At 71.0% G+C, this 55492-nt stretch carries 60 protein-coding genes, 1 tRNA gene and 1 pseudogene; 48 read left to right on the top strand and 14 right to left on the bottom strand.

Translation table 11 applies throughout. The features are described 5' to 3' along the window. Window positions 1-200: 200 nt before the first annotated feature. From RM844_RS27575 to RM844_RS27560, 4 genes are all read right to left on the bottom strand, one after another. Window positions 201-584 carry a VOC family protein gene (locus tag RM844_RS27575; protein ID WP_311670124.1) on the bottom strand — a complete coding sequence of 128 codons (384 nt, stop codon included), beginning with the start codon at window positions 582-584 and terminating at the stop codon, window positions 201-203. Next, window positions 581-964 (bottom strand): ArsR/SmtB family transcription factor, encoded by a 384-nt coding sequence (locus tag RM844_RS27570; protein ID WP_311670123.1) that lies wholly within the window; start codon window positions 962-964, stop codon window positions 581-583. Before RM844_RS27570 ends, RM844_RS27575 begins: the two co-directional genes overlap by 4 nt. Next, window positions 951-1400, bottom strand: a complete 450-nt coding sequence (locus tag RM844_RS27565) for an SRPBCC domain-containing protein (protein ID WP_311670122.1) — start codon at window positions 1398-1400, stop codon at window positions 951-953. The genes RM844_RS27570 and RM844_RS27565 overlap by 14 nt, the downstream gene beginning before the upstream one ends. Window positions 1401-1990: 590 nt before the next feature. Beyond that, window positions 1991-2428, bottom strand: a complete 438-nt coding sequence (locus RM844_RS27560; protein ID WP_311670121.1) for a DUF5980 family protein — start codon at window positions 2426-2428, stop codon at window positions 1991-1993. 1111 nt (window positions 2429-3539) lie between these two features. Here RM844_RS27560 and RM844_RS27550 point away from each other — a divergent pair. Beyond that, on the top strand, window positions 3540-4010 hold the full coding sequence (locus tag RM844_RS27550; protein WP_311670120.1) for a GntR family transcriptional regulator: 471 nt from the start codon (window positions 3540-3542) through the stop codon (window positions 4008-4010). Further along, window positions 4007-4582 (top strand): HD domain-containing protein, encoded by a 576-nt coding sequence (locus RM844_RS27545; protein WP_311670119.1) that lies wholly within the window; start codon window positions 4007-4009, stop codon window positions 4580-4582. The genes RM844_RS27550 and RM844_RS27545 overlap by 4 nt, the downstream gene beginning before the upstream one ends. Here RM844_RS27545 and RM844_RS27540 read toward each other — a convergent pair. Both RM844_RS27540 and RM844_RS27535 read right to left on the bottom strand, forming a co-directional pair. Continuing rightward, complete coding sequence (locus tag RM844_RS27540; protein WP_311670118.1) at window positions 4570-5043, bottom strand: NUDIX hydrolase; 474 nt, start codon at window positions 5041-5043, stop codon at window positions 4570-4572. The two genes, RM844_RS27545 and RM844_RS27540, sit on opposite strands and share 13 nt — an antisense overlap. A 2-nt stretch (window positions 5044-5045) precedes the next feature. After that, window positions 5046-5807 carry a helix-turn-helix domain-containing protein gene (locus tag RM844_RS27535; RefSeq protein ID WP_311670117.1) on the bottom strand — a complete coding sequence of 254 codons (762 nt, stop codon included), beginning with the start codon at window positions 5805-5807 and terminating at the stop codon, window positions 5046-5048. A gap of 439 nt (window positions 5808-6246) precedes the next feature. Here RM844_RS27535 and RM844_RS27530 point away from each other — a divergent pair, with 439 nt between their 5' ends. From RM844_RS27530 to RM844_RS27445, 18 genes are all read left to right on the top strand, one after another. Then, window positions 6247-6696, top strand: coding sequence for a hypothetical protein (locus RM844_RS27530; RefSeq protein WP_311670116.1), 450 nt, complete (start codon window positions 6247-6249; stop codon window positions 6694-6696). A gap of 132 nt (window positions 6697-6828) precedes the next feature. Continuing rightward, window positions 6829-7086 carry a hypothetical protein gene (locus tag RM844_RS27525; protein ID WP_311670115.1) on the top strand — a complete coding sequence of 86 codons (258 nt, stop codon included), beginning with the start codon at window positions 6829-6831 and terminating at the stop codon, window positions 7084-7086. Next, a complete protein-coding gene (locus RM844_RS27520) occupies window positions 7086-7544 on the top strand; it encodes a Pycsar system effector family protein (protein WP_311670114.1) in 459 nt (152 codons plus the stop codon). Before RM844_RS27525 ends, RM844_RS27520 begins: the two co-directional genes overlap by 1 nt. Before the next feature lie 71 nt (window positions 7545-7615). Then, a complete protein-coding gene (locus tag RM844_RS27515) occupies window positions 7616-7927 on the top strand; it encodes a hypothetical protein (RefSeq protein ID WP_311670113.1) in 312 nt (103 codons plus the stop codon). Further along, window positions 7924-8550: a GGDEF domain-containing protein gene (locus tag RM844_RS27510; RefSeq protein WP_311670112.1), complete on the top strand. Its 627-nt coding sequence runs from the start codon at window positions 7924-7926 to the stop codon at window positions 8548-8550. The genes RM844_RS27515 and RM844_RS27510 overlap by 4 nt, the downstream gene beginning before the upstream one ends. Further along, complete coding sequence (locus tag RM844_RS27505) at window positions 8547-9539, top strand: DUF2637 domain-containing protein (RefSeq protein ID WP_311670111.1); 993 nt, start codon at window positions 8547-8549, stop codon at window positions 9537-9539. Before RM844_RS27510 ends, RM844_RS27505 begins: the two co-directional genes overlap by 4 nt. After that, window positions 9536-10450, top strand: coding sequence for a hypothetical protein (locus RM844_RS27500; RefSeq protein ID WP_311670110.1), 915 nt, complete (start codon window positions 9536-9538; stop codon window positions 10448-10450). The genes RM844_RS27505 and RM844_RS27500 overlap by 4 nt, the downstream gene beginning before the upstream one ends. Continuing rightward, a complete protein-coding gene (locus tag RM844_RS27495) occupies window positions 10447-10782 on the top strand; it encodes a hypothetical protein (protein ID WP_311670109.1) in 336 nt (111 codons plus the stop codon). The genes RM844_RS27500 and RM844_RS27495 overlap by 4 nt, the downstream gene beginning before the upstream one ends. Window positions 10783-10977: 195 nt before the next feature. Further along, window positions 10978-13233 carry a cell division protein FtsK gene (locus RM844_RS27490; RefSeq protein WP_311670108.1) on the top strand — a complete coding sequence of 752 codons (2256 nt, stop codon included), beginning with the start codon at window positions 10978-10980 and terminating at the stop codon, window positions 13231-13233. 149 nt (window positions 13234-13382) lie between these two features. Continuing rightward, window positions 13383-13637 carry a hypothetical protein gene (locus RM844_RS27485; protein WP_311670107.1) on the top strand — a complete coding sequence of 85 codons (255 nt, stop codon included), beginning with the start codon at window positions 13383-13385 and terminating at the stop codon, window positions 13635-13637. Between the two features lie 22 nt (window positions 13638-13659). Beyond that, window positions 13660-13851, top strand: a complete 192-nt coding sequence (locus tag RM844_RS27480; protein ID WP_311670106.1) for a hypothetical protein — start codon at window positions 13660-13662, stop codon at window positions 13849-13851. A gap of 9 nt (window positions 13852-13860) precedes the next feature. Further along, window positions 13861-14064 (top strand): hypothetical protein, encoded by a 204-nt coding sequence (locus tag RM844_RS27475; protein WP_311670105.1) that lies wholly within the window; start codon window positions 13861-13863, stop codon window positions 14062-14064. Window positions 14065-14166: 102 nt separating this feature from the next. Further along, window positions 14167-15060 (top strand): bifunctional DNA primase/polymerase, encoded by an 894-nt coding sequence (locus tag RM844_RS27470; RefSeq protein WP_311670104.1) that lies wholly within the window; start codon window positions 14167-14169, stop codon window positions 15058-15060. Beyond that, window positions 15057-16094 (top strand): AAA family ATPase, encoded by a 1038-nt coding sequence (locus RM844_RS27465; protein WP_311670103.1) that lies wholly within the window; start codon window positions 15057-15059, stop codon window positions 16092-16094. Before RM844_RS27470 ends, RM844_RS27465 begins: the two co-directional genes overlap by 4 nt. Window positions 16095-16206: 112 nt before the next feature. Continuing rightward, the gene (locus RM844_RS27460) at window positions 16207-16392 is read left to right on the top strand and encodes a helix-turn-helix transcriptional regulator (RefSeq protein WP_311670102.1); all 186 of its coding nucleotides are present in this window, start codon (window positions 16207-16209) and stop codon (window positions 16390-16392) included. Continuing rightward, a complete protein-coding gene (locus tag RM844_RS27455; protein ID WP_311670101.1) occupies window positions 16389-17840 on the top strand; it encodes a tyrosine-type recombinase/integrase in 1452 nt (483 codons plus the stop codon). The genes RM844_RS27460 and RM844_RS27455 overlap by 4 nt, the downstream gene beginning before the upstream one ends. A 238-nt stretch (window positions 17841-18078) precedes the next feature. Then, complete coding sequence (locus RM844_RS27450; protein WP_311670100.1) at window positions 18079-18594, top strand: DUF4365 domain-containing protein; 516 nt, start codon at window positions 18079-18081, stop codon at window positions 18592-18594. Window positions 18595-18716: 122 nt separating this feature from the next. After that, complete coding sequence (locus RM844_RS27445; RefSeq protein ID WP_311670099.1) at window positions 18717-19814, top strand: hypothetical protein; 1098 nt, start codon at window positions 18717-18719, stop codon at window positions 19812-19814. 170 nt (window positions 19815-19984) lie between these two features. Here RM844_RS27445 and RM844_RS27440 read toward each other — a convergent pair. Then, window positions 19985-20056, bottom strand: a tRNA-Arg gene (locus RM844_RS27440). 156 nt (window positions 20057-20212) lie between these two features. Between RM844_RS27440 and RM844_RS27435 the strand changes: the two genes are divergently transcribed. The 24 genes from RM844_RS27435 (at window position 20213) to RM844_RS27320 (ending at window position 44649) form a co-directional block, all read left to right on the top strand. Further along, window positions 20213-20647, top strand: a complete 435-nt coding sequence (locus RM844_RS27435) for a response regulator (RefSeq protein ID WP_311670098.1) — start codon at window positions 20213-20215, stop codon at window positions 20645-20647. Next, window positions 20644-21423 carry an arginine--tRNA ligase gene (locus RM844_RS27430; protein ID WP_311670097.1) on the top strand — a complete coding sequence of 260 codons (780 nt, stop codon included), beginning with the start codon at window positions 20644-20646 and terminating at the stop codon, window positions 21421-21423. Before RM844_RS27435 ends, RM844_RS27430 begins: the two co-directional genes overlap by 4 nt. Before the next feature lie 48 nt (window positions 21424-21471). Then, window positions 21472-22863, top strand: coding sequence for a diaminopimelate decarboxylase (gene lysA, locus RM844_RS27425; protein ID WP_311670096.1), 1392 nt, complete (start codon window positions 21472-21474; stop codon window positions 22861-22863). A gap of 182 nt (window positions 22864-23045) precedes the next feature. Further along, on the top strand, window positions 23046-24347 hold the full coding sequence (locus RM844_RS27420) for a homoserine dehydrogenase (protein ID WP_311670095.1): 1302 nt from the start codon (window positions 23046-23048) through the stop codon (window positions 24345-24347). Between the two features lie 62 nt (window positions 24348-24409). Further along, window positions 24410-25492, top strand: a complete 1083-nt coding sequence (gene thrC, locus RM844_RS27415; RefSeq protein ID WP_311670094.1) for a threonine synthase — start codon at window positions 24410-24412, stop codon at window positions 25490-25492. Between the two features lie 212 nt (window positions 25493-25704). Beyond that, on the top strand, window positions 25705-26631 hold the full coding sequence (gene thrB, locus RM844_RS27410; RefSeq protein WP_311670093.1) for a homoserine kinase: 927 nt from the start codon (window positions 25705-25707) through the stop codon (window positions 26629-26631). A 515-nt stretch (window positions 26632-27146) separates the two neighbouring features. Then, a complete protein-coding gene (rho, locus tag RM844_RS27405; protein ID WP_311670092.1) occupies window positions 27147-29177 on the top strand; it encodes a transcription termination factor Rho in 2031 nt (676 codons plus the stop codon). A gap of 135 nt (window positions 29178-29312) precedes the next feature. Beyond that, a complete protein-coding gene (locus tag RM844_RS27400) occupies window positions 29313-30437 on the top strand; it encodes an LCP family protein (RefSeq protein WP_311670091.1) in 1125 nt (374 codons plus the stop codon). Window positions 30438-30628: 191 nt separating this feature from the next. Beyond that, complete coding sequence (gene rpmE / locus RM844_RS27395) at window positions 30629-30853, top strand: 50S ribosomal protein L31 (RefSeq protein ID WP_097229345.1); 225 nt, start codon at window positions 30629-30631, stop codon at window positions 30851-30853. 214 nt (window positions 30854-31067) lie between these two features. Beyond that, the gene (gene prfA / locus RM844_RS27390; RefSeq protein WP_311670090.1) at window positions 31068-32138 is read left to right on the top strand and encodes a peptide chain release factor 1; all 1071 of its coding nucleotides are present in this window, start codon (window positions 31068-31070) and stop codon (window positions 32136-32138) included. A gap of 85 nt (window positions 32139-32223) precedes the next feature. After that, a complete protein-coding gene (gene prmC, locus RM844_RS27385) occupies window positions 32224-33063 on the top strand; it encodes a peptide chain release factor N(5)-glutamine methyltransferase (RefSeq protein WP_311670153.1) in 840 nt (279 codons plus the stop codon). Between the two features lie 34 nt (window positions 33064-33097). Next, window positions 33098-33745 carry an L-threonylcarbamoyladenylate synthase gene (locus tag RM844_RS27380; RefSeq protein ID WP_311670089.1) on the top strand — a complete coding sequence of 216 codons (648 nt, stop codon included), beginning with the start codon at window positions 33098-33100 and terminating at the stop codon, window positions 33743-33745. A gap of 32 nt (window positions 33746-33777) precedes the next feature. Beyond that, window positions 33778-34446: an arsenate reductase/protein-tyrosine-phosphatase family protein gene (locus RM844_RS27375; RefSeq protein ID WP_311670152.1), complete on the top strand. Its 669-nt coding sequence runs from the start codon at window positions 33778-33780 to the stop codon at window positions 34444-34446. Between the two features lie 242 nt (window positions 34447-34688). Next, on the top strand, window positions 34689-36047 hold the full coding sequence (locus RM844_RS27370; RefSeq protein ID WP_311670088.1) for an MraY family glycosyltransferase: 1359 nt from the start codon (window positions 34689-34691) through the stop codon (window positions 36045-36047). Window positions 36048-36307: 260 nt separating this feature from the next. Further along, a complete protein-coding gene (locus RM844_RS27365; protein ID WP_311670087.1) occupies window positions 36308-36760 on the top strand; it encodes a hypothetical protein in 453 nt (150 codons plus the stop codon). Window positions 36761-36986: 226 nt separating this feature from the next. After that, the gene (gene atpB / locus RM844_RS27360) at window positions 36987-37796 is read left to right on the top strand and encodes a F0F1 ATP synthase subunit A (RefSeq protein WP_311670086.1); all 810 of its coding nucleotides are present in this window, start codon (window positions 36987-36989) and stop codon (window positions 37794-37796) included. A gap of 115 nt (window positions 37797-37911) precedes the next feature. Then, a complete protein-coding gene (gene atpE, locus RM844_RS27355; RefSeq protein WP_311670085.1) occupies window positions 37912-38142 on the top strand; it encodes an ATP synthase F0 subunit C in 231 nt (76 codons plus the stop codon). Between the two features lie 38 nt (window positions 38143-38180). Next, a complete protein-coding gene (locus RM844_RS27350; protein ID WP_311670084.1) occupies window positions 38181-38735 on the top strand; it encodes a F0F1 ATP synthase subunit B in 555 nt (184 codons plus the stop codon). Further along, window positions 38732-39556, top strand: coding sequence for a F0F1 ATP synthase subunit delta (locus RM844_RS27345; protein ID WP_311670083.1), 825 nt, complete (start codon window positions 38732-38734; stop codon window positions 39554-39556). Before RM844_RS27350 ends, RM844_RS27345 begins: the two co-directional genes overlap by 4 nt. 102 nt (window positions 39557-39658) lie before the next feature. Next, window positions 39659-41230 carry a F0F1 ATP synthase subunit alpha gene (gene atpA, locus RM844_RS27340; RefSeq protein WP_311670082.1) on the top strand — a complete coding sequence of 524 codons (1572 nt, stop codon included), beginning with the start codon at window positions 39659-39661 and terminating at the stop codon, window positions 41228-41230. A gap of 3 nt (window positions 41231-41233) precedes the next feature. Then, entirely contained in the window at window positions 41234-42163 is a 930-nt protein-coding gene (locus RM844_RS27335) for a F0F1 ATP synthase subunit gamma (protein ID WP_311670081.1), read from the top strand. Between the two features lie 2 nt (window positions 42164-42165). Then, window positions 42166-43620: a F0F1 ATP synthase subunit beta gene (gene atpD, locus RM844_RS27330; protein ID WP_311670080.1), complete on the top strand. Its 1455-nt coding sequence runs from the start codon at window positions 42166-42168 to the stop codon at window positions 43618-43620. Window positions 43621-43750: 130 nt separating this feature from the next. Beyond that, window positions 43751-44134: a F0F1 ATP synthase subunit epsilon gene (locus tag RM844_RS27325; protein WP_311670079.1), complete on the top strand. Its 384-nt coding sequence runs from the start codon at window positions 43751-43753 to the stop codon at window positions 44132-44134. Between the two features lie 68 nt (window positions 44135-44202). After that, window positions 44203-44649, top strand: a complete 447-nt coding sequence (locus RM844_RS27320; protein WP_311670078.1) for a DUF2550 domain-containing protein — start codon at window positions 44203-44205, stop codon at window positions 44647-44649. A gap of 282 nt (window positions 44650-44931) precedes the next feature. Here the strand turns inward: RM844_RS27320 and RM844_RS27315 are convergent, their stop codons facing one another. The 4 genes from RM844_RS27315 to RM844_RS27300 all read right to left on the bottom strand — a co-directional run bounded on the left by RM844_RS27315 (window position 44932) and on the right by RM844_RS27300 (window position 49438). Next, window positions 44932-46221: a glycoside hydrolase family 18 protein gene (locus RM844_RS27315; RefSeq protein WP_394814610.1), complete on the bottom strand. Its 1290-nt coding sequence runs from the start codon at window positions 46219-46221 to the stop codon at window positions 44932-44934. 270 nt (window positions 46222-46491) lie between these two features. After that, window positions 46492-47169 carry an SUKH-4 family immunity protein gene (locus tag RM844_RS27310; protein WP_311670077.1) on the bottom strand — a complete coding sequence of 226 codons (678 nt, stop codon included), beginning with the start codon at window positions 47167-47169 and terminating at the stop codon, window positions 46492-46494. Window positions 47170-47576: 407 nt separating this feature from the next. Next, window positions 47577-48248 (bottom strand): response regulator transcription factor, encoded by a 672-nt coding sequence (locus tag RM844_RS27305; protein ID WP_311670076.1) that lies wholly within the window; start codon window positions 48246-48248, stop codon window positions 47577-47579. Further along, window positions 48245-49438, bottom strand: coding sequence for a sensor histidine kinase (locus RM844_RS27300; protein WP_311670075.1), 1194 nt, complete (start codon window positions 49436-49438; stop codon window positions 48245-48247). Before RM844_RS27300 ends, RM844_RS27305 begins: the two co-directional genes overlap by 4 nt. A gap of 167 nt (window positions 49439-49605) precedes the next feature. On the opposite strand from RM844_RS27300, the gene RM844_RS27295 reads away from it, so the two are divergent. After that, window positions 49606-50301, top strand: a complete 696-nt coding sequence (locus tag RM844_RS27295; protein ID WP_311670074.1) for a hypothetical protein — start codon at window positions 49606-49608, stop codon at window positions 50299-50301. Window positions 50302-50390: 89 nt separating this feature from the next. Here RM844_RS27295 and RM844_RS27290 read toward each other — a convergent pair whose 3' ends face one another. The 3 genes from RM844_RS27290 to RM844_RS27280 form a co-directional block, all read right to left on the bottom strand. Next, entirely contained in the window at window positions 50391-50963 is a 573-nt protein-coding gene (locus RM844_RS27290; protein WP_311670073.1) for a cob(I)yrinic acid a,c-diamide adenosyltransferase, read from the bottom strand. Between the two features lie 23 nt (window positions 50964-50986). Then, on the bottom strand, window positions 50987-51742 hold the full coding sequence (locus tag RM844_RS27285; RefSeq protein ID WP_311670072.1) for an ABC transporter permease: 756 nt from the start codon (window positions 51740-51742) through the stop codon (window positions 50987-50989). A gap of 134 nt (window positions 51743-51876) precedes the next feature. Next, entirely contained in the window at window positions 51877-52662 is a 786-nt protein-coding gene (locus RM844_RS27280; RefSeq protein ID WP_311670071.1) for an ABC transporter ATP-binding protein, read from the bottom strand. Window positions 52663-52732: 70 nt separating this feature from the next. On the opposite strand from RM844_RS27280, the gene RM844_RS27275 reads away from it, so the two are divergent. The 3 genes and pseudogenes from RM844_RS27275 to RM844_RS27265 all read left to right on the top strand — a co-directional run. Then, the gene (locus RM844_RS27275; RefSeq protein WP_311670070.1) at window positions 52733-53410 is read left to right on the top strand and encodes a TetR/AcrR family transcriptional regulator; all 678 of its coding nucleotides are present in this window, start codon (window positions 52733-52735) and stop codon (window positions 53408-53410) included. Window positions 53411-53713: 303 nt separating this feature from the next. Further along, complete coding sequence (locus tag RM844_RS27270; RefSeq protein WP_311670069.1) at window positions 53714-54562, top strand: 3-hydroxyacyl-CoA dehydrogenase family protein; 849 nt, start codon at window positions 53714-53716, stop codon at window positions 54560-54562. Between the two features lie 437 nt (window positions 54563-54999). Beyond that, window positions 55000-55314: pseudogene (locus RM844_RS27265) on the top strand (STAS domain-containing protein); the annotation flags it as partial. Window positions 55315-55492 lie beyond the last annotated feature (178 nt).

Raw genomic sequence — 55492 nt, 5'->3', positions numbered from 1 at the left:
GGGTGCCGCGGTGGGCGGGCCGCGCCGCCCGCGCCGTGCGCCGCCGGCCCCGTCCAGGAGCCGCGCCCCCTGCGGCCCTTCCACGAGCTGGTCAGCGTCGGCGCGGGAGCCGGAGGGGGCGCGGCAGCGGGTACGGTGTCGGCCGTCGCCGGTGACCGTGCCGAACGGCGCCCGTTGAGCCCGGCCGCGTCCGATGGGTGTCAGGTGGTCTCGGCGAGCAGGTGAATGACACCGGCCGGGTTCCTGATCCAGTGGGTTCTGGACTGGAGGTCCTCCAGGGGCTCGACCTCGTCGGAGGGCCGGATGCCGACGCCGGCGAGCCGGTCGGTGGCGGCGTCGAGATCGTCGGTGTGGAGTTGCAGCCACACGTCGGGCTGGCTGTAGTTGTCGACGCAATCCAGCCACAGGGTGTTGGGGCCGAACCGCACCGAGTGGGTCCTGGAGACGGTCGGGGCGTAGGAGACGTCGTCCGCGTTGACCTCGAAGCCCAGGGTGTCCCGGTAGAACGCCACCGTCGCGTCGTACCGCGCCCTGGGAATCTTCATGGCGATGTTCAGACCGGCGGTGAATCTCGGCTCGTTCATCCAGCGTCTCCCTTGTTGGCGTTGGCGTTGGCGTTGGCGTTGGCTTCGGTGGCGTCCAGGGCGGTTGCCAACGCGGCCAGTCGGTCGTCCCACCGGTTGGCGAGCAGGGCGAGCCACACCTGGGCGGCGCGGATGGCGGCCGGTTCCAGCCGGTAGGGGTGCCGGCGGCCGGTCGGTGGGCCGGAGCTGACCAAGCCCGCTTCGGAGAGCTGGCCGAGGTGCTTGGCCAGCGCCTGCCGGCTGACGGGCAGCCGCCGGGCCAACTCCGTCACCGTCGCCGGCCCGGAGCGAGCCAGGTCGTCCAGCAGCGCTCGCCGCGTCGGATCGGTCAGCGCCGCGAACACCGCGACGGCCTGTCGTTCCGGGTCAGGCGACCGCATCGAGGTAGGCCCCCAGGTCGGCGAGTTCGGCGTCCCAGCCCTGGCTGTTGGCCTGGTGCGCGGAGCGAGCCAGGTCGAGGGCGGCCTGAGCGAACCCGCTCTCCACCAGGCGCAGCCGGGTGCCCTCGGTCACCGGCTCCAGGACGAACTCCACCAGCGTCCGGGGGGCGCTGTCCGGTGGCAGACCCTCCATGGCCCAGCTGAAGGCGAAGCGGTGGGGCGGGTCGACGACGGTGATCGTGGCGGTCGACTCGTCGTCCAGGTCGTCCCACCGGAAGTACGCCCGCCCTCCGGGGCGCAGATCAATCTCAGCCACCGAGCCGAACCATCCCGACAGTCCTTCGACGGTGGTCAGCGCGGCCCACACCCGCTCGACGGGGTGCCGCAGCACCACCACTCGCTCGATCGTGTCCGCCCGCATGGTCACCTCGCGCATGGTCACCTCCCGATCGCAACCTTTGGGTTGCCATTAAAGGCAAACTACAGGTCGCGATCCCCCTCCGCAATCGCGGTGAGCCCGCCTGCCGGCGTCTCCCGCCCGGCACGGCGGCGCCGATCCACCCGCCCTGACACGGTGTCCGCGCCGCGGGTCAACGGAACCGGTGGGCCGGGCCGCACGCCCAGCCGGAAACGCCTGACCGTCGCCCCGCTCACCGGGCCGGACGCGACTCAACCGGGGAACCCCAGGTCTTCACGGCAGCCTTGATCACCGACTGCTCGCGCCGCGAGTCCCTGGCGCCCCAGGACGCCGCGATGGCGTCTACGACATCCTGGGGGTGACCGTCAGCTTCGGCTGTTGCGGGCATGGCCGCCCCGGCCAGGTCCTCGCGCGATGCGGCCACGCGGTGAGGTCCCCCCAGGCACCGGGATCGGCGTCTCCTCGCCGAGGAACACGGGCGTGCCATGGAGCACGCCCGGCCGCTTCAGCGGATCAGCCACCGCCGTGCCGAGTTCACCTCACTGTCCTGGAACCTCTCCTCGTGCTGCGGCCCGGGCGTGCCGTGACCCGTGGTCGGTCCCCGGGGCTCAGCACCCGTTCCGCAAGGTGATCAGCAGCGTGTCGGTCTGGGTCCGCGTGCCATCGGTGGCCCAGATCTCGGCGACGTACTCACCGGCTGGGGCGGGGGCGATCGAGAGTCCGACAAAGCCGTTGACGACCAGGCCGCCGTCGACCGGATCGCGTTCGTTCGTGCCCGGCGGGATGGTGCTGCCGCCCTCGCTGGACGAGCCGGGCGGCAGGTCGCTGACCCCGACCTGGATCGGGTTCGACCAGCTGCCGGACACCGGGGCGAAGACGTAGGCGCCGTGCCATCCGTAGGTGGGGTTGGCGCATATCCGCTGTCCCTCGGCTTCCAGCGTCCAGGTGGAGGCCGAGGCCGAGGCGGGTGCCGTGCCGAGCAGCGTGAGCGTGAGAGCGGAGAGCAGGGCGAGGAGTAATCCGGTCCCGCGATGTCTTGGTTTCATCTCTACCTCCTGGTCGGGAGCGCACGAGACAGTACGAAAGCGGCTCACGGCCGTGTCCGACGGCCGGGGCGGCGTCAACGAGTCTCACGCAGCCGGCAATTCCCAACAAGGGGATAGTTATGATCTCAAGGGGCCAACTTCGTCATTCAGCCAGCTGACTTCTGCCGGGCCGGAGCCCGGACCAAACGACGGGCAGTCGTCCCGCGGCCTGGGCGGTCACCCCCTCAGCCGGGGACGAGTACCGGGCGGCCCATCCCGCCCCTGCCGAACTGGGCGGCCAGGCGGGGTTGTTGGCAGCGGTGACGGCTTGTCGGCTCACGTTGCCCGAGCTGCTCGCGCCCTCACCCCGCTCGCCAGGCGCCCGTACGACCTCCGGCACACCTGCATCACGAACTGGCTCAACGCCGGGTCCCGCCCGCCGAGGTGGCCCGGTGGGCGGGTAACTCGCCCGACGTCATCCACCGCCGGTACGAGGGCTGTATCGACGGTCATGAGGAGGTGAACAACCGGAAGATCGAGCAGGCCATGGGATGGAGTCCGGGCCTGGAGGAGGGCGCGTGAGCCCACGCGCCACTCACGCGTGACCACCGATAGACAGTGAGACAGGGCCGGACCCAGTGAGACTGAGTCCGGCCCTGATGTCACGGCACTCGCGCTGGTCAGAGGAGTACTCCTCGATGTCCGCGCGATGTGCCCCCGGCAGGATTCGAACCTGCGCACACGGCTCCGGAGGCCGTTGACCTGCGGAGCGTGAAACCTTCCCTGACCTGCTGTCTCTCCGTCCGGGGTGGTTCCCCGCCGGCCCGTGGCCCGTGACTGGCCCGTAGAAAGCCCCCAGACGGTGCTGGTGGGGCGGGAGAGGGCTGGAACATCCCCGCATGTTCCAGCCCATGACCGAGACACCCGGGACACCCGCAGATTGGGGTGTCCCGGGTGTTCTTGCTGGTCAGGGCAGCGAAGGGACAGCGGGACAGTTGGGACACCCTGAGAGGGGGCACCAGTACCCTGAAGTTCAGCCTGACCCCTGGAGTGCAACCTGACCCGTGAGGTGCAGGTTGCGCAGTGAGGTACAGGTTGCACACCAGAAGACCATGAAGGAGTGAAGCCCTCAGTGGCGAAGGAGCAGCGAGCGACGTCTAATCCGCGTGGTACCTACATGCTGGTCGCGGACATGATCCGCAGGGAGATCACCAGCTCGGAGTCTATGACCGAGTTGCCTCCGGTGAGCGAACTCATGGCCCGCCACGGCGTGTCCCGCACGCTGCTCACCAGGGCCCTCAAGCTGCTCAGCAGCGAGGGGCTGGTGACCTCAGAGCAGGGGGGACGGTGGCGTGTGGTGCGGGATGGGGAGGACAGCCGGCCGCTGCGCGAACGTCTGCTGGACGTCTTCGAAACGGACAAGCTCGGTGTCGGCGATGCCTTCCCCAGTGAAGCCGAGTTGTGCCAGAGGTTCGGTAGATCCCGGACAGCCGTGCGTTCGGCTCTGGACAAGCTCGAAGGCGCCGGACTGCTGCGCCGTTCGCCGGGGAAGCCACGCGTTGTGGTGGCCCTGCCCGAGAAGACGACGGAGGTCCGAGGATGAGCAGCCCAAGCCTGGTCGAGTGGGCGTATCCGCTCGCTGAGTCGCTGCTGGCTAAGCCCCTGCCGCGCCGGTGGGCACACTGCCTTGGGGTCGCCGAGCGGGCCCGGACACTGGCGCCGATCCTGGGAGAGAACGCCGAACTGCTGGAAGCCGCGGCTGTTCTGCACGACATCGGCTACGCCCCTGACCTCGTGGATACGGGCCTACACCCGCTGGATGGAGCGCGGTACCTCCGCAGGGTCAAGGCCGACGAGCGGGTGGTGCGGCTCGTCGCGCATCATTCCTGCGCTTGCATGGAGGCAGACGCGCGCGGTCTGCTGAGCGAGTTGGAAGGTGAATTCCCTCGTGAGTCAGCCGAGTTGAACGACGCATTGTGCTACTGCGACATGAGCACCACCCCGGATGGGACTCCCACTAATCCGGTGGATCGCATCAACGAGATCTGCGGGCGGTATGGGGACGACAGCCTGATTGGACGCTTCATCCGTCGCGCTGAGCCAGAAATCCTGTGCTCGACAGCCCGGGTGCTCAACCGTCTTTCCGATGAGAAGCGCGCCGTTCAGCCGATATAGGGGCTGGTGCGAGACTCGTCAAGAGCGTGCTCAATGCGTAGCCGCATGGTCGGGTGAATGTCGTAGTCCCTGAGGTCCGATGGGGTAACCCATCGGACCTCAGTCGTTTCTGCGCTCGTTCGCAGTTCACCACCCACCGGCCGTGCCCGGAAGCAGAGGGAGAATTGCTGCCGCACCTCCCCGTCGTCGTACTGCATGACGTGACCCGGGTCGGTGTAGATGCCGGAGAGTCCCGCCACCTCGACGTCGTAGCCGGTCTCTTCTTTGGCCTCCCGCACCACGGTGTCGCTGATGGACTCGCCCACGTCGTGACCGCCGCCCGGGAGGGCCCAGCGGCCGTTGTCGGAGCGGCGGATCATCAGCACCCGGCCGTCATTGTCCCGCACCACCGCGACCACGGATGGCACCACGGAGTTGGCCGGGGGAGCGGCGGGGTCGTGCAGGTAGTCAATGCGTCCCATGGTTATTCAGCTTTCGGAAAGTCGGAGTCTCGCACCGGGCGGGCTTTGGCCCACGTGTGGTCGATGCTCTCGGCGTAGGTGTCGAACAAGGAGGCGCCCGAGAGTTTCCTGAGGTGCAGTACCGGAGCCAGATAGGCTCCGATCCCATAGACGTGGGTGTTCACCAGCATCTCGTTGTCGGCCCGATAGATGGAGTTGTACAGCGTCGCGTCGTGTAGGCGGAACTCGATCTCGGGGTGGCTGTCCATGAGCGGCCGGTAGTTCACCAGCGCATTGCGAATCTTGGGGCCCATGATCATGTGCCCCTCATCCGTGCCCCGTTGTCGGACCGCCGGGCAATCCGGGTCACCCATGAGGATGCGCACCTGGGCCGTCTTCGCCTTGTCTGAGATCAACCTGTGAAAGACGGGGTCCTCGGCGAGGAAGCCACCGGCGTAGACCAGGACATCGAGCTGTCGTTCCGCCCGCCCGTATATCTCTTGCCAGAGCCCCTTGGGCACCATGTGCCGGTGCGGGTAGACGGTGACGATCTCCGCCTTGCCCAGGTCGGCCGCGCTGGCCACCGTGCGTACGTCGTCGGACCAGAGGAACGACGCGTCCACCTTCAGGATGGTGGCGGTCGCGTACTGGTGTCGTCGGTAGGGGCGCTTGTCCTGGGTGATCCAGCGTTCGACCGTCTTCGGGTCCACGCCGATGCGCTCCGCCAGATCACGGGTGGTGAACCCCTTCGCCAGCAGCGCGGCGCGTAACTGCTCGTTCGGCATCTCCACCCCCGTGGGACGTCTTGGGACTTCCTGAGCCTACGAAGTCGTCCCTGGGATGTCCATGTGTGTGGTGTCCAACTCCCTTGACCTGCGGCGATGCTGAGGGAGTCCCAAGAAGTTCCGGGCCGGACACCAGGGTGGACGGTCGGGTACTTGACAGGGCGACGGCGCGAGGCATGTAATACATGCATCGCTTCGAGCGGCGCCCGGAGAGCCCCGTGAAACGGGTTCAAAGGAAGCGCTCGTTCTTTGACAACTCCACAGGTTCCCGCCAAAGCCCCCCGGAAGGAGGTGAACAGGGCACGGCGGACGCAGAACCCAAGGGCGGCCCGTGGTGGGCCCCTGCGGGGGTGAGGGTTCGACTCCCTCCCCGCCCTCTCCACTGTCAGGCCACCGGCCACGGCAGACCCGCTTCCACACAGCAAGGAGTGATTCCCAGGTGATCGCCACGCTTCTCGCCGTTCTCGGCACCCTGGCCGGTGCCACCGTCACCGGCCTTCTCCAGCACTTCAACAGCTCCCGAGCCGACCGCCGGCAGCGGGAGAGTCAGCGGCGGGCCGCGTTGCTTGAGGCCCTGGTCGAACTCCAGGGCGCGATCGTCGGCCACCGCGAGCAGCAGTACCTGAAGATCAGTGACCGGCGGGCCGGAGTGCCCGACACCCGTGAGGCCCGTGAGGCCCGATACGCGGCGCGTACTCGGCTCACCGGCGCTCTTGACCGGCTTCACCTGCTGACCGACGACCCCGAGTTGCTGGCCGCCGCTCAGGAAGCGCGCAACGCGGCCGTGGCGCTCGGCGACGCGCCGCTGAGCCAGACCGACCAGGTTGGCCAGCGTGCGCGTGAGACGCACACCCATCTGCGCCAGGTGGCCGCTCGCCGTCTGGCCTGACCAGCAGCCCCGACCGTCCGACCGTTTCGCCGCGGTCGGGCTCGATACACCACGGGGCGGCGGGACTCCTCGCAAAAGTCACCCGCCGCACCCGTGCCTACCCGTCTCAGATCGAGGTTGGAGAACACCAACATGAAGCAGTTCATCGGCGATCAGAAGATCGCGACTGATGACGAACTGGTCGAGCTGGCGCTCGGCTTCGGAGTGGACCCGGAATTGTGGCTCGGGCCCGACACCGAGACCAACGCGGAGCGCGCGGCCCGGCTGACTGCCGCCGCCGACATGCTGGCCGAGGACCCCAGCTTGGCCGCCCCGCTGGCCAGGCTGACCGCGCGGGCCATCGAGAGCTACCTGGCCAAGTCGGAGTTCGTCCGGGCGGTGAGCCGGTGATGAGCCAGCGCGACACCAACGGGGCGCTCTCCGAGGCCCTGAGCGAGGTTCAGGGCCAGATCGCCCGCACGGACGCCAAGGCCGCGAACCTGACCACCTTCCTGGGCCTGTTGCTGACCGGGGTGACCGTCGGCGGGGGCGCCATGCATCTGCCGGTGGCCGCGTGGCTGGTCGGTCTGGCCGGGGTCGGGTTCCTGTTGGCGGCGGGGGTGGTGCTGCTGTGGAACGTGCGGCCGAACACCTCGCCGGTACCGGGGACTTTCCCGCACTGGGCGACCCTGACCGCCGACGAGTTGCGCGGTGAGTTGGGGACCGACCACCGCCCCGGTGCCGTCACCGCGTTGTCCCGGCTGGCCACGGCCAAGTACCGGCGCATCCGTCGCGCGATCGACCTGACCCTGTGCGGCGGCGCCCTGCTGGTCGTGGCCGCTGCTATCGCCGCGGGGGGTGCCCTGTGAACGCCAGCCAGACGGCCGCGCAGCAGGCGCAGACGGCTGCTGAGGCGGTCCGCGCGCTCAATCACCTCACGATGGACCCGACTCCGACCAGCGCGGAGTTCGAGTTCCCCGGGGATGCCTACGCGGTGGTGGGTCAGCTCGTAGCGCTGGCGGGCCGCTTGCCGCAGGCGATCGCCCAGGCACACGGCCTCATCCAGCGCGAGGAACGGGCGGGCAGGCTGCGGCACGACGCGGGCCCCGAGCGGCTGCGGGCCACGCTGCGGGAGCTTGCTGCGGCGGTGGAGTGGTCCGAGGAGTGCGCCTTGCTGCTGCGCGTGGCCCTGTCGGACGCGCACGCCGCGCTGGCGCCCCTTGGCAGCATGCAGGGAGGTGGGGGCGAGTGAGCAGCCTGATTCCCGCGCTGGCGTCGGCCGTGCCGGTGGCGGCCGGTTGGTCGGCCCACTCGATGTGGCTGCGGCGGCGGTTGGAGGTGGCGCGGCGAGACCCGTTGACGGGTCTGCGGACGCGGGCCGGGTTCGAGTCGGCCGCCGCCAGGTTGGTCGCTCGCCGGTCGGTGGCCGTGATCTTCGTTGACCTTGACGGCTTCAAGCAGCTCAACGACCGGCTGGGGCACGCGACCGGTGATCAGGCGATCCGCGTGGCCGGGACCGTGATGACCGAGACCATTGGGGACGGCCGCGGCGTGGTGGGTCGGCTGGGTGGGGACGAGTTCGTTGCCGTGGTCCCCCTGCCTGGCTCGCACGCGCTGCCGTGGCTGCTGAACGGGCTGCACGAGTGCTTGACCACCCCGTTCGTCTATCAGGGGCGCAGCGTCTCGCACGGTGCGTCGCTGGGCGGGGTGTTCGCCCCGGCCGGCGGCTCGCTGTCGGTACTGCTGCGGCGGGCCGACGAAGCGATGTACGCCGCGAAGCGGGACGGCGGCGGTTGGCGAGTCGCTGACCTGGACGCCCCGCACCAGCCCACCACCAACGGCCGCCGTCCTGGCCGGACGGGAGGCGTGTCATGACCACCGAGACGGTGACCGCGCCGCCGCCGTTGGGGCGCGCCGAGAAGTGGCTGTTGGTCGTGGCCGTGGTGGTGGGAGCCGGGGTCGGCGCACTGGGGCTGGTGTCGTCGTTCGACGCCCTGTCGGCCGCCGCTGAGCGCTGGGGCTTCTCCCATCCGTGGATACTGCCGGTCGGTATCGACGCCGCGATCCCGACGTTCACGCTGGCCAACCTGCTGCTGATCCGGATGGACATGCGGCTTGCCTGGGTGCGTGCGGTCCCATGGGTGCTGACCCTGGTGACGTGCTGGCTGAACATCGCGGCCGGCGGCTCGCTGTCGGCGAAGGTCGCGCACGGCACCATGCCGCTGCTGTGGGTCGTGCTCTCCGAGATCGTGGCCCACGTCTATGCCGTGCGGATCGGCGCTGTCACCGGCCGGCGCATGGAACGGGTTCGCCGCTCCCGCTGGTTCCTGGCCCCGTTCAGCACCTTCGCCCTGTGGCGGCGCATGGTGCTGTGGGAGGTCACCAGCTACCGCATGGCCCTTGGCCGGGAGCGTGAACGCCAGCTGGCGCGCGCCGACCTGCGGGAGACCTACGGCCGTGGGTGGCGGCGCAAGGCCCCGCGTCGGGAGAGGATGCTTCTCAAGCTGGGCGAACTCGCACCCGAGGACGCGGAGCCCACACCGGTCGTCATCTGTGAACGGGGCGGGCTGCTGGAAGTCCCCGCGGTTCCCCCCGCTGCCCTGGAGAAGGAGCCCGAGAGGCCCAAGCCGAAGCGCACCCGGAAGCCGGCCAAGGCGAAGGCGCCGGCCCGCCGGTCGGATGCCGAACTCGTTGCCGAGGCACGAGAGAAGACGGCGGACTGGGCGGTTGGCCAGTTGACCGCTGACCGGCTGCGCACCACCCTCCGTATCGCCCCGGACCGCGCCCGCGCTCTGCGGGACACGCTCCGCGCGGAGCGCCAGCAGGCGCCGAACGGCGTGGAGTCCGAGGCGGTGGCGGCGTGAGTGAGCCGACTTTGCGTGTGTTGTCGCTGGGGGCCGGTGTGCAGTCCACCGCCCTGCTCTTGTTGGCCGCTGAGGGGCGCCTTGCGGGGCTGGATGCGGCGGTGTTCTCGGATACAGGTTGGGAGCCGCCGGAGGTCTACCGGCATCTGGAACTGCTTGAGCGTGAGGTGGCTGTCCCGGCTGGTATCCCGATCTATCGGGTGACGGCCGGGGATATTCGCCGGGATGCGCTGGATCCGACTCACCGGTTCGCCTCGATGCCGCTGTTCGTGCGCAACCCGGACGGGACCAAGGGCATGGTTCGCCGGCAGTGCACGAAGGAGTACAAGATCGAGCCGATCAAGGCGCAGGTGCGGGCCCTGCTCGGCTTCCCTGCCGGGCGTGTACCGGCGGGGGTCTTCGCTGAGCAGTGGGTGGGGATCAGCCGGGATGAGTTCACCCGGGCCAAGGACTCGGGCATCAAGTACGCCGTCAACCGGCACCCGTTGCTGGAGATGGATTGGTCTCGGGTCGACTGCCTGCGCTACCTCGCCGGCCAGGGCTGGGCATCTACCCCGAAGTCGGCGTGCGTCGGCTGCCCGTTCCACTCCAACGCGTTCTGGCGCGAGATGCGCGACGAACGCCCCCAGGAGTGGGCGGACGCCGTGGCCTTCGACTACGCCATACGTCAAGGAGGTGCCCGAGGCAACGCTAACGGCTCCCCTCTGATGGGCACCGCGTACCTGCATCGCTCCTGCCTCCCCCTGGACCAAGCCCCGATCGATCAGGTCACCCGCGCGGAGTGGAAGGAGCGCCAAGGCTCCCTTCTCGACCTCATCGACCCCGACAGCGACGACGGCCCAACGGGCTGCTCGCCATGGACCTGCCGAGGCGAAGACATCGACGCCACCCTGCCGGAGGTGGCGGCGTGAGTGAGCCGATCGTCTTCGCCGACCTGTGGGCTCGGGTGATGCGCGCGGCCGGGTTCCGGTGCCAGTGCCGGGGCGAGTGCGGCAACCCGCACAAGAAGGGTGCCGGGCGCTGCCCCAAGGAGCACGACAAGTACGCCAGCAAGCACCGGGGGCCGGTGCGGCTGATCGCCGCGCCGATCGATCCGAGTGCGCCGGCGTTGGACGCCGCCCGGCTGCCGCACGCGGAGCTGTGGGCGTGGTGCCCGGAGTGCCACGACGGTGCCCGCCGCGCCGCCAATCGGCAGGCGCGCGAGGAGGAATGCGACGGACAGGCTGAACTCTTCGAGGTCTAGCACCTACCACAGACCACATCAACTCGCTGCCGAATCAGTGAATCTCCACTTTCACACTTCTGGAAAGTTAGGCGACCCGAAAGGCGGCATTCTCGATCGAGCACACCCCGGGGCCCGGCCCGCTGTCTTGGCGGACCTGCCGGGCCGGGCCCCGGCTCTCCCAACTCCTCAACCAGTGAGAAGAGGAAGTCTTCAGTGAACCACGACGACAGCGAGCGCGAACGGGAGCTGTTCGCCCGACTCGAAGCTGACATGACGAGCCGATCGGGGCCCGACGCGGGTGCCGATCTGGTGGACCTGGACAAGGCCCGATCGGCGACCCGACCGGACGGCGCGGATCGGCCGATCGAGTCGGCCGATGGTGCCCAGGCTGGATCGGGTGCGGAATCGGCCGATCGTGCCGAGGACGAATCGGCCGATCCGGAGAAGACGGTGGTGGTCGATTCCCCGGGGCCGGACGGGCCGGGCTTCTGGGACGGCGCGCGGCGGGCTCGGCGGTTGCCGATCCTGCCCGCGTGGGTGCGGTCCCGTGCCGAACTGGCCGCGTCGGCCCGCTGGTTGGCCGGGTACAGCGGGCACATCACGGCGTATCACGCGGTCCGGACCCCGCTCTACGCCGGGAAACTCGCGCTGCGGTCCCCGGCTGGCGCGGCCAAGACCGTGGGGGCGGTGGGGCGTTGGCTGGCCGATGCCGAGGGCGCGCCGCTGCGGCGCTGGGCGGTGGCCGAGGCGAACGCGCAGGAGTACTTCCGGCTGTCCAGGCAGCGTGACCACCGGGTGAAGCTGCGGGCGCTGCTGTTCGTGCTCGCCTCGATCGTCGGTGTGGGGGCGGCCATCGCCTTGTACGTGCTGGCCCCGACCTGGGTGCACCTGGTGACCGGCGGCGCGCTGGTCGCCGCGTTGGGGTGGATCGGGGCGCCGGCCGACGCGCCGGTCATCACCCGCGCGGTGCAGCGCCCCAAGGCGGACAAGCTGACCTCGGACATGGTGCTGCGCGCCCTGGGCGCGCTGGGCATTCCGGCGATCAACCAGGCTCAGGCCAAGGGCCGGGACGGGTTGGCGTTCGTGGCCCCGATCACCCGGGACGGCCCCGGCTGGCGGGCCGAGGGCGACCTTCCGTTCGGGGTGACGGTCACGGACGTGATCGACCGGCGGGAGCGGCTGGCGTCCGGTCTGCGGCGCCCGCTGGGCTGCGTGTGGCCTGAGGCCGTGCCGGAGGAGCACACCGGCCGCCTGGTGATGTGGGTCGGGGACCAGGACATGTCCAAGGCCAAGCAGCCCGCCTGGCCGTTGGCCAAGACCGGCAGCGTCAACCTGTTCAAGCCCGTCGCGTGGGGAACCGACCAGCGCGGGCGCTGGGTTGAGCTGACGCTGATGTACATCGCCGGGATCATCGGCGCCATCCCCCGGATGGGCAAGACGTTCCTGCTCAGGCTGCTGTTGCTGATCGCCGCGTTGGACCAGCGTGCGGAGCTGCACACCTACGACCTGAAGGGGACCGGTGACCTGGACCCGGTGGGGGATCGGGTCTCCCACCGGCACCGGGCCGGGGACGAGGATGAGGACATCGAGTACATCCTCAACGGGCTGCGCGAGGTCCGCACCGAGATGCGGCGCCGCACGAAGGTGATCCGCGGCTTGCCCCGGGACCTGTGCCCGGAGTCGAAGGTCACCTCCGAGCTGGCGGACAAGAAGGAGTTGGGGCTCCACCCGATCGTGATCGGGGTGGACGAGTGCCAGGTTCTCTTCGAGCACGCCAAGTACGGCGGGGAGTTCGAGGAGATCTGCACCGACCTGGTGAAGCGCGGCCCGGCTACCGGGATCGTGCTGTTGCTGGCCACTCAGCGGCCGGACGCCAAGTCGCTGCCCACCGGCATCTCCGCGAACGCCGGGGCCCGCTGGTGCCTGAAGGTCATGTCCCAGGTCGAGAACGACATGGTGCTGGGCACGTCCGCCTACAAGCGGGGCATCAGGGCCACCATGTTCGCGTGGGCGGACAAGGGCATCTGCTACTTCGTGGGTGAGGGGGCGGACGCCCGGATCGTGCGGGGTGTCTTCGCCGACGCCCCGACCGCCGACACCATCGCCCTGCGGGCCCGCGCCGCCCGGATGCTGGCTGGCACCCTCACCGGCCATGCCGCGGGGGAAGCGGTCGAGTCGGAGACCGCCGGGTCGGGGTACGACCTGCTGGCCGACATCCTGGCCGTGATGCCCGAGGACAAGGCGTGGAACGAGGTCATCGTGGCCCGCCTGGCCAACCTGCGACCCGAGGTCTACCAGGGCTGGGGGGCGGAGCAGTTGACGGCCGCGCTCAAGCCCCACGGGGTCAGCACCGGACAGGTCTGGGGCACCACCGACGCGGGCAAGGGCGCCAACCGGCGCGGCATCAAGCGCGCCGCCATCCTCGCCGCTGCTGACACGGAGAGTGACGGTCAGGCCGGCGCGGCCTGACCCATCACGGTCGCTAGACCTAGCGGACACCCCCGCTAGGTCTAGCGGCCCCCCTAGCGCCCCAAACCGCCATTGGCCAGCACGCTAGCCCCTAGCGCTGACCAGCGAGAACACCCCACAACCCGCCCCTGAGAGCATCCGGAGACCCCATGCTCGCTGCTAGCGCCTTCCTGCTCGCCATCACACTCTGTTACATCCTGCTGTGTGTCGCCTCCCCGTTCGGGCGCTGCCGCAAGTGCGACGGACTGGGACACCAACTCATCACCAAGACCACCATCACCGGGGCCACCAAGCACCGCCGCGGCAACGACTGCCGCCGCTGCCAGGCGTCCGGGCTCCGGCTTCGCATCGGCCGCCGGGCGCACAACGCCTGGCGCCGTACCTACCGCAACGGCACCCGCTGACCCCACGAAGGAGGAGCCGCACATGACCGTGACCGTCTCCCTGGCCCTGGTCTTCGCGGTGCTGGTCGCCGCGCTGCTGAAGTTCCGGGCGGTGGGCATCGGCGCCGCCGTCGCCTGCCTGCTGCTCGGCTTCTACCTCGCCGACACCGACATGGCCGACAACATCAACGACACCGTGGCTTCGCTCACCGACGCCATCGGCGACATCGGATAGGGGCCCGCCGTGACCCACCCCTCGCGCATCAGCCTCATGGCGGCCGGCGAACTCCGCACCGCACTGGAAGCACACCAGCGCGGCGACACGGCCACCGCCGTCGCCGCCCTCATGGCCATCGACCCGGAGTCCTGGCAAGCGATCGAGCAGCGCTTGACGGCCCTCGGCGGCAACGTGGCCGCACTCGTCTCGACGCTCAACCGGACGACCTGACAGCGGCCATCCGGCCAGCAAAAAACCCGGCAGGGGCTCTCCTCGCAAAAGTCGGCCCCTGCCGGGCCCTACCCGCTCTACGAGAGAACGGAAGAACCCATCGTGACACATCGCGGACTCTCCGCGCCGCCCTTCGCCGCGCACACCAGCGCGGAACGCGGCTGGCAGATCTTCCCGTTGGTGCCCGGCGACAAGCGCCCCGCTGTCTCCCGCTGGGAGGAGCGGGCCACCGCTGACCGGGCGCGCATCGCTCGATGCTGGGCGGCCGGCGCCTACAACATCGGCGTTGCCTGTGGCCCTTCCCGGTTGGTCGTGATCGACCTGGACACCCCCAAGAACCCGGACGACCGGCCGCCGGCCGACTGGGCACACCAGGGTGTCAACGACGGACTGGACGCGTTCGCTCTGCTCTGCGAGCAGAGCAACGAGCCACTGCCCGCCGATACCTTCACCGTTCGCACCGGCCGGGGCGGCCAGCACCTCTACTTCGCCGCCCCCGCCGATGTGGAGCTGAGGAACACCTCGGGGAAGCTGGGTTGGAAGATCGACACCCGGGCGGCCGGCGGGTACGTGGTCGGTCCCGGCAGTGTCGTACGGGGTAAGCCGTACGTGGTGGCGTACGACGCGGAGCCCGCGCCGTTGCCCGGCTGGCTGCTCACCCTGCTCACCCCGCCGCTCCTGCCGCCCCAGCGGCCGGTGATGGTGCCGGTTCGGGGCGATGACCGGCACAGCCGCTACGTCACCGCGGCGGTGAACGCCGAACTGGCCAGGGTGGCCAACTCCGCGCCGGACGAGCACAACCAGGACCTGTACCGGGCGGCCGTGGCCCTCGGGCAGCTCGTTGCCGGCGGGGAGTTGACTGAGTCCGAGGTGATCGAGCGGCTGACCGAGGTGGCGGCCGGCGTTGGCCAGCGGCCCCGGGAGATCCCGAAGACCATCGCTTCGGGTCTGCGTGCCGGTGCCCGCCGGCCCCGCACGGTGGGGGTGGCCGCGTGACGCACCCCGCGAACGACGCGTCCTGGCCCCATCTGCGGGCCGTTCCCGGCGGGGTGGAAGCCCACGCCATCGAGCCGGCCCAGCAGCGTATCCGGACCGCCTGGACGGCGGACGAGTTGATGCGCACCGAGTTCCCCGAGCCGAAGTGGGCGGTCCCCGGCATCCTCTCCGAGGGCGTCAACCTGCTGGCTGGTCCGCCCAAGGTGGGCAAGTCCTGGCTCAGCCTGGGGCTCGGGCTGTCGGTGGCGGCCGGCGGCCAGGCCATGGACAGCATCGCCGTTGAGGGCGGGCCGGTGCTCTACCTCGCTCTGGAGGACACCCCGCGCCGCCTCAAGACCCGGATGGGGAAGATCCTGGGCGGCCAACCGGCGCCGCCCGGACTGACGTTGGCGACCACCTGTCCGCCCCTGCCGCAGGGCGGGGGAGAGGCCATCGCGCAGTGGTTGGAGCGGAACCCGACCGCGCGCATGGTCGTCATCGACGTCTTCGCCAAGATGCGCGGGGTGTCCGCGCCGGGGTCGTCCGCCTACGACGCCGACTACGCGGCCGTAGGCCACGCCAAGCGCCTCGCCGACCACTACGGCGTGGCCGTCGTGCTGGTCCACCACGTCCGCAAGGCTGGCAGCGACGACTTCCTGACCGAGGTCTCCGGCACCAACGGACTGGCCGGTGCCGCCGATGCGACGTTGGTGCTGAAGCGGTCCCGGGGGCAGGCGGACGGCGTGCTGCACGTCACCGGTCGGGATGTGGACGAGGCCGAGTACGCCTTGCAGTTCCACGCCGCTGCCGGGGCGTGGCAGCTCCTCGACGGGCCCGTCGCCGAACACACGGTGCACGACACCCGGGCCGCGATCCTGCGTTTCGTCCGCGCGAACCCCGGGGCCCGGCCCAAGGACATCGCGGCAGCCACCGACCTGGAAGTCGGCCTGGTCCGGAAGACCTGCGCCCGGATGGCCGACGACGTGCAGCTCATCCGGGACACCGCCGGCGCCTACCGGGTGCCCGGCGACCGGGACAGCGGGGGGCAGGCATGAACTGTCCCGGCTGTCCCGGTGTCCCGGGACACGATCTGACCAGCGGAAACGTGCGGGACGCGTCCGGGACACCCCTGTCCCGGCTGTCTCGCCTCAGCGGGGAGACCAACGCATGACGGGGGACAAGCTGTTGACCATCCCCGAGGTGCTCGCCGACCTCGGGGTGCCGGAGTCCACCTTCTACCGGTGGCGCCAGTGCAAGAAAGGGCCGCGAGCCATCAAGCTGCCGAACGGAAGCGTTCGCATTCGGATGTCGGAATACCTGCGCTGGCTCTCCTCGCGGGAGGAGACCGAATGACGGAAATCCAATCTCGTCGTGAGTTCTCGCTCAATGTCCGCATCTGGGATATCACTACGAGGAAGCGCAAGAATCGCCCGTTCCGCCTTCGCTGGATCGTGGGCGGGCGTGAACACGGGCTCTCCTTCGCCACCAAGCCATTGGCGGACAGCCGGCGGTCCGAACTCTGGCGGGCGATGCAGCGTGGTGAAGCCTTCCACGTCGAGACTGGTCTCCCGGAATCGGAGTTCAGAGCGGCTGAGGAGTCGGAGCGGGAGGAGGAGCCTCCCGTTTCGTGGTTTGCGTTCTGTCGGGACTATGTTGCGGCTCGCTGGCCCGCTGTTGCAGCCAAGACCCGAGAGGGAATGGCCGACAGCCTGGCGGCCGTCACCCTCGCTCTGCTGAAGGAAGGCGCCGCGAAAGACATCGTGGCGCGCGACTTGCGTAGGGCCGCACGCTGGTCGGTGGTGCCTGCCCACCAGAGTGAGCCGGTTCCGGAGAAGCTCAAAGCCGCCTACAAGGCGCTGGCCTCATCAACCCGGCCGGTGGCTGACATCGAGAACGATCCCGCCGTTCTCAGGGCCGTGGAGTACCGGCTTGCCTTCCGTCTGGACGGCAAGCCCAGTGCTGGCGAGACCTACCGTCGTCGGCGGCGCACGGTGAACACGGCGCTGGACTTCGCTGCGGCTGGAGGGATCATCACCAAGAACCCCTTGCGCTCTCTCCAGGGCGGGAGGAAAGGCTTCTTCGGCGAGGTGGACCGCCGGGTCCTCGTGAACGCCGTCCAAGGGCGCCAACTCCTCGCCGCGGTCTCCTATGTGGGGTCGTGGCACCGGGCGCGCGGCCGGCGGCTGGTCGCCTTCTATGCGGTGATGTACTACGCCGCTCTGCGGCCCGCTGAGGCAGTGGGACTGCGGTTCGCCGACTGCGAGTTGCCGGAGCCGGCGGAAGACGGTGAGGCGGCCCTCTGGGGCACGTTGACGCTTCGGGAGACGCGGCCGGTATCGGGGAAGCAGTGGACGGACTCGGGGGAGCGGCACGACAAGCGCGGGCTCAAGGCTCGTGCAGCGTCCTCCGACCGGCCGGTGCCCATCCCGCCCGTGCTGGTGGCGATCCTTCGGGACCACCTGAGGACGTTCGGGACCGCGAAGGGCGGTCGCCTGTTCGCCAATGAGCGGGGCGATCTGGTGGGCAGCTCGACCTACTGGCGGGTGTGGGAGGAGGCGCGGGCGCTGGCGCTTCCACCGGAGCGGGTGGACTCGCCGTTGGCGGGCCGGCCGTATGACCTGCGGCACGCCTGTATCACGCGGTGGTTGAACGCGGGGGTGCCCATCGCCGAGGTGGCCCGCCGGGTCGGCAACTCCCCTGAGGTCATCCACCGGAGGTACCACGGGTGTGTGGACGGCCACGAGGAGGCGGCCAACGCGAAGATCACCAAGGCTCTGGAAGACGAAGGCGATACGGCGTAGAGGTGAAGCGCTCTAAGCCAAATCCGGGTTGGTAATGCCGTGAGGAGGTGGAAGACAGAACGCTGGCTTCTGCCTCCTCCCAACCGCTCGACCAGGCCCCTAGCTGCCCAGACAGCCCCACGGTCGTTGGCAGGGCCGATCTCTCGCGTTCCCGGGACGGTGTGGACATGATCGAGGCGCTCTAGAAGTGGTGACGCGAAGGCGGTACCTTGTGTCTCTCTGTGACGGAGGGGGGTCCGTGGACGTCGCCGACAGTTGGCAACAGGAGCAGGTGAGCCTTGCGTATGTTGCGGCTTTGGCCACTAGGGGTGGCTACACCCTGGGGCGGTGGGAGGTTGATAAGGACGGCGTTGATCTGTCAGTCAGGCGCTCTGATGGGTTGACGTTTGAGCTTCAGATGAAATGCACTTATAGCCCGAAGATGGCTGCCCAGGGGGCCGCCTATTCCTACGATTTGGACATACCCACCTATGACAAACTGAGGGCGCCCACACGGACTTCTGTCGGTTTTTTGGGGCTTGTGATCGTGCCGCGTGACATCGAGCAGTGGATGATTCATGACGAGCATGAGCTGACTATGAGATGCTCTGGCTACTGGGCCAAATTGCAGGATGCGCCCTCTGTTGAGAATAAGGCCACCAAGGCCATACATCTTCCGTTGCATCAGCGCATCGACCTGCCCGGGTTTGAAGAGATGTTTTCCCATGCGATGCACAGGCTGATGTTCGGTGCGCAGGCGGTGACGGTAGCGTGACGGCGCTACGAGTGGCCTTCGAGGACGCCGCGAGCTACCTGGCGCGTGCCGCCTGGAGACCAGCTGTGCAAGGGCCGCTGGCTGAGATTTGGGAATCTGATGCTGAGAGTTCGCTGCGCGTCATGGTGCCCAAGGTCGAGTCGGCGCCTGACTATCCGCGGATGATGCGAGGACTTACGCAGGAGCTTGCCCGCATCGAAGGGAGAAGTCCCGATCAGGTTCGCGAAGACATGGCTCGCCAGTTCTTAGATATCACTAAACTGAGAGCTGTAAGTGAAGGAGAGATCGACGATACCATCCCCCTCCAGGCTGGAATCGCACTTTTCGATTCGGCTAAGCGCCTCGTAACTGCCTCGGCTGCTTCCACTCTTATGCGGCAAGGGAACTTTGGGCGCAACATGCCTAAAAGGGCGATTCGGCATGCTCGGCAAGTCAGGCTTGGGCATACCATGCACGGCTCCTATATCATTCCGATCATCTCTCGGGCGCGATCTTCCGACGTGCAGTCAGACAGTGACGGCCTCGATGATCAGCCCAAGCTCAACCTGGCGGTTGAAGAAGCTCGTTTCGACCGTAGAGTGGCAACGACAATGGCTCATGCCCTGGATGTCTTGGAGCAGATGGCGGTCACTCGTGATCGTTTGCCCAGTACGGCAGACGTGCACGACGCAGTAGCGGAAGGTGTCTCCCGTGAGCTTTGTGACGCGGTATCCCAGGTGCTAATGACCGGCCAGGTCGACAGCTATGACATCCGCTTCCAATGGGCTCCGGCGGCGACTCCCCCGAGATTGCTGACTGACAGGTCGGTGTTCCCAAAAGAAGCTGTTCGTGTCGTTGGGGAAATCGCTTCGACGCTAAGGTCATCTGAGCGTATCGAAGAGCAGGTGATCTTCGGGATCGTCACCAGTTGTTCTGCGCTGTTGAATGAGGGGAACGGTCGTGTCGTCGTGCAGGCTTCAATCGGTGGGCGTGTGCGGACTGTTAAGTTTGATTTGGATTGGCCAGTTTTTGGCCTAGCCTCGCGCTATATGGCTGAGAGACGGCCGGTCTTCGTGCGGGGCATCCTTCACATGCCCTCGGGGCGGCAGGCGACCATGGACGTTAGCGCCTTCGGCCCTGACCCCTCGACCATGACCCTGGATGAAGTGCTGGAGCCCCCAGAGATTGCTGTCGCGTTGCGAGAGGACGCCGATGGAGCTGAGGGGGCTGCCGGAGCCTGACGCATGCCAGTCGCCGCCCGTTCCGCGCGAGGGGCCAAGGACTGGCCCGTGACTGGCCCGTAGGTGGTGGGAGGCAACGAGAGAGGGCGGGAGTCAGTGAGACTGACTCCCGCCCTCAACTCGGCACATCGCGGCTGGTCAGCGGATGCGATCCGCTGGTTTCCAGGATGTGCCCCCGGCAGGATTCGAACCTGCGCACACGGCTCCGGAGGCCGTTGCTCTATCCCCTGAGCTACGGGGGCGCTTCGCCTTGCTTGGCGACGAGAAGAACACTACCAGCTCGGCGGCGGTGCCTCGAACCGCTGTCTTTCCGTACGTGGGTGCGGGGGAAAATACTCCCGGGTAGAAGTTGCCGGAAAGGCCGGACGGCGGTGGGGGAGGCGTCCTACGCTGGCTGCGTGCCAGCCGCTCCTGGCCGGGTTCTGGTGGTGGACGACAGCCAGGTCATCCGGCAGCTGATCAGAGTCAATCTCGAACTCGACGGCTTCGAGGTCATGACCGCGTGCGACGGCGCCGAGTGCCTGGAGAGGGTGCACCGGTTCCGGCCCGACGTGATCACGCTGGACCTGGCGATGCCCCGGCTGGACGGGCTCGCCGCCGTCGACCAGCTGCGGTTGGACCGGCGCACCCGGTACATCCCGCTGGTGCTGGTCTCCGCCAGCGTCGGCCCCCGGCCGCCCGGCGGCATCGACGCGGTGCTGAGCAAGCCGTTCGAGCCGGCGGAGCTGGTCGGCCTGGTGCAGCGGCTGTGCGCGGAGCGCCCCCGACGCGCGGTCCAGCTGGTGAAACCGCTGGCGGAGTGCGGACCTGGCTCTCGTACCCTTGCCCCGTGACTCCGACCCAGCTCTCCCAGGCCGTGCTGCGCTCCGTGCGCGGCGCCGTGGCCAGCGGTGAGCTGCGGGTGGCCGTGCCCGAGGGGCCGGACGGGGTCGCGTTGCGTCGTCCGCCCCGGCACGTCGGCGCGCACGCCTGGTCGACCGGCATCGCGCTGCGGCTGGCCGGCCCCGCCGGCCTGCCGGCCGCCGAGGTGGCCGGCCGCCTGCGGGCGCGGCTGGCGGCCGAGCCGGGGGTGGCCGAGGTGCGGGTCACCGGCGGTGGGTTCCTGACCATCGCGCTGGCCGCCGACGCCGAGCCGGCGCTGCTGCGCGCGCTGCTCGCCGCGCCGCCGGCGCCCAGCCTGCCGGATGACCCGGCGCTGGACGCCGCCCGCTGGGCCGCGGTCGCCGGCGGCGACCCGGCCGGCGGGCTGCTGGTGCAGCGGGTGTCGAACCCGCTCTTCCTGGTGCGCTACGCCAGGTCCCGCTGCGCGGCCCTGGCGCGTGGCGCCGCGGCGCTCGGGGTGGTCCCGGACCCGGACGCCGCGCCGTTCGAACTGCCGGCGGAGCGTGAGCTGTTGGCGGCGCTGCGGGACGCGGGCCGGCCCGCGGTCCGGTTGCCGTCGATCGCCGAGGCGCTGCTCACCGTGGAGGCGCTGCGGCCGACGCTCCCGACGGGAGACGAGAAACCCGGGGCCGTCCACCGCGCCCGGCTGGCCCTCGCCCAGGCCACCGGGACGGTGCTCGCCGACGGCCTGCACGACCTGGGCGTCAGCGCCCCCGAGTGGCTGTGAGCGCCCCGTCGTGAGGGGCCGGCCGCCAGATCCGAGAAGAGTCACACCATGAGTCGTTCCGCCCACCCCGCGGGCCCCCGCCACGCCGACGTGCTGCCGGAGGGCCACTACGCCGCCCCTCCGGTGGACCTCAATGCCCTGGACCCGAAGGTCTGGGCCCGCACCGTGCACCGTGACGCCGACGGCGTGCTGACCGTCGGCGGGGTTGACGTCCGCTCGCTGGCCGAGGAGTTCGGCACGCCGGCCTTCGTGTTGGACGAGGCCGACTTCCGGGCCAGGTGCCGCGCCTGGCGGGACGCGTTCGCGCCGGACGCGGACGTGTTCTACGCGGGCAAGGCGTTCCTGTCCCGGGCGGTGGTCCGCTGGCTGCGCGAGGAGGGCCTGAACCTCGACGTGTGCACCGGCGGCGAGCTGGCCACCGCGCTGGCCGGCGGGATGCCGCCGGAGCGGATCGCGCTGCACGGCAACAACAAGTCGCTGGCCGAGATCGAGCGGGCGGTGACCGCCGGGGTCGGCCGGGTGGTGCTGGACTCGTTCCAGGAGATCGAGCGGGTGGCGGACGCGGCCCGCCGGCACGGGGTGCGGCAGCGGGTGCAGATCCGGGTGACGGTGGGGGTCGAGGCGCACACCCACGAGTTCATCGCGACCGCGCACGAGGACCAGAAGTTCGGCCTGGCGCTGGCCGACGGCAGCGCGCTGGAGGCGGTGCGGCGGGCGCTGGCCGCCGAGAGCCTGGAGCTGGTCGGGCTGCACTCGCACATCGGCTCGCAGATCTTCGACATGGCCGGCTTCGAGGTCTCCGCGCGCCGGGTGGTGGGCCTGCTGCGGCAGGTGCGGGACCAGTTCGGGGTCGAGCTGCCGGAGATCGACCTCGGCGGCGGCCTGGGCATCGCCTACACCCCGGACGACGACCCGAGTGAGCCGCACCACATCGCCAAGGCGCTGCGCGACATCGTGGCCAGGGAGTGCGAGGCGGCCGGCCTGGCCGAGCCGCGGCTCTCGGTCGAGCCGGGCCGGGCGGTGGTCGGGCCGACCGCGCTGACCCTCTACGAGGTGGGTACCGTCAAGCCGCTGGAGGGTTTGCGCACCTATGTGAGTGTGGACGGTGGCATGTCGGACAACATCAGGACGGCGCTCTACGACGCGGAGTACTCGGTGGCGCTGGCGTCCCGGGCCTCGGCCGCGCCGCCGATCCTGGTGCGGGTGGTCGGGAAGCACTGCGAGAGCGGTGACATCGTGGTCAGGGACGCCTACCTGCCGGCGGACCTGGCGCCCGGCGACCTGATCGCGGTGCCGGCGACCGGCGCCTACTGCCGTTCGATGGCGAGCAACTACAACCACACGCCGCGCCCCCCGGTGGTCGCGGTGGCCGGTGGGATGGCGGGGGCGATCATCCGTCGGGAGACGGAGGAGGACCTGCTCCGGCTGGACGTGGGGTGAGCCCCGCGCCGTGGCCGGCGGCTCCGGAGCCCCGCGCGGTGGCGCGCGGTTGCGGAGCCCCGCGCCGCGGCCGGCGGCCGACCACGGGTCGGTCGGCCGCGTCCGCATGGTGAACGTGCCACGGCGGTCAGCCGCCGGTGCGTGAGACTGGTAGTCCCGAGTGAGCTGAAAGGCTGGGTCGTATGGTGCGCACGTCTGCGTCGCGTCCGTTGAGGGTGGCGCTGCTTGGCTGCGGCGTGGTCGGCTCCCAGGTGGCCCGGCTGATGCTGACGCAGGCGGACGACCTGGCGGCGCGCATCGGCGCGCCGGTCGAGCTGGCCGGCGTCGCGGTGCGCCGGCCCGACCGGGCGCGCGGCGAGGTGCCGCCCGAGCTGATCACCACGGACGCGGCGGGCCTGGTGGCCCGGGGTGACATCGACGTGGTGGTCGAGCTGATCGGCGGGATCGAGCCGGCCCGCGCGCTGATCGACAGTGCCTTCGCGCACGGTGCCAGCGTGGTCACGGCGAACAAGGCGCTGCTCGCCCAGGACGGCCCGGCCCGCTACGCGGAGGCCGAACGGCACGGTGCCGACCTGTACTTCGAGGCGGCGGTGGCCGGCGCCATCCCGCTGCTGCGGCCGCTGCGCGAGTCGCTGGCCGGGGACCGGGTGAACCGGGTGCTGGGCATCGTCAACGGCACCACCAACTTCGTGCTGGACCGGATGGAGTCCACCGGCGCCGGCTACGGCGAGGCGCTGGCCGAGGCCACCGCGCTCGGCTACGCGGAGGCCGACCCGACGGCCGACGTGGAGGGCTTCGACGCGGCGGCCAAGGCGGCGATCCTGGCCGGCATCGCGTTCCACACCCGGGTCCGGCTGGACGACGTGCACCGGCAGGGCATCACCGAGGTGACCGCGTCGGACATCGCCAGCGCGCGCGGCATGGGATGCACGGTCAAGCTGCTCGCCATCTGCGAACGGGCCCAGGACGGACGCTCGGTGACCGCCCGGGTGCACCCGGCGATGATCCCGCTCAGTCATCCGCTGGCCTCGGTCCGGGAGGCGTACAACGCGGTCTTCGTGGAGGCGGACTCCGCCGGCCAGTTGATGTTCTACGGGCCGGGCGCCGGCGGCGCGCCGACCGCGTCCGCCGTCCTCGGCGACCTGGTGGCGGCCTGCCGGAACAAGCTCAACGGCGGCCGTGGCCCCGGCGAGTCGGCGTACGCGCGGCTGCCGGTCAGCCCGATGGGCGAGGTCGTCACCCGCTATCACATCAGCCTCGACGTGATGGACAAACCGGGCGTGCTGGCCCAGTGCGCGATGGTATTCGCCGATCACGGGGTCTCCATCGACACCGTCCGGCAGACCGGCAAGGACGGCGAGGCCCAACTGGTGGTGGTCACGCACCGGGCGCCCGACGCGGCGCTCAGCGCGACCGTCGACGCCCTCCGCGAGCTGGACACGGTGCACGGTGTGGCCAGCATCATGCGCGTCGAGGGCGAGTAGCGGCGACACCGTGCACAGCGCAGACACCCCGCGAGGGGCGAGTAGAAGGACATGAGATGGTCATGAACGCATCCGCCGGGCCCCGCACCAACGGCCAGTGGCGCGGGGTGATCGAGGAGTACCGGGACCGACTGCCGGTCGGCGAGGGGACGCCGGTGGTCACCCTCGGCGAGGGCGGCACGCCGCTGGTCGCCGCCCAGCTGCTCAGCGAGCGCACCGGATGCGAGGTGTACCTCAAGGTCGAGGGCGCCAACCCGACGGGTTCCTTCAAGGACCGCGGCATGACGATGGCCATCACGCACGCCAAGGAGGCCGGCGCGCAGGCGGTGATCTGCGCCTCCACCGGCAACACCTCGGCCTCGGCCGCCGCCTACGCGGTGCGGGCCGGGATGGTCTGCGCGGTGCTGGTGCCGCAGGGCAAGATCGCGTTGGGCAAGATGGGCCAGGCACTGGTGCACGGCTCGCGCATCCTCCAGGTCGACGGGAACTTCGACGACTGCCTCACGCTGGCCCGCGGCCTGTCCGAGAAGTACCCGGTGGCCCTGGTGAACTCGGTCAACCCGGCGCGCATCGAGGGGCAGAAGACCGCCGCCTTCGAGGTCGTCGACCGGCTCGGGGACGCCCCCGACCTGCACCTGCTGCCGGTGGGCAACGCCGGGAACATCACGGCCTATTGGAAGGGCTACCAGGAGTACGCCGCCGACGGGCCGGCCACCCGCACCCCCCGGATGTGGGGCTTCCAGGCCAGCGGCGCCGCGCCCATCGTGCGCGGTGAGCCGGTGAAGGACCCGTCGACCATCGCCACCGCGATCCGGATCGGCAACCCGGCCTCCTGGTCGCAGGCGGAGGCCGCGCGGGACGCGTCCGGCGGCCTGATCGACGAGGTGACCGACCGTCAGATCCTGTCCGCCTACCGGCTGTTGGCCTCCCGGGAGGGCGTCTTCGTGGAGCCCGCGTCGGCCGCGTCGGTGGCCGGCCTGCTGAAGGCCGCCGAGTCCGGGCTGCTGGACCGCGGCCAGCGGGTGGTGTGCACGGTGACCGGCAACGGCCTGAAGGACCCGGACTGGGCGGTGGCCGGCGCCCCCCAGCCGATCGTGGTGCCGGTGGACGCGGACGCGGCCGCCGAGCGCCTCGGCCTGGCCTGACCGGGAGCGGGGCCGCCGGGCGACACCCGACGGCCCTGTATCGCGTCTGAACCTTCCTTCGATAGGCTGGTATTCGTCCTGGAGCGGGCTGCCGCTCGTGGCCCACCGTGCCCGGGCAGGTCCAAGGGCTCCGACGCGCGCCGTCGCCCTCGCGCCGCCGCCGTCCGCAGGGGACACGCGCCGCACATCTCACCAAGGAGAGTCATCGAGCGATGGCCCATCCCGCCTTCCGCGCCGCGGCCGTCCGCGTCCGCGTGCCCGCCACCAGCGCCAACCTCGGCCCCGGCTTCGACGCCCTGGGCCTGGCGCTGGGGCTCTACGACGACGTGGTGGTCCGGGTCGCGGACTCAGGTCTGCACCTGGACATCGCCGGCGAGGGCGCGGACTCCGTGCCCCGCGACGAATCCAACCTGCTGGTACGCACGTTGCGGACCGCGTTCGACGCGCTCGGCGGGCAGCCGCGGGGACTTGAGATCGTCTGCGCCAACCGGGTGCCGCACGGTCGGGGGCTCGGGTCCTCGTCCGCCGCGATCTGCGCCGGGCTGGTCGCCGCCCGGGCGGTGACGACCGGCGGCGAGGCCAAGTTGGACGACGTGGCGCTGCTGGAGCTGGCCGCCGAGATCGAGGGCCACCCGGACAACGTGGCCGCCTGCCTGCTCGGCGGATTCACCCTGGCCTGGGGCGAGTCGGGCGCGGTGCGGGCGATCCGGATGGCGCCGGCGGCGAGCGTGGTGCCGCTGGTGTTCGTGCCGGCGCGCCCGTTGGCCACCGAGACCGCGCGCGGGCTGCTGCCGCGCGCCGTGCCGCACGCCGACGCGGCGGCCAACGCGGGCCGGGCGGCGCTGCTGGTCGAGGCCCTGACGAGGCGTCCGGAGCTGCTGCTGCCCGCCACCGAGGACCGGCTGCACCAGGACTACCGCGCGCCGGCGATGCCGGAGAGTATGGACCTGGTGGGGCGGCTGCGGGCGGAGGGAGTGCCCGCGGTGATCTCGGGGGCCGGGCCGACGGTGCTGGCGTTGGCCGACGAGGCACAGGCCGACAAGAGCGCCCTGCTGGCGGGCGAGGGCTGGACGGCCAACCGACTGACCCTGGACCTGGCGGGCGCCTCGGTGCTCCCGCTGGCCGGGACGGCCGCGTGAGCCGGCCGCCCGGTGCCCGGGCGGGCCGGTCCGGCCGCCGGTCGGGCGCGTGGCGTCCGACGAACGGCGCGCACCGGACGAACCCGGCGCCCCGGGCGGCTGACAAGCCGGAATCCGCGTGCGGAACGGCAGAGAGGGGGAATGAAGGCAGCATCCGGTAGTGTTAATCTCAAGTCCGCACGTACTGTTCTGTCGGGCGTCACACAGAATGCGTGCGAATCCGGGGTCCCATCTCACTGGGACCGCTCTTCTTCCGGGAGCCTCCCTCATCTGCCTGAGCAGCCTGCCTGGTAGCGCCGAGCACGCTCCGGAACCGGTGCGTCGGTTCGACGGTCCCACGTTTCTTCGACGTGTCTCGTCGACCTCACCGCACCAGCACACATGATCTTCCGCCGTGATCGAACAGGCGGGTTTACCGCACCGGCCGGCCCATCAGACAGGACGGGCCGCCGCCGGACAGCACGACCGGTCGCCGAGCCAGACAGGCCGACGTCCGCTCCAGGGAAGGACCCTTAGTGAGCGACACCACCGATCTGATGGGCGTGAGTGCCGACAGCGCCGACAAGACTTCCGGTGCTGCCACCGCGTCCACCACGGACGCGCCCGCCGCCTCCGCCTCGCCCCGCCGCCGGCGTTCTGGGACCGGCCTCGACGGGATGGTCCTGGCTGAGTTGCAGCAGGTCGCCTCCCAGCTGGGGATCAGGGGCACCGCGCGGATGCGCAAGAGCCAGTTGATCGAGGTGATCAAGGAGAAGCAGGCCGCCGGTTCCGGCGGCCAGGCCGCGGCGCCCGCCGAGCCGGCGGAGAAGCCGAAGCGCCGGACCACCTCCCGCGCCCGCACCGGCGGCGAGGAGAGCGGCGCCGGCCAGATCGAGATCCCGGGCCAGCCGGCCGAGAGCGCGCCGGCCGATGCGCCCAAGGCGGCCAGGGCCGCCGAGCGCAAGCCCGCCGAGGCCGCGGAGGCCGCCGAGCCGAAGGCCGCCGCCGAGCCCGCCGAGAAGGAGCGCAGGTCCGCCCGCCAGGCCGAGAGCCGGGACGAGGCCGCCGGCCGCGCCGAGCAGGGCAAGGCCGAGGGCAAGCAGGACGGCAAGGGCGACGCCCAGGCCGAGCGGCAGAACAAGCGCGAGCGCCGCGGCAAGGGCGAGCGCCAGGGCGGCGACCGCCAGGGCCAGAACGGCCAGGGCGGCCAGGGCGGCCGGAACCGCGACAAGGACGGCCGGGACCGCGACGGCAACCGCGGCAACCGGGACGGCGGTCGCGACGGCGGCCGGGACAACGGCCGCGACCGCGACAACCAGCAGGACGACGACTTCGACGGCGGTCGGCGCGGTCGGCGCGGGCGCTACCGCGACCGCCGGGGCCGGCGCGGCCGTGACGAGGTCGCCGAGCCGCAGATCAGCGATGACGACGTGCTGATCCCGGTCGCCGGCATCCTCGACATCCTCGACAACTACGCGTTCGTGCGCACCTCCGGCTACCTGCCGGGCCCGAACGACGTCTACGTCTCGCTCGCCCAGGTCCGGAAGAACGGCCTGCGCAAGGGTGACCACGTCACCGGCGCGGTGCGGCAGCCGAAGGACGGCGAGCGGCGGGAGAAGTTCAACGCCCTGGTCCGCCTGGACTCGGTGAACGGCATGGGCATCGAGGCCGGCCGCGGGCGGCCCGAGTTCAACAAGCTGACCCCGCTCTACCCGCAGGACCGGCTCCGCCTGGAGACCGACCCGGGGGCGCTGCTGACCCGGATCATCGACCTGATCACCCCGATCGGCAAGGGCCAGCGCGGCCTGATCGTGGCCCCGCCGCGGACCGGCAAGACCACGATCATGCAGTCCATCGCGAACGCGATCACCCACAACAACCCGGAGTGCCACCTGATGGTGGTGCTGGTGGACGAGCGTCCGGAAGAGGTCACCGACGTCCAGCGGGCCGTCAAGGGCGAGGTCATCTCCTCGACCTTCGACCGGCCGTCCGAGGACCACACCACCATCGCCGAGCTGGCCATCGAGCGGGCGAAGCGGCTGGTGGAGCTGGGCCACGACGTGGTGGTGCTGCTGGACAACCTCACCCGCCTGGGCCGCGCCTACAACCTGGCGGCCCCCGCCTCCGGGCGCATCCTCTCCGGTGGTGTGGACTCCGCGGCGCTCTACCCGCCGAAGAAGTTCTTCGGTGCCGCGCGGAACATCGAGGACGGCGGCTCGCTGACCATCCTGGCCACCGCGCTGGTGGAGACCGGCTCGCGGATGGACGAGGTGATCTTCGAGGAGTTCAAGGGCACCGGCAACATGGAGCTGAAGCTCGACCGGAAGCTCGCCGAGAAGCGGATCTTCCCCGCCGTGGACGTGGACGCCTCCGCGACCCGCAAGGAGGAGATCCTGATGGGGGCCGACGAGCTGGCCATCGTCTGGAAGCTCCGCCGGGTGCTGCACGCCCTCGACTCGCAGCAGGCCATGGAGCTGCTGCTGGACCGGATGAAGAAGACCAAGTCCAACGCCGAGTTCCTGATGCAGATCCAGAAGTCGACGCCGACCCCGGGCAACGGGGACTGACCCCGCCCGGTCGTCGTCCGCGACGCCCCCGCGCCCGCCGCACACCGGCGGGCGCGGGGGCGTTCGCGTGGGCGCGGGTGACCGGCGGGTAGCGCCCGGGGCGCGCACCGGGCCGTAGCGGGGCACAATGGGTGAATGGTCCCTCCTCCGGGTGACGGGCCAGCGGCGGACCCCGGCCAGCCGGAGCCGCCCGAGAGCCCCCCTCCCCCCGCCCGCCGGCGCCGCGTGCTCCGCGCGGTGCTGGTCTCCGTGCTGGCGCTGGCCCTGCTGGTCGGCGTGGGCGGCGCCGTGCTCTACCTCAAGCTCGACGGCAACATCTCGCACATCGACATCGAGGGGGCCCTCGGCGAGGACCGCCCGGATGACACCGACAACGGCTCGCTCGACCTGCTGGTGCTCGGTTCCGACACCAGGGACGGCGAGAACGGCGTCTACGGCGGCGACGACCCGGACGGCGAGGCGCGCTCCGACACGGCGATGATCGTGCACATCAACGAGGACCACGACGCGGCCAGCGTGATCTCCATCCCCCGCGACACCCTGGTCCCGCGCCCGGAGTGCGAGCGGCTGGACGGCGGCACCGCGCCGGCCGCCGACCGGGCCATGTTCAACGAGGCGTACGGGATCGGCGGCCCGGTGTGCGCGATCAAGACGGTGGAGGGGCTGACCGGGCTGCGGATGGACCACTACCTGGAGGTCGACTTCGACGGCTTCGCCCGGCTGGTGGACACCCTCGGTGGGGTGGAGGTCACCACCAGTGAGGCGATCGCCGACGGGGACAGCAAGCTGCGGCTGGACGCCGGCACCCACACCCTCAGCGGCCGGGAGTCGCTGGCCCTGGTCCGCACCAGGAAGGCGGTGGGCGACGGCAGCGACCTCAGCCGCATCCAGCTCCAGCACTCCTTCCTCCAGGCCCTGGTGGAGCAGGTCAACGGCGTGGACCTGCTGGGCAACCCGAAGCGGCTCTACGACCTGGCCGACACCGCGACCTCGGCGCTGACCACCGACTCCGACCTGGCCTCGGTCTCGAAGCTGGTGGGGCTGGCGCGCACCCTGCGGGATATCGAGCCGGACGCGCTCCAGCTGCTGACCCTGCCGGTCGGCTACGACCCCGAGGACCCCAACCGGGTCGCCCCGCTGCGTGAGCAGTCCGAGCAGGTGTGGCGGGCGCTGCGGGAGGACCGTCCGGTGCCGGAGTCGGCGATCCGCGACTCGGCGGCCGAGGAGGGCGGCGGGGACGAGCTGATCATCCCGGGCTGACCGGGCCGGTGCTGGCCCTTCCGGCGCTGGCCGGGCCGGTGCGGCCCGCTTCCGCCGGCGGTGGAATAACGGCGGCCCGGACCCCGTTTTGGCCCACACGTACCAGTGCTGGCAGACTGGATCGTCGGTCCCGGTTCACGGCGCGCATCCCGCGTGCCGACCCGGCACCCTCCCGAGCCCTAGGAGAAGCCTTGAAGCGCGACATTCACCCGGAGTACGTCGAGACCCAGGTCAGCTGCACCTGTGGCGCGTCGTTCACCACCCGCAGCACGGTCGGCGGCGGCAGCATCCGCGCCGACATCTGCTCGGAGTGCCACCCCTTCTACACCGGCAAGCAGAAGATCCTCGACACCGGTGGCCGGGTGGCCAGGTTCGAGGCGCGCTTCGGCAAGAACGCCGGGTCGAACCGCAAGTAGCGACCCCGTCGGCGTCGGCCGGCCGCTTGAGCGCACGAAGCGGCCGGACCGGCGCCTTTCGCGTCCCCCAGCCCCGCGGCGTCCCCACCGGGACGCCCCGGGGGCGTCCAGCGCCACCCGCCCTCATCTCCGCTGCCGTCCCGCGCCCCGTGAGCGAGCCCCCAGGGCCTCGTGGTCCGCGCCGGCAGGCCATCGACTCCAGGAGCGACCAACCATGTTCGAGGCGGTCGAGGATCTGATCGGCGAGCACGCCGACCTCGAACGGCGGCTCGCCGACCCCTCGGTCCACGCCGACCAGGCCGCCGTCCGTCGCTACGGCCGGCGGTACGCCGAGCTGACCCCGATCGTGCGGACCTACCAGCAGTGGAAGCGGCACGGCGAGGACATCGAGACGGCCCGTGAACTGGCCGCCGAGGACGCGGAGTTCGCCGGCGAGCTGAAGAGCCTGACGGCCCGCAGGGACGAGCTGACCGACGAGCTGCGGCTGCTGCTGGTCCCGCGCGACCCCAGCGACGACAAGGACGTCATCCTGGAGATCAAGGCCGGCGAGGGCGGTGACGAGTCCGCGCTCTTCGCCGGTGACCTGCTGCGGATGTACCTGCGCTACGCGGAGCGGATCGGCTGGCAGACCGAGATCATCGAGGGCAACGAGTCCGACCTCGGCGGCTACAAGGACGTCTCGGTCGCCGTGAAGGCCAGGGGCAACCCGGAGCCGGGGCAGGGCGTCTGGGCCAGGCTGAAGTACGAGGGCGGCGTGCACCGGGTGCAGCGGGTGCCGGCCACCGAGTCGCAGGGCCGCATCCACACCTCGGCGGCCGGCGTGCTGGTGCTGCCGGAGGCGGAGGACGTCGAGGTCGAGATCAACCAGAACGACCTGCGGGTGGACGTCTACCGCTCCTCGGGGCCCGGCGGGCAGTCGGTGAACACCACCGACTCGGCCGTCCGGCTCACCCACCTGCCCACCGGCATCGTCGTCTCCTGCCAGAACGAGAAGAGCCAGCTCCAGAACAAGGAGCAGGCGCTGCGCATCCTGCGGGCCCGGCTGCTGGCCGCCGCCCAGGAGGAGGCGGACCGGGAGGCCTCGGACGCCCGCCGCAGCCAGGTGCGCACGGTGGACCGCTCGGAGCGGGTGCGGACGTACAACTACCCGGAGAACCGCATCTCCGACCACCGGGTGGGCTACAAGGCGTATAACCTCGACCGGGTGCTCGACGGCGAGCTGGACGCGGTGATCCAGGCGTGCGTGGACGCCGATTCGGCGGCCAAGCTGGCCGCCGCGCAGTGAACGTAGGGTGGGCGATGTGACTGCTTCTTCCGGTTCCGGGGCGTCGGCCGGCGGCTCGACGGGCTCCGCGGCCGGCGCGCGATCCGTGCTGCTGGCCGAGGTGGCCAGAGCGACCCAACGGCTGGCCGACGCCGGCGTGCCCTCGCCCAGGTTCGACGCCGAGGAGCTGGCCGCGCACGTGCACGGCACCGAGCGGTCCCGGCTGCACCTGGTCGCCGACGCCGACTTCGACGCCCGCTACTGGGAGGCGGTGGCCCGCCGCGAGGCCCGCGAGCCGCTCCAGCACATCACCGGGCGGGCGTTCTTCCGCTACCTGGAACTCCAGGTCGGCCCGGGGGTGTTCGTGCCCAGGCCGGAGACCGAGTCGGTGGTCGGCTGGGCGATAGACGCGGTCCGGGCGATGGACGTCGCCGAGCCGCTGATCGTCGACCTGTGCACCGGCTCCGGCGCCATCGCGCTGGCCCTGGCCCAGGAGGTGCCCAGGTCCCGGGTGCACGCCGTGGAGCTGGACGAGCGCGCCCTGGCCTGGGCCCGCCGCAACACCGAGGGCAGCCGGGTGGTGCTGCACCACGGCGACGCCACCCAGGCACTGCCCGAACTGGCCGGCCAGGTCGACCTGGTGGTCTCCAACCCGCCCTACATCCCGCTCGGCGAGTGGGAGCACGTGGCGCCCGAGGCCAGGGACCACGACCCGGAGCTGGCGCTGTTCTCCGGCGAGGACGGCCTGGACACCATCCGTGGCCTGGAGCGCGCCGCCCACCGGCTGCTGCGGCCCGGCGGGATGGTGGTGGTCGAGCACGCCGACACCCAGGGCGGGCAGGTGCCCTGGATCTTCACCGAGGACCGTGGTTGGGCCGACGCCGCCGACCACCCGGACCTCAACAACCGCCCCCGGTTCGCCACCGCCCGGCGGGTGGCCCGATGACCGGCGGTCGCGCACCGCGAGAGGAGCAACTCTGATGGCACGGCGCTACGACTGCGCGGACGAGGTCGATCGCGGGCACGGCCTGCGCGAGGCGGCGGCCGCGGTCCGCCGCGGCGATCTGGTCGTCCTGCCCACCGACACGGTCTACGGGATCGGCGCCGACGCCTTCACGGTGAACGCGGTGGCCGACCTGCTGGCCGCCAAGGGCCGCGGCCGTGGGGTGCCGTCCCCGGTGCTGGTCGGCTCGCCGACCACGCTGCACGGCCTGGTGACGGACTTCTCCGAGTCCGCCTGGGAGCTGGTGGACGCCTTCTGGCCGGGCGCGCTGACCCTGGTCGCCCGGCACCAGCCCTCGCTCACCTGGGACCTGGGGGAGACCCGGGGGACGGTCGCGGTGCGGATGCCGCTGCACCCGGTCGCGCTCGAACTCCTCAAGGACGTCGGCCCGATGGCCGTCTCCAGCGCCAACCTCACCGGCCAGCCGGCGCCGCAGACCTGCGACGCCGCCCGGGAGATGCTCGGCGACTCGGTGGCCGTCTACCTGGACGGTGGCCCGACGCCGGACAACGTGCCGTCCACCATCGTCGCCGTCACCGGAGAGGTGCCGGTGCTGCTGCGCGCCGGGGCGGTGAGCGAGGAGGAGCTGCGCAAGGTCGTACCCGATCTGGAGTCCCCGCATTGACGGCCTCCGCTGAGGGCCCTCCCGACGCCGGCATAGCCGCGCCCGACGCCCTCGCCCAACCGGCCCGCGAAGCACCGGTGTTCCGGATCCTGCACGTCAGTACGGGGAACGTGTGCCGTTCCCCGATCACCGAACGGCTCACCCGGCAGGCGCTGGTCGACCGGCTCGGGGACCGGTCCAGGAGTGTGGTGGTGGAGTCCGCCGGCACCTGGGGCCACGAGGGTGCGCCGATGGAGGAGCACGCCGCCGCGCTGCTGTCCGAGTACGGCGCCGACCCGGGCGGGTTCTGCGGCCGGGAGCTGCTGGACGAGCACGTGATAAGAGCCGACCTGGTGCTGACCGCCACCCGGGACCACCGGGCCCAGGTGATCTCCATGGGGCACTCCGCCGGCCTGCGCACCTTCACGTTGAAGGAGTTCAACCGGCTGGTCCGCGCCATCGACCTGGCCACGCTGCCGGTCGCCGGCTCGCCGGCGGCGCTGGTGGACCGGGCCAGGGCGCTGTCCAGGGCGGCCGCCGCGCTGCGTGGCTGGCTGCTGGCGCCGAGTGTGGAGGCCGACGAGGTGCAGGACCCGTACGGGGCGCCGCTGCCGTACTTCCGCAGCGTGGGCGAGGAGATCAGGACCGCGCTCGACCCGGTGGTCACGGCGCTCACGGGGGTGCCCGCGCACGGCTCGGACCTCGGACGGGCCGCGTCCTGACGGGTTTAACCCCCGTTTACGGGGGGTGACCTACCCTGAACGGGGCGCGGTCGAGGGTGGCCTTCCTCCGGTCCTACGCCGAGCCAGGCTGATCAGGGTCGGGGAGCGCCGTGGGGGCCGGGTGGGGGAGCTTCGTGCGGAGCGGTGGGGAGCCTCGTGGGGGGTGCTGAGAGGAGCATGGGCATGCGTGTCGGCATGAGAGGGTGTTGCGCGGTAGTCCAGCGAGATCTCTGGGGCAGCTTGTGCGCGAATACCTGTTGACGCTCTGTGTCACGGCGGCCGTCACCTATCTGCTGACCGGGCCGGTGCGGAAGTTCGCCATCGCCTGGGGCGCGATGCCGCCGATCCGGGCCAGGGACGTGCACCGGGAGCCGACGCCGCGGCTGGGCGGGATAGCGATGTTTGGCGGGCTCTGCGCGGGGCTGCTGGTGGCCTCCCAGCTGACCAACGTCGGCGAGGTGTTCCGGCTCTCCGACGAGCCCAGGGCGCTGCTCTCCGGCGCCGCGTTGATCTGGGTGGTCGGCGTGCTGGACGACAAGTACGGGGTGGACGCCCTGGTGAAGCTGGGGCTCCAGATAGTCGCGGCCGGTGTGATGGTCCTTCAGGGGCTGACCATCCTCTGGCTGCCGGTGCCCGGCGTGGGCATGGTCGCGGTGACCCCGATGCAGGGCACGCTGCTCACGGTGGCGATCGTGGTGATCACCATCAACGCGGTCAACTTCGTGGACGGTCTCGACGGCCTGGCCGCCGGCATGGTCGGGGTGGCCGCCTCCGCGTTCTTCCTGTACGCCTACCGCATCTGGTACGGCTACGGCATCGAGTCCGCGGCGCCGGCCGCCCTCTTCGCCGCCGTGCTGATCGGGATGTGTCTGGGCTTCCTGCCCCACAACGTGCATCCGGCGCGGATCTTCATGGGGGACTCGGGGTCGATGCTGCTGGGGCTGATCCTGGCCGCCGGCGCGGTGTCGGTCACCGGGCAGGTCGACCCGGACGCGCTCCGGCTCTACTCCGGCTCGGTGCAGAGCGCGGTGACCGAGATGGTGCCGGTCTACATGCCGCTGCTGCTGCCGTTGACGATCATCATCGTGCCGTTCCTCGACCTGGTGCTGGCGATCGTCCGCCGCACCTGGAACGGCCGCTCGCCGTTCGCCGCCGACCGGGGGCACCTGCACCACCGGCTGCTGGAGATCGGGCACTCGCAGAGCCGCGCGGTGCTGATCATGTACTTCTGGTCGGCGCTGCTGGCCTTCGGCGCGGTGGGCTACTCGGCCGGCGCGGACGCCTGGGTGGTGCCGCTGGTGGTGGTGCTCTCCGGGGTGGGGCTGGTGGCGCTGCTGCTGCCCCGGTTCACGCCCCGGGTGCCGCGCTGGGCCGAGCGTGTGGTGCCGCCGCGCTACCGGCTCCGTCAGGCGCCGGCGCGGCCGGTGGAGCACCAGGCGGCGCCGGCCCGGGCGAGGACGCCGGAGCCGGCCGCCGTGGTCCGTGCCGAGGAGCCGGCCGCCCGGCCGGTGGAGCCGGTGCCACCCGGTCTGAGCGGGGCGACGGCGGTGGGCGGCCGGCAGCGGTTCGCCCCCAGGGACCGCTCCGACAGCCGCTCCTGAGGCTTCCGTGGACGCCCGGCCGCGACCCCGGCCGGGCGTCCGCCCATGTGCTGGTCGGGGGGCTAGCAGCCCCCCGCCGTTCCGGCCAGCGGGCTCGCCCGGCATACTCCTAACGATGTGAGTTCCGGCACACGTTCGGGTAAAGACCTCATCAAAAAGTTTGTGATAGCGTTCACGAGACCCCGGATCTCCACACCCAGGAGCCCGGGTCAAACCGCTCGTCAACGACGACCGTCCCCAAGCCCGTCGGAGAACACTCCATGCAGTCCAACGACGCCCGGATCATCCGTGGCGCCGCGATTCCCACTGCCGCGGTAGGTGTCCTGGCCTCCGTGGTCGCCGCGCTGCTGGCCGGGGGCCAGGGGGCGGGTGGCGTCGCGCTCGGCGTGTTCGTGTCCGCCGCGTTCTTCGCCCTGGGGCTGCTCTCGCTCAACCACGTGGGCCAGCGCTGGCCCGAGCTGTTCTTCGGCGCCGCCGTTCTGATCTACACCACGCAGATGGGCCTGCTGCTCGTGCTGCTGCTGGTGCTGCGCGGTGCCGACTTCCTCGACGGGCAGGCGTTCGCCATCGGGATCGTGATCGGCACGACCGTGTGGCTGGCCGGCCAGGTCCGGGGCCACATGACAGCCAAGACGCTGTACGTGCAGGTGGAGGCGGAGTCCAAGACCGCAGCGGACGAGCGGTCCGCCGTTACGCCGGGTGGTCAGGCGTGACGGGTCGCGGCGACGTGGGGGGCTGTATAAGCGCCGCCGTCCCGTGCTGCTATCGTCCGTCGCCGGAGGGCGGCTCGGAGTCGACGCGCGCGGAGTGCGGGACCACGCCGCGGTCGCGGACCAGCCTTCCTTCCGTCACACCTAGTCCAGTGCCGCTCCGTGGTATGTCGCCACGCCGACACATCGAGGTAGCCGTTTCCATGCGTCACGCCGAGGGAGTCTCGCGGTGAGTAATGACCAGGTGCTCGCCTTCGAGACCGACTGCCATCTCTTCAAGGACTGCGGCTTCCCCGCCCCGTCTGAGTGGTCGTTCATTTTCGAGCCACTGTTCACCATCGGGTCGTTCGAGGTCAACAAGCCGATGGCGTTGGTGTTCCTGAGCACCCTCATCATCTGCGGCTTCTTCTGGGCGGCCTTCGCCCGACCCAAGGTGGTGCCGGGCAAGCTCCAGATGATCGCCGAGCTCGGCTACGACTTCGTGCGTCGGGGTATCGCCCGCGAGACCATGGGCAAGAAGGGGGAACCCTACGTACCCCTGCTCGTCTCGCTGTTCTTCTTCGTCTGGATCATGAACATCTGGGCGGTCATTCCGTTCGTCCAGATCCCGGCGACCTCGATCATCGCCTATCCGGCGGCGCTCGCGCTGATCGTCTGGTCCACCTACATGTACCTGACGTTCAAGAACCACGGCCTGGTCGGGGGGTTCCGCAACCTCTGCATGCCCAGCGGACTGCCCAAGGGCATCTACGTGGTCCTCACGCCCATCGAGTTCCTCTCGAACATCTTCATCCGGCCGCTGACGTTGACCGTCCGGCTCTTCGCGAACATGTTCGCGGGGCACCTGTTGCTGTTGGTCTTCATCATCGGCACCTGGTACACCCTGGGTACGGTCGTCGGCACCTTCTACTCGATCTCCTCGCTGCTCGTGACGCTGCTGGTCACGGTCTTCGAGTTGTTCATCCAGGCGCTCCAGGCGTACGTCTTCGTGGTGTTGACCGCCACCTACATCTCCCAGGCCCTCGAAGAGGCGCACTGAGAGGTCCGTCCCGGTCGCCCGGGACCCGGCGGACAGGCCGCCACTGAAGGAACCGCACCACACACCCCGGTGGACATCCCCCACCGGTGTCACCACAGAGAAGGAAACAACGGACATGTCCGCAGCTCTCGCCGCAGTTGAAGGCAGCATCAACACCATCGGCTTCGGCATCGCGGCCCTTGGCCCCGGTATTGGCATCGGCATCATCTTCGGTAACGGTGTCCAGGCCATCGCCCGTCAGCCCGAGGCCGCCGGCCTGATCCGGCAGAACATGCTGCTCGGCTTCGCCGTCGTCGAGGCCCTGGCGCTGATGGGCTTCGTGCTCGCCTTCGCCCTCGGCGGCTGACGCACGTTCTCGAAGCCACTACCGAGGAAGGGTCCACCATGCTGACGCAACTGGCCGCTGAGGGACCACAGAGCCCTGTGGTCCCGGTGGTGCCTGAGATCGTCATCGGAATCATCTGCTTCGGTGTCGTCTTCTTCGTCTTCTACAAGAAGCTCGTGCCCTCCATCAACAAGGCGCTGGAGGAGCGGCGGGAAGCCATCGAAGGCGGCATGGAGAAGGCCGAGGCGACCCAGGCGGAAGCCCGGCAGACGCTGGAGAGCTACAAGGAGCAGCTGGCCGAGGCGCGCCACGAGGCCGCCAGGCTCCGCCAGGAGGCCAAGGAGCAGGGCGCCGCCCTCATCGCGGAGATGCGCGAGGAGGGGCAGCGGCAGCGCGAGGAGATCATCTCCGCGGGCCACACCCAGATCGAGGCCGACCGCAAGCAGGCCGCCGAGTCGCTCCGCCAGGACGTCGGCAAGCTCGCGGTGGAGCTGGCCGGTCGGCTGGTCGGCGAGTCCCTTGAGGACCACGCCCGGCAGAGCCGTACCATCGACCGCTTCCTCGACGAGCTGGAGGCCAAGGCCGAGGCGGCGGGAACCGAGGCCACCCGATGACGGGAGCGAGCCGCGAGGCGCAGGACGCCGCGCGGGAGCGGCTGGACGCGCTGGTGGACAGCACCGGTGTGGACGTGTCCGTGCTCGCCGGCGAGCTGGCCGCCGTCACCGCTCTCCTCGACCGCGAGGTCGCGCTGCGCCGGGTGCTGACCGACCCGGCGCAGTCCGGGGAGGCCAAGGCGGAGCTGGTGGGCAGGCTGCTCACCAGCCAGGTGGGCGGCGAGACCGTCGACCTGGTGTCCGGGATGGTCCGCTCCCGCTGGTCCGCTTCGCGTGATCTGGTGGACGCGGTCGAGGAGCTGGCCGAGGCCGCCGACCTGATCGTGGCCGAGCGGGACGGCAGCCTGGACTCGGTGGAGGACGAGCTGTTCCGGTTCCGCCGGATCGTCGCCACCTCGACCGAGCTGCGCTCGGCGCTCACCGTCAAGAACCGTGACGAGCGGGCCGTCGCCGCCCAGACCGCGCTGGTCCGCCAGCTGCTGGGCGGCCGGGCGAGCGAGATCACCGTCCGGCTGGTTGTCCGACTCGTGGAAAACCCGCGGGGACGTAGCCTGGACAGTGGGCTCGACGCGCTGGCCGTGCTGGCCGCCGCCCGGCGGAATCGTTCGATCGCCGTGGTCACCTCCGCCGTGCCGCTCAGCGACGCGCAGCGGGATCGGCTCGGCGTGGCCCTCAGCCGGCTCTACGGCCGGCAGGTCCAGCTGAACCTCGACGTGGACCCCACGGTCCTCGGCGGGATCTCGGTCCGGATCGGGGACGACGTGATCCACGGCACGATCGGTGACCGGCTGGAAGAGGTCACCCGGCGCATGGCGGGCTGACCGCGCGCACCGCGCACACCAACTCAACAAGCAGGACCAGCGGCCCGGGTTGGGCCGTAGCGGAAGAACTTACGGGCCCAACAAGGAGAGCAGGGAACCCAGATGGCGGAGCTCACGATCCGGCCGGATGAGATCCGGGACGCACTGGAGAACTTCGTCCAGTCGTACACGCCGGACGCGGCCTCGCGGGAAGAGGTCGGGACGGTCAGCGTTGCCGGTGACGGCATCGCGAAGGTCGAGGGGCTCCCCTCGGCCATGGTGAACGAGCTGCTGGAGTTCGAGGACGGCACCCTCGGTCTCGCCCTCAACCTCGAGGAGCGCGAGATCGGCGTCGTCGTCCTCGGTGAGTTCAGCGGCATCGAGGAGGGCCAGGCGGTGCGTCGCACCGGCGAGGTGCTCTCCGTCGGGGTCGGCGACGGCTACCTGGGTCGGGTCGTCGACCCGCTGGGCAACCCGATCGACGGCCTGGGCGAGATCGAGACCGTGGGCCGGCGCGCCCTGGAGCTGCAGGCTCCCTCGGTGATGCAGCGCAAGTCGGTGCACGAGCCGATGGAGACCGGCTACAAGGCCGTCGACACCATGACCCCGATCGGCCGCGGTCAGCGTCAGCTGATCATCGGCGACCGGCAGACCGGCAAGACCGCGCTGGCCGTCGACACGATCATCAACCAGCGTGACAACTGGCGCTCCGGCGACCCGAACAAGCAGGTCCGCTGCATCTACGTGGCGATCGGCCAGAAGGGCTCCACCATCGCCTCCGTGCGGGGCGCCCTGGAGGAGGCCGGCGCGCTGGAGTACACCACCATCGTGGCGGCTCCGGCCTCCGACCCGGCCGGCTTCAAGTACATCGCGCCGTACACCGGCTCGGCCATCGGTCAGCACTGGATGTACGACAGCAAGCACGTGCTGATCATCTTCGACGACCTGTCCAAGCAGGCCGACGCCTACCGCGCCGTCTCGCTGCTGCTGCGTCGTCCGCCGGGCCGCGAGGCCTACCCGGGTGACGTCTTCTACCTGCACTCCCGGCTGCTGGAGCGCTGCGCCAAGCTCTCCGACGAGATGGGTGCCGGCTCGATGACGGGCCTGCCAATCGTGGAGACCAAGGCCAACGACGTCTCCGCGTTCATCCCGACCAACGTGATCTCCATCACCGACGGTCAGTGCTTCCTGGAGTCCGACCTCTTCAACGCGGGCGTGCGCCCGGCGCTGAACGTGGGTATCTCGGTCTCCCGGGTGGGTGGCTCCGCGCAGCACAAGGCGATCCGGCAGATCACCGGTTCGCTCCGGGTCGACTTGGCCCAGTTCCGTGAGCTGGAGGCGTTCGCCGCCTTCGGTTCCGACCTGGACGCCGCGTCCAAGACCGCGCTGGAGCGGGGTCGGCGGATGGTCGAGCTGCTCAAGCAGGAGCAGTACAACCCGTTCCCCACCGAGAACCAGGTGGTCTCCGTCTGGGCCGGCACCAACGGCCTGATGGACAACATCCCGGTCGATGACATCCGTCGGTTCGAGCGTGAGCTGCTCGACTACCTGGGTCGCGAGCGCAAGGACCTGCTGACCAGCATCCGCGAGGGCGGGAAGATGTCCGACGACACCGTCGGCGCCATCCGTGACGCGGTCACCGAGTTCAAGCAGCAGTTCGAGACCGCGGACGGCAAGCTGCTGGGCGAGGACTGAGCCATGGCTGCCTCGCTGCGCGTATACAAGCGGCGCATCAAGTCGGTCACCGCGACCAAGAAGATCACGCGGGCGATGGAGATGATCGCCGCCTCGCGGATCGTCAAGGCCCAGCGGAAGGTGGCCGCCTCGACGCCCTACGCGGACGAACTGACCGCCGCGGTCACCGCCGTGGCGTACGGCTCGGACGTCAAGCACCCGCTGACCACCGAGGCCAAGCGGCCTCGGCGGGCCGCGGTCCTGGTGATCACCAGCGACCGGGGACTGGCCGGCGCCTACTCCAGCAACGCCATCAAGGCGGGCGAGCACCTGACGGGCCAGCTGGCGAGTGAGGGCAAGGAGGTGGACACCTACATCGTCGGCCGGAAGGGCGTGTCGTACTACGCCTTCCGGGAGCGTCGCGTGACGCAGTCGTGGACGGGGTTCACCGACAACCCGACCTACGCCGACGCCAAGGCCGTCGCCGCCCCGCTGATCGAGGCGCTGGAGCGGGACACCGACGAGGGCGGCGTGGACGAGCTGCACATCGCCTTCACGGAGTTCGTGTCGATGATGACGCAGACGCCGGTGGAGCGCCGGATGCTGCCGCTGCGACTGGAGCACTCGGCCGAGGACTCGGCCGCGGTCTTCCAGAAGGGCGAGCAGGTCCACGCGCTCTACGACTTCGAGCCCTCGGCCGAGAAGGTGTTGGACGCGCTGCTGCCCCGCTACGTGGAAAGCCGTATCTACAACGCCCTGCTCCAGTCGGCCGCCTCCAAGCACGCCGCGACGCGGCGGGCGATGAAGTCGGCGACGGACAACGCGGAGGATCTGATCAAGTCGCTGACGCGGCTTGCCAACGCGGCCCGCCAGGCCGATATCACCCAGGAAATCTCTGAGATCGTCGGTGGCTCCAGCGCCTTGGCCGACGCGACCGCGGGAAGTGAACGCTAACCATGACTACTGCTGCTGAGGCGGCTCCGAAGCAGGACCTGCCAACCGGGCGGGTGGCGCAGGTGCGTGGCCCGGTCGTCGACGTGGAATTCCCCACCGACGCGATGCCCGACATCTACAACGCGTTGACCGTGGACATCGCCGACCCGGCGAACCAGGGCGCGAAGAAGACGCTGACCCTTGAGGTCTCGCAGCACCTGGGCGAGGGCCTGGTGCGGACGATCGCCCTGGAGCCCAACGACGGCCTGGTCCGTCAGGCCGTGGTGACCAACACCGGCGGCGGCATCTCGGTGCCCGTCGGTGACGTCACCAAGGGCCGGGTCTTCAACACCCTGGGCAAGATCCTCAACGAGCCGGAGGCCGAGTCCGAGGTCACCGAGCGCTGGGAGATCCACCGCAAGGCCCCGGCCTTCGACCAGCTTGAGTCGAAGACCGAGATGTTCGAGACCGGCCTGAAGGTCATCGACCTGCTGACCCCGTACGTCAAGGGCGGCAAGATCGGTCTGTTCGGTGGTGCGGGCGTCGGCAAGACGGTCCTCATCCAGGAGATGATCATGCGTGTGGCGAAGCTGCACGAGGGCGTCTCCGTCTTCGCCGGGGTGGGCGAGCGCACCCGTGAGGGCAACGACCTGATCGCGGAGATGGCCGAGTCCGGCGTGCTCCCGCAGACCGCGCTGGTCTTCGGTCAGATGGACGAGCCCCCGGGCACCCGGCTCCGGGTGGCGCTGACCGGTCTGACTATGGCGGAGTACTTCCGCGATGTGCAGAAGCAGGACGTGCTGTTCTTCATCGACAACATCTTCCGCTTCACCCAGGCCGGTTCCGAGGTCTCCACCCTGCTGGGCCGGATGCCGTCCGCGGTGGGCTACCAGCCCAACCTGGCCGACGAGATGGGTGTGCTCCAGGAGCGCATCACCTCGACCCGTGGTCACTCGATCACCTCGATGCAGGCGATCTACGTGCCGGCGGACGACCTCACCGACCCGGCGCCGGCGACCACCTTCGCCCACCTGGACGCCACCACGGTGCTCTCCCGGCCGATCTCGGAGAAGGGCATCTACCCGGCGGTCGACCCGCTGGACTCCACCTCCCGCATCCTGGACCCGCGGTACATCTCGCAGGACCACTACGACTGCGCCTCGCGCGTCAAGGGGATCCTGCAGAAGTACAAGGACCTCCAGGACATCATCGCCATTCTCGGTATCGACGAGCTGGGCGAGGAGGACAAGCTGGTCGTCAGCCGGGCCCGCCGGATCGAGCGCTTCCTGTCGCAGAACACCCACGCGGCGAAGCAGTTCACCGGCATGGACGGTTCGGACGTGCCGCTGGACGAGTCCATCGCCGCGTTCAACGCCATCGCCGACGGTGACTTCGACCACTTCCCGGAGCAGGCGTTCTTCATGTGCGGTGGCCTGGACGACTTGAAGGCCAAGGCCAAGCAGCTGGGCGTCAACTGACGTCGGCTCTCGTCGCCGGAGCCCGGTGACCCGTGGGGCGGCCCCCCGCCCCACGGGTCCGGCACCGGTGACTATTCTTCGACCCAAGCCAGTGACTATCCGGGAATGATCCAGGTGAACAGGAGCCATCGTGGCTGAGCTGCACGTCGAGCTGGTCGCCGCCGACCGCCAGGTCTGGGCCGGCGAGGCCAGCCTGGTGGTGGCGCGCACCACCGAGGGCGACATCGGCATCATGCCGAGCCACCAGCCGGTGCTCGTCGTGTTGCAGTCGGGCCCGGTGACCATTCGCACCACGGGCGAGAGTGGTGAGGGCACGGTGGTGGCCGCCGTGCACGGCGGCTTCCTGTCCTACACGGACGGTAAGCTGTCGCTGCTCGCCGAGGTGGCTGAGCTGGCCGACGAGATCGATGTCGAGCGGGCCCAGCGTTCTCTGGAGCAGGCCAAGGCGGAGACGGACGCTGAGGCGGAGCGCCGGGCCTCGGTCCGGTTGCAGGCCGTGGCGGCGGAGCGCTGAGAAGAGCAGGAGCGGTCGCGCCCGGGTGAGAGCCGGGACGGACGCACGAGGCGAGGAGGTCGGTCGAGATGGTCCTCGCCTTGACCGCGCTGGGCGCGGTGTTGCTGTTGTTGGTGCTCGGGCTCTTCGGGTTCGGGCTACGCCGCCGGGTGATCCAGCGCTCCGGCGGCACTTTTGACTGCAGCGCCCGGTTCTCCCCGCCGCCGAGCGGCAAGTCACCCGGCAAGGGCTGGCGGTACGGGGTCGCGCGGTACAGCGGGGACCGGGTCGAGTGGTTCCGGGTCTTCTCCTACGCGCCGCGCCCTCGGCAGTCCCTGCACCGGGAGCGGATCGAGGTGCGGGCCCGCCGGGTGCCGGAGGGCGACGAGGAGCTGGCGCTGCTGCCCGGCGCGGTGGTGTTGAGCTGTCGGCACGACGGGCGCGAGGTCGAGCTGGCGATGAGCGAGGACGCGCTCACCGGCTTTCTCGCCTGGCTGGAGGCGGCCCCGCCGGGACAGCGGGTGAACGTCGCCTAGCGGGTGAAGTCGCCTAGTGGGTGAACGTGGCCTAGCGGGTGGCGGGTAGCGGGCGGGTAGTCGGTCCCGGTGCTCGCGGGGCTGGCGGCTCTGGCGGTTGCTGGTGCTGGGGCGTTGCTTTTTCTGGGACACATGGCCACCGGGGTGGCATCGGCGCTGGGCCGGTGCCACCCCGGTGGTGTCTCGTGGTGGTGCTTGGTGCTTGGTGCTTGGTGCTTGGGTGCTTGGGTGCTTGCGGTGTCTGGTGCTCGGTGCGGCCGGCTGGTCGGTCGGCCTGGATGGTCAGCCGGCGTTGAGGCCGCTGTCGATGGCGTCCAGCAGGGCGCCGTCCGAGGTGTCGCCGGAGAACTCCCAGAAGAAGGCGCCGCCCAGGCCCTGCTCGTTGGCGTAGGCCATCTTGCCGGCGATGGTCTCCGGAGTGTCGTAGCTCCACCAGTTGTTGCCACAGTGGGCGTAGGCGGTGCCGGCGACGGTGCCGGTGGCCGGGCAGGTCTCGACCAGCACGTGGTAGTCCTCGATGCCGGCCTCGTAGGTGCCGGGCGCGGCGCCGGTGGCGGTCCCGCCGGGCTCGGCCTGGGTCACGCCGGTCCAGCCGCGGCCGTAGAAGCCGACGCCCAGCAGCAGCTTCTCGGCGGGCACGCCCTGGGCGCGCAGCGCGTCGATCGCGGCGGTGCTGTTGAAGCCCTCCTGCGGGATGCCGTCGTAGGAGGTGAGCGGCGAGTGCGGGGCGGTCGGCCCGTCGGCGTCGAAGGCGCCGAAGAAGTCGTAGGTCATCACCGCCAGGTAGTCCGCGTACTCGGCGCCGTAGGCGTAGTCGGCGGCGGCGATCTTGCCGCCGTCCGAGGCGTCGGCGGTGATGGCCGCGGTGACCAGCTGGTCGCCGAACGCGCCGCGGAAGGCCCGCATCATGTCGCCGAAGACCTCGGGCCCCGAGGTGTCACAGGTCAGCCCGCAGGCGTTGGGGTACTCCCAGTCCAGGTCGATGCCGTCGAAGACACCGGCCCAGCGCGGGTCGTTGACCAGGTCGTAGCAGGACTGGGCGAACGCCTCGGGGTTCTGCATGGCCTCGCCGAAGCCGCCGGACCAGGTCCAGCCGCCGAACGACCAGAGCACCTTGATGTGCGGGAACTGCTCCTTGAGCTGGCGGAGCTGGTTGAAGTTGCCGCGCAGGGCGCCGTTCTCCCAGGTGTCGGCCTCGCCGCTGACGCTCTCCTCGGCGGTGTAGGCGCGGTCGTAGGCGGCGTAGGAGTCGCCGACCGTACACTCGCCGCCCACCACGTTGCCGAAGCTGTAGTTGATGTGGGTGATCTGCTCGGCGGAGCCCGAGTCCACGATGTCCTTGACGTGGTAGTCGCGGCCGTAGACGCCCCATTCGGTGAAGTAGCCGAGGCGGACGTCCCCGGCGGCGTCGGGCTCGATGGTGGTGGTCTGGGCCGCGGCTGGCTCCTCGGCGCCGGCCGGCGCGGTGAGGGCGACCAGCCCGGCGGCCGGGAGGACGAGGGCGGCGAGGACGGTGATCAGCCGGCGGGCGCGACGCGGTCGGCGATGCTCGGCGGTTGTGGCTGCGCTCAAGGAGACTCCCAAGGTCGGAGAGCGGTGGGGGTGACTGCGCCTGTCACTGGGCTTGCCAACCAGGGGTGGGGCCGCCCGAGGGCGTTGCTGGTTGTCATGGCTTGCTCAGTGTGCCGTGAGCGTAGAATGGTCTGGACCACGGGTCAATAGGTCTGTACCAAAGTCGGTGGGCCGGGGCGCGCTCCGGCCCCGGCTCCAGGTCGGGCCCCAAGTCGGCCCCGTGCCTGCCCCGAGTCGGCCCAACGCGCCGCCAACGCAGGGCGGTTGGCGTCAGGCGGGCAGGGCGTACCCCAACTCCTCGGCGGCGATGCTCCAGAAGCTGTTCTCGTCGGCGACCGCCGCCGGGTCGATCTCCTCGAACCGTGCCAACAGCTCGTCGGTCAGCGCGTCGGCGGCCAACTCGCCCGCCTCGTCGGCGTCGTCGTCGTCCGCCTCCTGTTCCGTTGTGTGGTCCCTCTTGTGCTCCGCCCCGTGGCCCGTCCCGGTGTCCGTCGGAGGGCTCGCGCCGCTGGCCGGGCCGAAGGCTGAGTGGTTGACAGGGAGAATGGCTGGCCCGCTGTCAGGAAAATTGTTCGGGCGGCCGGTTGGGCCCTTGGTCAGGGCACCGTTCTGGGCTTCGGCCGGGTCGTCGGCTTGGTCCTCGGCCTGGTCGTCGGCCGGCGGCTCGTAGGCGTCGACCCGGACGGCGGCCTCCCGGTAGTGGCGGGCGCAGGCGGCGAACGCCTCGGCGCTGGAGTTGACCAGCGCCGGTATGCCGTTCTCCGGCAGGCTCCACAGGGCACCGTCGTCCCGCCGCAGGCCGAGCGCGCCCAGCCCTGGGTCCAGGGCGACCAGGGCGTACCGCACGCCGTCGACCGCGCGCTCGGCGAAGGGGGCGCGCTGCCACGTGCCGGGGTAGGGGGCGCCGGCCCCGCCGGCCAACAGGGCGGCCAGCTCCACATCGTTCATGCCGCGACGCTAACCCACGCCACTGACAGTCGGTGGGCCGCGTCGGGGCGGCCCGGCGCCGCCCCGAGGCTGCCCGCTCCCGCTCCCGCGCCCGCGCGACGAGGCGCGGTCCGAGGTGCCCCGCCCCAGCGCTCGGTCGGCTGGCCCGACTCGGCACGACCTGCTCAGGCGCGGACGGGTCGGTCGGCTGGCCCAACCCGGTGCGGTCCGGCGCGGATTGGCGCGGGCTGGCGCGACTCGGCGCGGGCCGTCCGGGATCGCCTCTGCACCGTCGCCGGACTGCCGCCGGACCGCCGCCGGATCGGCTGGGCGGGCCGGGCGAACGGACGGCGGCCCGGCGGGTGTCCGGGCCCGGCCCCGGAGCGCCGCTCCGGGGCCGGGCCCGAACGGGACCGCGTCCGTGATCCTCAGGAACGGGCCTCCGGGAGCCGCAACTCCTGGGCCAGCACGGCCGCCTGCACCCGGTTGCTCAGGCCCAGCTTGTTGAGCAGCCGGCTGACATGGGTTTTCACCGTGGCCTCGGCCATCGTCAGCCGGGCGGCGATCTGCCCGTTGGAGAGGCCGGCGCCGACCTGCGCCAGCACCTCACGCTCGCGCGGGGTGAGCGTGCTCAGCCGCTCGGCGGCGGCCGGCGGGACGCCCGACGCGGACCCGGGGGAGTGCCGGGCGAACTCGGCGATCAGCCGCCGGGTGACCGCGGGCGCGATCATCCCCTCGCCGGCGGCCACCGTCCGAACGGCGGTCAGCAGCGCGTCCGCCTCGCTGTCCTTGAGCAGGAAGCCGCTGGCGCCGGCGCGCAGCGCGCCGAAGACGTACTCGTCGAAGTCGAAGGTGGTCAGTATCAGCACCTCGGACAGCCGCGCACCGACGATCCGCCGGGTCGCCTCGACACCGTCCAGCCGGGGCATCTGGATGTCCATCAGCACCACGTCGGGGCGCAGCTCGGCGGCGCGGGCGACCGCGGCCTCACCGTCGGCGGCCTCGCCGACCACCTCCACGTCGGCCGCGCTGCGCAGGATCATCACCAGGCCCTGACGCACGGCGGTCTGGTCGTCGACGACCAGCACCCGGATGGTCACGTTCTCGGATTCCCTTCCGCGAGGGGCAGTTCGGCGGCGACCCGCCAGTGGTGCGCGCCCGCTTCGTCGGGCACCGGACCGGCCTCGAAGCTGCCCCGCAGCAGCTCGGCCCGCTCCGCCATGCCGACCAGGCCGGCGCCCGAGCCGGGCGCCCGGGAGGCGGTGCCCTGCTGGTAGGGGCTGGTCACCGTGACCGTGAGCCGCTCGTCGTGCAGGCCGAGCAGCACCTCGACCTGCCCGGGGGCGGCGTGCTTCACGGCGTTGGTGAGGGATTCCTGGACGATCCGGTAGGCCGCCAGCTCAACGGGAGCGGGCAGCCGCAGGTCCGCGGCCCGCTCGTCCCGGCTGACGAAGCGCAGCTTGCCCGAGGCGTCGCCCCGGGAGGCGCGCTCCAGCAGCAGGTCGAGCCCGTCCAGCGTGGGACTCGCCCGCGGCTGCTCCTCGGGCCCGGACGCCCGGAGCAGGCCGATCAGCCGGCGCATCTCGGTGAGCCCCTGAGTGCTGTTCTCGCGGATCACCGCGAGTGCCTCGGCGCTGGTCTCCGGGCGGTTGAGGGAGAGTGCCGCGGTGGAGTGGATGGCGATGGCGGAGAGGTGGTTGGCGACCACGTCGTGCAGCTCCCTGGCCATCCGGGCGCGTTCGGCGGCGACCGCCTGGGCGCGGTCCATCTCGGCCAGCAGGGCCGTCTGCTCGGCGCGCAGCCGCTCGGCGGCGGCCGCGTCCCGGTGCTCGCGCAGCAGCAGGCCCGTCCAGGCGGGGAAGGCCGTGACCCCGGCTATCAGGGCGCCGATGACCAGCGCCTCCGGCTCCCGCAGCCAGGCGACCAGGCCGACCGTGCCGGCGGCGCTGAGCAGCGTGGAGCCGGAGACCAGGGCCCGGCCGAACCTGGCGGGGCCGTAGAGCACCGCCGCGTACAGCACGTCGCTGAAGATCACCAGCACCGGCAGCGAGCCGCCGGACAGCACGTCCACCACCAGCGCGACCGTGGCCAGCAGCAGGGCCGCCCTGGGCAGCGTGCGCCGGTACAGCGCGGCGACGCAGGCCAGCAACAGGCTGGGCAGGCGCGGCAGCTCGGACGTCTGGTACGGGTTGATCGTGTACAGCTCGAAGTAGATGGCGATCAGCCCGCAGCCCAGGCCGGTCAGCGCGATCCACAGATCGTGCCGATGGGGGCGGGGTGGTGCTGGCATGGTCCCATTCGAGCATGTCAGGGGGCGTTGCGGGACCGGCCACGGTTGTAAACCGAAGGATGTACGTCGGCGCTCGGGAATCGTCGCCGGAGACGACGCGGCCAGGACGGCGGGGGCGGATCCTGGTGGGGAACGTCTGACCGGGGAGTCCAAGGGGGGTGTGAGCGGTGATCGTGGGCCTGATCCTGGCCGCCGAGGTCGCCTTCTGGGTGGTCCTGGCGGCGGGCCTCGGCGCGCGCTACGTGTTGCGCCGGCGCCGGTTGGGTGGGGCGTTGCTGCTGGGGGTGCCGCTGATCGACGTGCTGTTGCTGACGGCCACGGCGATCGATCTGCGGGGCGGCGGGGAGATGACTCCGGCGCACGGCCTGGCGGTGATCTATCTGGGCTTCACCGTCGGCTACGGGCACTATCTCGTGCGGTGGGCCGACGGCCACGCGGCGCACCGCTTCGGCGGGGCGCCCCGGCCGGCCAAGCCGCCGCGGTACGGCATGGCGCGGGCGCGCCACGAGTGGCGGCTGTGGCGGCTGACGTTGCTGGCGGTCGTGATATCCCTGCTGGTCGCGCAGCTGTTGCGGTGGTTCATAGCGGAGGAGACCACGACCGACGGGATGGCCGAGGTGCAGTACCTGATGCTGCGGGTGCTCGGCATCCACGGACTGGTGGCCTTGGTGTACACGGTCTGGCCCAAGAAGCCGAAGTCGCCGGCGGGCGAGGCCGGGACGGCCGGGCCGGAGCCCGCCGGGTGGTCCGGGGCGCCGGGCGCGGCGGCCGGGTCGGCCGCCGGTGGGCCGCGGTCCGGGGCGCCGGGCGCCGGTGGGATACCGGGCGCGCTACCCGGCGGGGAGCCCGGGCCGGCGCGCTGAGCCCGCCGGGCGGCGGACGGTCGGGCCCGGCCGGCGGAGGCGCGCGGCGCCGCGCGCCCGCCCGGGCCGGTGGCCCGGGCGGGTGGGGGTCAGCGGTTCTCGCCTGGCACCCAGAGCACGTCCCCGGTCTCCTTGTTGGCGACCCGCGCGAGGATGAAGAGGAGGTCGGAGAGTCGGTTGAGGTAGGTGGCGGTGAGCGGGTTCATGGTCGCGCCGTGCTCCTCGAAGGCGGCCCAGGTGGAGCGCTCGGCCCGGCGCACCACGGTGCACGCCTGGTGCAGCAGGGCGGCGCCCGGGGTGCCGCCGGGGAGGATGAAGCTCCGTAGCTTCTCCAGCTCGGCGAGGAAGCGGTCGCAGTCCGCCTCCAGCCGGTCCACGTAGCTCTGCTCCACGCGCAGCGGCGGGTGTTCGGGGTTCTCGACGACGGGAGTGCTCAGGTCGGCGCCCACGTCGAAGAGGTCGTTCTGTACCCGCACCAGCACGGTGCGGACCTCGTCGGTGAGTTGGCCGAGCGCCAGTGCCGTGCCGAGGACCGCGTTGGCCTCGTTGGCGTCGGCGTAGGCGGCGATCCGGGGGTCGGTCTTGGCGGTCCGGCTCATGTCGCCCAGCGCCGTGGTGCCGCTGTCTCCGGTACGGGTGTAGATCCGGGTGAGGTTGACCATGGGCGGAGCCTACTGGGCCCGGGTCAGGCGCCGGCCCGGCGGAAGAGCCGGGAGCCGACGGTGAGCGAGACGGCGGCCAGCAGGGCGGCGGCCAGCGCGCCGGTCCACAGCGCGCTGTCGCCGTAGTCGCCGACGAAGGCCGCCCGGACGCCGTCGACCAGGTAGCGGAAGGGGACGAGGTGGGAGACGACGTCCAGCCAGGCCGGCGCCAGCGCCATGGGCAGCAGGATGCCGGAGAGCAGCATGGCCGGCAGGCTGATCGAGTTGATCACCGGGGCGAACTCCTGCGGGGAGTTCACCCGCATCGCGAACGCGTAGGAGAGGGTGGCGAGCGAGACGGCCAGGGCGGCCACGAAGAGGAAGCCGATCAGCACCCCGAGGAGGGGCGCCCGCAGGCCGAAGGCCACCCCGGCCAGCACCAGGATGAGTGACTGGACGAGCAGCACGGCGACATCGCGCAGCGCCCGCCCGAGCAGTAGCGCCGTGCGGCTGACGGGGGTGACCCGCATCCGTTCCACGATGCCGAGCTGCTTCTCCATGATGATCCCGAAGCCGGCGAACGCCGCGCCGAAGAGACCGAGTTGCACCATCAGTCCGGGCACCAGGATCTGCCAGGAGTCGCCCTCCCGGCCCAGCGGCACGTCCTCCAGCAGCGGGCCGAAGAGGCCGAGGAAGAGCATCGGTTGGAGCAGCCCGAAGACCAGGCCGATCCGGGAGCGGATGGTCTGCCGCAGATAGCGGTCGAAGATGAGACGGGTGTCGGAGAGCGTGCTGGACATGGCGGTGTGGGCCTTCCGGCGGGGAGTTGACGGGGTGGCGGCTGCCGGGTCGGGCCCGGCGGGTCGGGCCGCGCGTTCGCCGGCGCGGCGGGTTCGCGCGCGGCGCGGGTGCGCCCCGGAGGGCGCGAGGGTGGTCAGACGGCGAGCGGGGCGGGTTCCTCGGAGCGTGGTCCCCGTCCGGTGATGGCGATGAAGGTGTCCTGGAGGGTGGCCTCCGGCGAGCCGCCGTGCCGCTCCTTGAGCGCGGCCGGGGTGCCCTCGGCGACCACCTGGCCGTGGTCCACGATCACCAGCCGGTCGGCCAGCGCGTCGGCCTCGTCCAGGTAGTGCGTGGTGAGGAAGACGGTGGTGCCCTCCTCCTCGCGGACGCGGCGCACCAGGTCCCACAGCTCGGCCCGGCTGCCCGGGTCGAGGCCGGTGGTGGGCTCGTCCAGGAAGAGCAGGTCGGGACGGTGGGTGAGGGCCATCGCGATGTCCAGGCGGCGGCGCTGGCCGCCGGACAGCTCCGCGCACCTGCGGTCCAGCAGCCCGGTCAGGTCCAGCTCGGCGGCCAGTTCCTCGGCCCTGGCCTCGGCCGCCGACCGGCTCAACCGGTAGAGGCGGCCCTGGAGTACCAGCTCGGAGCGGACCTGCTCCGTCGGGTCGAGGCCGCCCGACTGGGCGACGTAGCCGATGCGTTGGCGCACCGCGCGCGGGTCGGTGACCAGGTCGTGGCCGGCGATGGTGGCGCTGCCCCGGGTGGGTGCCAGCAGTGTGGTGAGCATCCGGAGGGTGGTGCTCTTGCCCGCGCCGTTCGGGCCGAGGAAGCCCAGGATCTCGCCGGCCTCGACGGTGAGGTCGATCCCCCGGACGGCCTCCACGGGGCCGCGCTTGGTCGGGAAGGTCAGCGCCAGGTCATGGGTGGTGAGGATCGGTGCCATGGTCCCAGAAAAGCAGGGCAACTTAAAAATTGCAATGTCACCAAGTTTTAAGCTGGTTAAAAACGCTAGGATGACCTCTATGACCGGGTTGCGGGAGCGTAAGAAGCAGCAGACCAGGCGGCACATCTCCGACGTCGCCACCGGCATGTTCCTGGAGCGCGGCTTCGACGCGGTCACCGTTGCCGAGGTCGCGGAGGCCGCAGAGGTCTCGGTGAACACGGTCTACAACTACTTCCCGGCCAAGGAGGACCTCTTCTTCGACCGCGAGGAGGAGATCGTGGACCGCCCCTCGGCCCGGGTGCGCGAGCGCGGGCCTGGCGCCTCGGCGTCCGACGCCATCCTCGGCGGCCTGCGGAGCGACATCGAGGAACGCCCGGTCAACGTGGGCCTGGTGGAGGGCTTCGAACGCTTCCTCGCCGTGGTCCACGGCTCGCCCTCGCTGATGGCCCGGATGATGACGATGATGTACAAGACGAGCCAGCGGCTGGCCGCGACGCTGGCCGAGGAGACCGGGGCCGACCCCGACGACCCGCTGCCCGAGCTGGTGGCCGCCCAGCTCATGAGCGTGCACGCCAACCTGCACCAGACGGTGCGGCGCCGGCGGGCGGAGGGCCGTTCGCCGACCGAGGTCACCGCCGAGCTGCTGCACCGACTGGAGATCAGCGAGCGGCTGTTGGGGCAGGAGGTGCGGGACTTCGCCCGCCGGCCCGCCGACTGGTGCCCCGTGGTGGAGTCGTCCGCCGGCTGACGCGTCAACCCCGCGCACCGACCGGGCCCTGCCCGCGGCCGTCCCCCGTTCCGCCGAAGCGCCCGACCGGAGGTCGCCAGGAACCCGTCCGGTGGCCCGCCGCAAACCCCCGGAACCCCCACCGCACACCCACCGGGAACCCGTCCCGCCGGCCCCGCCCGGCCCCGGGGTCCCCCTCGCCTCCCGCTGACGGTCTGTCAGCGGAGCGTGGCCGTGACGCGTGTCTCTTCTCCCCCCACGGGCGGCCCGGGGCGGTTAGGGTCTAGTCTTCCCGGACTCGCCGTGTATCAAGGGAGATCACTCGTGGCCAGGAAGCTCGCCGTCATCGGTGCCGGTCTCATGGGCTCCGGCATCGCCCAGGTCGCCGCGCAGGCCGGCTGGGACGTGGTGCTGCGAGATCTCACGGAGGACGCGCTCGGCCGGGGACGTCGGGCGATCGAGGGTTCGCTCGCCAAGTTCGTCGAGAAGGAACGCCTCGACCAGGCCACGGCGGACGCCGCGCTGGCGCGGATCGTCACCACCACCGACCTCGACGCGGCGGCCGACGCCGAGCTGGTGGTCGAGGCGGTCTTCGAGGACACCGACACCAAGCGCGAACTGCTGGGCACGCTGGACGGTCTGGTCAAGGAGGAGGCGGTGCTCGCCTCCAACACCTCGGCCATCCCCATCACCAAGCTGGCCGCCGCGACCCGGCGCCCGGAGCGCGTGGTGGGCACCCACTTCTTCTCCCCGGTGCCGCTGATGCCGCTCTGCGAGCTGGTGCGCGGCCACCTGACCAGCGATCAGGCCCTGGCCACCGCTCGGGAGTTCGCCGAGTCGACGGGGAAGACCTGCGTGGTCGTCAAGCGCGACGTCGCGGGCTTCGTCACCACACGGCTGATCACCGCGCTGGTGATGGAGGCGATCAAGCTCTACGAGTCGGGTGTCGCCACCGCCGAGGACATCGACACCGCCTGCCGGTTGGGCTTCGGGCACGCCATGGGCCCGCTGGCCACCGTCGACCTCACCGGCGTCGACGTGCTGATGCACGCCACCGCCAACATCCACGCCGAATCCGCCGACCCCAAGTTCGCCCCGCCCGAGCTGATGCGCCGGATGGTCGACGCCGGCAGCCTCGGCCGCAAGACCGGGCAGGGCTTCTACTCCTACTGACCACCCCACCGTTCGACCGGCGCCGGCCGGCTCCCCACCCCACCGGCGCCGATCGCGTCCGGCCGCGCCGCGGCCGGACGCCCGCACCGCCCCCACGGGTCGGGTCGTCCGCCCGATCCGTCCGCCGACGTCGGCGCCCGCGCACCCGGGAGCGCCGCCGCCGGTCATCGGGGACCCCGCGTCCCCGCCGTCCGTGTTCCCACGATGCACGAAAGAGCAGCGGAAGAGCCATCACCATCATCGACTCGGTCACCACCATCGACAACGCCGGCCCGTGTTCGGCCGGGACCAGCACGGCCCCCGTGGCCGGCGGCCCGGACCACGGCGGCCGGTACCGGCCCGCGGAACGGAGCGGGGGTGAGCGTCAACGCGCGCGCCCGCGCACCCTGTTGTCCGCCCTGTCGCAACCGGCCACGCCGGCGAGCGGGGGAACCTACATGCACATCACGGGCGATCACGCCGAGTTGCTCGTCGGCGGCCGGCTGGACGTGCGCAGCGCGGCCGACGCCAGAATCGCCCTGCACCGCGCGGTGGACGCCGGCGAGGGTGATCTGGTGCTCGACCTCAGCGGGTTGGACGCCTGGGACGCGACGGGGCTCGGCGTGCTGATGGGGACCCATCGTCGGGCCGGCCGGGTCGGTCGGCGGCTGGTGCTGCGGGACGTGCCGCCCCGGATGCGACGGGTGCTCGTCGCCGCCCGGCTGCACCGGGTGCTGACCATCGCGCCCGAGACCACGCCCGAGACCACGCCCGAGAGCATCCCAGGCACCACCCCCGGCGCCGGCCGGGGCGGCACCGTCGCCGACACGCCCGCGAGCCGGCCCGAACGGACTCCCGAGAGCACGCCGGAGGCCGGCCCCGCGGCCTGAGCCCCGACCCGGCCCCACGTCCCACCGACCCGGCCCAACCCACCCATCCATCCACCCACCC

This window comes from Streptomyces chisholmiae (assembly GCF_031845445.1).
GTDB lineage: Bacteria > Actinomycetota > Actinomycetes > Streptomycetales > Streptomycetaceae > Streptomyces > Streptomyces chisholmiae.
This window is presented reverse-complemented; position numbering and strand designations above follow the sequence as displayed.

What these genes read in the sequence shown, in the direction of transcription:
- RM844_RS27575 (WP_311670124.1), bottom strand. Translation starts at nt 584, where the DNA reads ATGAACGAGCCGAGATTCACCGCCGGTCTGAACATCGCCATGAAGATT.
- RM844_RS27570 (WP_311670123.1), bottom strand. Translation starts at nt 964, where the DNA reads ATGCGGTCGCCTGACCCGGAACGACAGGCCGTCGCGGTGTTCGCGGCG.
- RM844_RS27565 (WP_311670122.1), bottom strand. Translation starts at nt 1,400, where the DNA reads ATGCGCGAGGTGACCATGCGGGCGGACACGATCGAGCGAGTGGTGGTG.
- RM844_RS27560 (WP_311670121.1), bottom strand. Translation starts at nt 2,428, where the DNA reads ATGAAACCAAGACATCGCGGGACCGGATTACTCCTCGCCCTGCTCTCC.
- RM844_RS27545 (WP_311670119.1), top strand. Translation starts at nt 4,007, where the DNA reads ATGAGCAGCCCAAGCCTGGTCGAGTGGGCGTATCCGCTCGCTGAGTCG.
- RM844_RS27540 (WP_311670118.1), bottom strand. Translation starts at nt 5,043, where the DNA reads ATGGGACGCATTGACTACCTGCACGACCCCGCCGCTCCCCCGGCCAAC.
- RM844_RS27535 (WP_311670117.1), bottom strand. Translation starts at nt 5,807, where the DNA reads ATGCCGAACGAGCAGTTACGCGCCGCGCTGCTGGCGAAGGGGTTCACC.
- RM844_RS27525 (WP_311670115.1), top strand. Translation starts at nt 6,829, where the DNA reads ATGAAGCAGTTCATCGGCGATCAGAAGATCGCGACTGATGACGAACTG.
- RM844_RS27520 (WP_311670114.1), top strand. Translation starts at nt 7,086, where the DNA reads ATGAGCCAGCGCGACACCAACGGGGCGCTCTCCGAGGCCCTGAGCGAG.
- RM844_RS27515 (WP_311670113.1), top strand. Translation starts at nt 7,616, where the DNA reads ATGGACCCGACTCCGACCAGCGCGGAGTTCGAGTTCCCCGGGGATGCC.
- RM844_RS27505 (WP_311670111.1), top strand. Translation starts at nt 8,547, where the DNA reads ATGACCACCGAGACGGTGACCGCGCCGCCGCCGTTGGGGCGCGCCGAG.
- RM844_RS27485 (WP_311670107.1), top strand. Translation starts at nt 13,383, where the DNA reads ATGCTCGCTGCTAGCGCCTTCCTGCTCGCCATCACACTCTGTTACATC.
- RM844_RS27480 (WP_311670106.1), top strand. Translation starts at nt 13,660, where the DNA reads ATGACCGTGACCGTCTCCCTGGCCCTGGTCTTCGCGGTGCTGGTCGCC.
- RM844_RS27460 (WP_311670102.1), top strand. Translation starts at nt 16,207, where the DNA reads ATGACGGGGGACAAGCTGTTGACCATCCCCGAGGTGCTCGCCGACCTC.
- RM844_RS27455 (WP_311670101.1), top strand. Translation starts at nt 16,389, where the DNA reads ATGACGGAAATCCAATCTCGTCGTGAGTTCTCGCTCAATGTCCGCATC.
- RM844_RS27445 (WP_311670099.1), top strand. Translation starts at nt 18,717, where the DNA reads ATGGTGCCCAAGGTCGAGTCGGCGCCTGACTATCCGCGGATGATGCGA.
- lysA (WP_311670096.1), top strand. Translation starts at nt 21,472, where the DNA reads ATGAGTCGTTCCGCCCACCCCGCGGGCCCCCGCCACGCCGACGTGCTG.
- RM844_RS27420 (WP_311670095.1), top strand. Translation starts at nt 23,046, where the DNA reads ATGGTGCGCACGTCTGCGTCGCGTCCGTTGAGGGTGGCGCTGCTTGGC.
- thrC (WP_311670094.1), top strand. Translation starts at nt 24,410, where the DNA reads ATGAACGCATCCGCCGGGCCCCGCACCAACGGCCAGTGGCGCGGGGTG.
- thrB (WP_311670093.1), top strand. Translation starts at nt 25,705, where the DNA reads ATGGCCCATCCCGCCTTCCGCGCCGCGGCCGTCCGCGTCCGCGTGCCC.
- RM844_RS27400 (WP_311670091.1), top strand. Translation starts at nt 29,313, where the DNA reads ATGGTCCCTCCTCCGGGTGACGGGCCAGCGGCGGACCCCGGCCAGCCG.
- prfA (WP_311670090.1), top strand. Translation starts at nt 31,068, where the DNA reads ATGTTCGAGGCGGTCGAGGATCTGATCGGCGAGCACGCCGACCTCGAA.
- RM844_RS27380 (WP_311670089.1), top strand. Translation starts at nt 33,098, where the DNA reads ATGGCACGGCGCTACGACTGCGCGGACGAGGTCGATCGCGGGCACGGC.
- RM844_RS27365 (WP_311670087.1), top strand. Translation starts at nt 36,308, where the DNA reads ATGCAGTCCAACGACGCCCGGATCATCCGTGGCGCCGCGATTCCCACT.
- atpE (WP_311670085.1), top strand. Translation starts at nt 37,912, where the DNA reads ATGTCCGCAGCTCTCGCCGCAGTTGAAGGCAGCATCAACACCATCGGC.
- RM844_RS27350 (WP_311670084.1), top strand. Translation starts at nt 38,181, where the DNA reads ATGCTGACGCAACTGGCCGCTGAGGGACCACAGAGCCCTGTGGTCCCG.
- RM844_RS27345 (WP_311670083.1), top strand. Translation starts at nt 38,732, where the DNA reads ATGACGGGAGCGAGCCGCGAGGCGCAGGACGCCGCGCGGGAGCGGCTG.
- atpA (WP_311670082.1), top strand. Translation starts at nt 39,659, where the DNA reads ATGGCGGAGCTCACGATCCGGCCGGATGAGATCCGGGACGCACTGGAG.
- RM844_RS27335 (WP_311670081.1), top strand. Translation starts at nt 41,234, where the DNA reads ATGGCTGCCTCGCTGCGCGTATACAAGCGGCGCATCAAGTCGGTCACC.
- atpD (WP_311670080.1), top strand. Translation starts at nt 42,166, where the DNA reads ATGACTACTGCTGCTGAGGCGGCTCCGAAGCAGGACCTGCCAACCGGG.
- RM844_RS27320 (WP_311670078.1), top strand. Translation starts at nt 44,203, where the DNA reads ATGGTCCTCGCCTTGACCGCGCTGGGCGCGGTGTTGCTGTTGTTGGTG.
- RM844_RS27310 (WP_311670077.1), bottom strand. Translation starts at nt 47,169, where the DNA reads ATGAACGATGTGGAGCTGGCCGCCCTGTTGGCCGGCGGGGCCGGCGCC.
- RM844_RS27300 (WP_311670075.1), bottom strand. Translation starts at nt 49,438, where the DNA reads ATGCCAGCACCACCCCGCCCCCATCGGCACGATCTGTGGATCGCGCTG.
- RM844_RS27290 (WP_311670073.1), bottom strand. Translation starts at nt 50,963, where the DNA reads ATGGTCAACCTCACCCGGATCTACACCCGTACCGGAGACAGCGGCACC.
- RM844_RS27285 (WP_311670072.1), bottom strand. Translation starts at nt 51,742, where the DNA reads ATGTCCAGCACGCTCTCCGACACCCGTCTCATCTTCGACCGCTATCTG.
- RM844_RS27280 (WP_311670071.1), bottom strand. Translation starts at nt 52,662, where the DNA reads ATGGCACCGATCCTCACCACCCATGACCTGGCGCTGACCTTCCCGACC.
- RM844_RS27275 (WP_311670070.1), top strand. Translation starts at nt 52,733, where the DNA reads ATGACCTCTATGACCGGGTTGCGGGAGCGTAAGAAGCAGCAGACCAGG.